We start from the raw sequence: 57,671 nt of genomic DNA on the forward strand, positions 1-57,671 counted from the left end.
CGTGGTTGAAATAAATCTTTGTCGTCCATATTGCCGTCATTTGCAAAACCGTATCTATCAACAAAGTTTTGGTTATAACGTGGTTTGTCATCACTGGTATACATGTCATAACGGAAACCAACCATTAACGTCATGTCTACATCAGCAAAAGTATATTCATCTTGCGCATAAATAGTATGTTGCTGGAATGAAAATTCTTGGCTGGCATCAGATGGAACGTTTGTTCCAGCAGAGTTATTATAATAAACTCGACTTGCCATCCCTGCTTCATAATCATCAATCGAATCAAAACGGAATTCACCTTGAGTATGCTGCATAAACAAGTTAAAAGCCGTTACTTCTTCGTATTCATAACCGAATGTGATCGTATGTTCGTCTAGGTAATAATCCCCTGAAAATCTGAGGCTTACCGTTTCAGTGTTCATTTCATTTGATTGGCGAGAATCATCAGGACCTAAGAAAACTGTTGTACCACCATGACGAATTTGTACTTCACCGAAGCCACTTGCTGCATCTAATGAGTTTTGACGATTATCTAATTCAACTTTACCTATTCTAAGTTCAGTTGAAAAATCATCTGTCCAATCTGAATACAAAGAACCGACAAGTGAATTTAACTCAGCACCACGTTCATAAAAATGGCTATCTAATGTTAATGCCCAGTCATCTGATTGGTCTAGATCAAAACCATCATTGTAGTTATAAATCAAACTTGCACGATGAGAATCATTAATGTTCCAATCTACTTTTACTAACAGCTTTTCATCTTCAACCGGTAAACTTGCCGGTAAATCACCTGCATCGTAACCATAAACATCTGAAGTGATTTGTTTTATGCGATCAAGATCAGCTTGGCTTACGTTGTCGCCAAAAGGGTTATATTCAAAGATTTTTGCCCCTTCTAGTTTTTCATAAGACGCAAACATAAATAACTTATCTTCAAGAATTGGGAAACCAACACTTAAGCCATAACGTTTTTCGCTGAAATTACCGTTTTCAAATTTTTCACCTTCAATTGAATCGCCTTTCATCGAATCATTGGTGTAATCATAGAAAAAAGCACCGTGTACTTCATTACCACCTGATTTAGTCACTGCGTTAACATTACATGAAGTAAAACCACCATACTTAACATCAAAAGGTGCTAATTCAACCGCGACTTGTTCAATAGAATCATATGAAAAAGGAATACGAGTGGTTGGGTAACCATTTCGGTTTAAGCCAAAGCTATCATTCATTCTTACGCCATCAAGCGTTAAGCTGTTAAAACGAGGGTTACCGCCACCACATTGAATCGCATCACCTTGACTTTCATCAATGTAAATTCGAGGATCAACTCGAACAATATCTTTAATATCACGGTTAATGGCTGGCGCATTTTCTAGATCTTCTAAACCAAAATGGGCTGCAGGACCAGTTCCACCCGAATAACGGCTAATTGTACGCCCTGTTACTTCAATACGTTCAACTGTTTGCTTAGCATCTAAACTTACATTTACTGGGTATGTCTCACCTAGTGTAAGAAAAACATCATTTACTGTCTTATCATTGAACTTATCAGAATCAATAATAATTTTATAAGGACCGCCAACACGTAAACCTTTAGCCGTAAATAAACCTGATTCATTTACAGTAGCATTTTTAGTACTGCCTGATGGAACATGTACAATAGTTATAGCTGTACCTGCAGCAGGGTTACCTTGAGGACCAGAAATCTGGCCTTTTATTGCTGATGTTGTTGTATTAGCTAATGCGGAAGTTGATAAACCGAGTGCAAGTATCACTGCACCTGATATCAGAGAGAGGCGTTGGGTTTTCATCGTTTAAGTTCCCTTGGTGTATGTTTTATTTTTATAAGATGACTTTTCGTCAATTCAATATTAGTCAAAAATATATAAAATGCGTATATTTGCCTTTTATGTGTCTAAATTAGACCAGACATTTCTTACATTTTTATTACAATATTTCACCACAAACAAAAAAACAAGTTTTAATGATCTCGAGAATTACATGCGACCCCACAGAAAACTAAATAAAAACCACCAATAACAAGCACTTAATGCAAAACCAATGAAGAAGATTATTTGAACAATAATTTTAATTCTTCTTTGTATGGTATACGTAAATTTTTTTCATCCATAAAAACACCATTTGGTCAGGTTTTAACTAAAATCCATAAAATATCAATAAAAACGTTATTTATAGCAAGCCTCATTAAACCACCAGTTACTCAAGTAATAAAATTCATCTGTATAATAAAAGAGGAAAACTGTATATTTTGATAATTTAATATCTATTTATTCATAAAACAGTAATAAAAATACAATTAAACTAATTAATGAGATAATTTTACCGCTAAATTTGTTGGATATTTGTTTAATTATCACTCGAGATACTATACAGTTACGCTTAATTTCTTGACCAATTAAACAAGTAGAATAACTCCAGCAATGCAATGAATTACTTATTTGGTAGATAACTAGATCTAGAAGATAGATAACTAAATCTAGAAGATAAATAAAAGATATTAACTAGTGACTGTTAAATTTAATTGGCTTAACCGTTGTATTTTAGAATAGTAAGACGGTTTGATTAAGTTTAGAATTAATCATTTTACTTAATCACTTTAGGTGTATATTTAGGAGTTACCTTTATATAACACATTGAATTTTCAACTGTAGTGAAAAACAATACATTAAAAACTTAAATAATAAGATTAAAAATGACGGATAAAAAACAAGGTCAAATAAGAATAAAAAGCCAAGAAAAAATACTCCTTGCTGCACAAGATGAATTTATTTCCAATGGTTATAAAGGGGCAACAGTTCAATCCATTGCAGACCTTGCTGGCTTACCAAAGGCGAATGTTCTTTATTACTTTAAAAATAAAGAAAACATCTATCATGCTGTTTTAGAAAGAACCTTAGACATGTGGGACCAAGGTATTGGCGATATCGTTTATGAAGATGGCCCAAAAGTAGCCATTGAAAAGTTTGTCTCAGCAAAAGTTAAAATGTCTTTTCATCACCCGAAAGCATCAAAAATTTACGCGATGGAAATTATTCAAGGCGCTCAGCATTTGAAAGAATTTGCTCGAACATATTTAAGAAAATGGGTGCGAGATAAATCGAAAATATTTCAACGATGGATTGATGAAGGAAGAATGATCAATATCGAACCTATCAATCTAATTTTTTTAATTTGGTCATCTACTCAGCATTATGCTGATTTTGAAACCCAAATATTAACCATCATGAATCGTGCTGATTATGAAGAAGATGATGTTGAACAAGTCACAGATTTTCTGACTCAATTTATTCTTCGTGGCTTAGAGATACAATAAATGAAAAATTTTTCAATCTTACTTTCCTTGTTATGTTTAACAGGATTTTCTATGAATACGTTAGCAGAAAGCAAAAAAACGCTGAGTCCTATCAGGGTGGCAACCTTTAATGTCAGCATGGAAGCACTAAACTATGTAAAGAGATTTAAAGGTCAATCGGTAAAAGTCGTTGGCAATGAGCTCAATAAAGCCCTTAAATCAAACCACCAACAAATAAAAAACATCGCAGAAATTATTCAACGAATCAATCCTGATATTATTTTGCTGAATGAATTCGACTATTCACCTGATGGGGAAGAAATTCAACTTTTTATCAATCAATATTTGAATATTTCTCAACAAGGACAAGAAAAAATCCATTTTCCTTATTATTATCAATCAAGTGTTAATACTGGCGTCAAGACTCCTTTTGATTTAAATGGCGATGATAAAATAGAGCAACCGGCAGACACTTATGGTTTTGGTCATTTCCCAGGTCATTTTGGCATGGTGTTACTCTCTAAATACCCGATTGATGAAGGAAAAATACGAAGTTTTCAAACCTTCAAATGGAAAGATATGCCTAATGCATTACAACCTATGGATCCGCAAACAGGCAAGGCTTGGTATAGTGATGAAGCTTGGCAAGGCTTTCGTTTATCGTCTAAATCACATTGGGATGTACCTGTTATTATTGATGGCAAACAAATTCATCTGTTAGCCAGCCACCCTACACCACCAGTTTTTGATGGACCAGAAGATAGAAATGGTAAACGTAATCATGACGAAATTCGCTTCTGGCATGATTATATCTCTGATAAAGATAATAGTTATATTTATGATGATAAAGGCCAACATGGTGGTTTAGCAGCACATAGTCCGTTTATTATTCTAGGTGATTTGAACGCTTCAGCTACGGAAGGTGACGCAATAAATGCCAGTATCTCTGCATTATTAAATCATCCGAATGTTCACGATGCTTTACCGGCGAGTCAAGGCGCTAAAATGCATAGTTCAGACAATCCCCTCGCGAAAAACCATACCGCCTACTGGCGAATGAGAGCTGATTATGTATTACCCTCTAAAACAGGGTTTACTCTTCTTGATTCTGGTGTGTTCTGGCCAGAGAAAAATACACCTGAATACCGATTAATTAAAAATAGACAAGCCTCATCAGACCATAGATTAGTTTGGTTAGACCTTGAGATCACAGATTAAAAATTTATAGCGGAATTATTCATGAAAAAACTATTACCTACACTGTTAATTACTGCATTTGCAAGTGCTTGTAACGCGAATGCGCCTCTGAATGAATCAGAAATTAAGAGCAATAAGCCACCGATCAACAATGTCATAATGGTGATTGCAGATGGTATGGGGCCAGCATATATTACCGCTTATCGTAATTTTGCCGATGATCCAACAACTGAAGTTATAGAACGCACTGTTTTTGATAAATATTACATTGGAACTTCAAGTACTTACCCAGCAAAAGTTTCAGGTTATATTACCGATTCAGCTGCGGCGGCAACCGCTTTAGCTACGGGGGTTAAAACTTATAATGACGCAATAAGCGTTGATGTGAATAAACAACCATTAAAAACGGTACTAGAAAGAGCAAAAGAACTTGGCAAAAAAACTGGTGTTGTTGTCACGTCTCAAATTAACCATGCTACCCCCGCGGCATATTTAACCCATAATGAATTACGTGGAAATTATAATGACATTGCTGATAGCTATGTAGATAACGGTTATAAAGCTGATGTATATCTTGGTGGCGGCTGGCGATATTTTGTCCGTCAAGATCGCAATTTAGTGAATGAATTTAAAGCTGCAGGATTTCAATATATAGATAACTATCAAGGCTTAGAAACACTCTCTTCAGATAAACCGGTATTGGGTTTATTTGGAAAAACAGGATTGCCTTGGGCATTGGATGATAAAAATCCACATCGCCTTAAAACGATGACAATGTCTGCAATCAAGCAATTAGAAAGTTATCAACCAGAAAACAAGCAAGGTTTCTTTATGTTAATTGAAGCGAGCCAAGTGGATTGGGCAGGACACGCCAATGATATCGCCGCGGCAATGTATGAAATGGATGATCTGGCCAAAACATTCGAGTTTCTAGAACAATATGTTAAAGATCACCCTGACACGCTAGTAATTTTAACTGCAGATCATAGTACTGGCGGACTTAGCATTGGTAGAAAAACAGCGAAATCGAATCCAAATATAAGAAGCGGTTATTTATGGCAGCCAGAAATATTACGTACCATGACTTTATCGCCAGAAGCATTTGCTAAACAATTTGAAAAAAGCGATTTATCTATTCATGAAATGAGTGAGTTATTAAATTTTTCAGTAACTCAGCAAGAATTTGAACAACTACAATCCAGCAAAGCTAACGCTGCGGCTACCGTTGAAACTTTTCATAAAACTCCAAAAGAAAGCCGTAAAAGAAAATATCCACCAACCGTTTACAGACTAATAGCTGCAACACTTAAAAATATAATTGATGTAAGAACCAATACTGGTTGGGGCGGAATAAGCTCATCGTCAACTCATACCGGTGTAGATGTTCCTGTATATGTCATTGGTAGTGAAAAACAACGTTTTTCAGGGGCCATCGATAACACAGATATTGCGAAAGGTATTTTTTCGATACTTGAAGAAAAATAATCAAGCTTCGGTATAAGATCCCAACATCGATAAAAAAAGGTTAAACATGATGTTTAACCTTTTTTTATAGCAAGAATTGTCAGGTATTATTTTTCAAATTTTATTACTATGACAACATCTTCTTCAGAATTAATAACCACATGGCCAATTACCAACAACGCTTTGCATTAGTGCTCGAATATATAGATAAAAACCTTGAGGATCAGATCAATATCGATCAGTTAAGTAAAATGGCTTGCTTTTCACACTTTCATTTTCATCGTCAATTTAGTGCCTACATCGGCCAACCCGTTCATCAATTTATTCAGCAATCTCGACTCAACAAAGCAGCTTTTCAATTGGTTTATCGACAACAACTGACGGTAGGTGAAATCGCCGAAAAAGCCGCCTTTTCAAATAGCGAATCATTTTCTCGCGCCTTTAAACAGATGTTTAATCAAACGCCAAGTCAATATAGAAAAAAACCTGCATTGCAACCTTGGTTGGAAAATGACCACGGTAATTTACTTAACACGCTCCAAAACAAAAAAGCTCAACAACGAAAAGCGAGAGAAAATATGTATAATCATGCAACTAGCACACGTAACGACAACTCAATTTCAATCGTAAACTTTCCCCACACGACACTTGCCGTTTATTCACATGTTGGCTCTCCAAGTAAGATTATGGCGAGCGTACAACACTTTATTGCTTGGCGAAAAGCATATCACACGCCACCAAGTCATTCTAAAACCTATAATCTAGTTTATAATGATCCTAGCCACACGCTTGATGATGACTTTCGTTTTGATATTTGTGCGCAAACAGAAAAACCAATTGATAAAAATGAATATGGTGTTTTTAATTTAACTATCCCAGCTGGAAGGTGTGCTAAATATCGCCATATCGGATCCGATCGATTTTTAGCAAAGAGTTTTGATTTATTATATGGTCAATGGTTGCCTCAAAGTGGTGAGCATCTTAGAGATTTTCCCTGTATTTTAGAACGTGTAAAAATGTTTCCTGATGTCGCAGAATCGGAAACAATTATTGATATCTATTTACCGCTTTTATAAAGCCATTGTCATCTCAGCCCTTTAGAACTGAAATATTCTAAGCAATAACAGTACAACTGATATGAAACTAAGTTATGAAATATGTTAATAAAATAGCAATAAATTATAGTTAGAATTAAGCAAGCCTCTATAGATAGGTCTATAATAACAAAAGTTGTAGTTGTTATTGCAAGGAAGCAATGTATGAAGTCCTTACCTCTTTCTGTCGTCGAAACTTGGCTTTTTTTAGCTCAAACTCAAGATAACCAATTAGCACAAGCTAAATTCCGCGCTTACCAACAAATAAGAAAACAATTTGGCTCTATGGAATTAGCCCGGTTATATATCGAGCAACAAAAAGATCAACAAATAGAAGTCGTCGTCATTTAATATTTAGCTTATTGAAAACATAAAAAAACTCAACTCATAATGTGTAAACAATATTGAGTTGAGTTTTTCATAAGTACATTAATAATTTACAGCGTCGTTTCAAATAACTTAAAAATGCGACGGTATTCATCTAACCAAGAGCTAGGCTGTACAAAACCATGTGGCTCTACTGGGTAAATAGCCGTTTCAAAATTTTGTTTTTCAAGCTCAATTAAACGTTGAACTAAACGAACGGTATCCTGAAAAAATACATTGTCGTCAACCATAGGCGCATTGATTAATAATGGTTTTTCAAGTCCTTGAGCAAAATAAATAGGCGAGCTTCGTTCATAAGCTATCGCATCATCTTTCGGGGTATTTAATATATTCGAGGTATAACCATGATTATAATAAGCCCAATCTGAGACTAAACGAATAGCAGCACCGGCTTCAAATAAATCAGGCTCTTTAAACATTGACATTAACGTTAAAAAACCACCGTAAGAACCACCATAAGTCCCTATTCTTCTTCGATCAACATTAGCATTATCAATTAACCATTCAACGCCATCACGCATATCTTCTACTTCAGGTTTTCCCATATGGCGATATATAGCGGTGCGCCAATCACGTCCATAACCTTTAGAGGCACGGTAATCCATATCAATGACTACGTAACCTTTTTGTACTAACAAACTATGAAACATAAATTCACGGAAATAACCAGACCAGCCTAAATGTGAGTTTTGTAAATAACCAGCGCCATGGATAAACATAACCGCTTTATTTTTAGTTTGGTTTTGGTCATAGCCTTTCGGTAAATAAACACGTGAATATACAGGATCATCTTGATAAGAAGATGGTATTGCCACAACTGTGGGTGCAACCCAAGGCAAGCTTAAGAATTTTTCAGAAACGGTATGAGTAATGCGTTTTGCTTTGACTTGCTTGTCAATATTTTTAACATAAAGCTCAGGAGGCATAGTTACCGTTGAATGATTAATCAGTAATTTGCTTTCATCTGGGCTTAATGCGTAATCATTCATTCCACCTAAATCTGTTAAGGCAGTCATGTTTCCCGTATCTATCGCTAATTGATAAATTTCATAAATTCCAGGGTGTTTTTTGTTTGCCTTAAAGATAAAGCGCTTATTATCTTTGGTTAACGTAACATTACTTACTTCAAAGGCGCCAGAAGTTAATTTTTTAGGCTGCCCTTTTAATGATTTGGTATAAAGATGAGAATAACCAGACTCTTCTGATAAATAATAAAGGCTATTATTTATCCAACCAAATTCATTAAAAGCATAATTCACCCATGCATCATCATGTAATCGGTGTTGAGATACTAACTTGTTTTCTAATAAATTAACGGAAGCTAACCATCTGTCTTTGTTATCCCATGCTTCTAATAACAAGGCAACTTGCTTGCCATCCTTATGCCATTGAATAGCATTATTGGTTCTCATCACATGAATATTGCGCGGGGTGTTTTCGCTCTGATAAGTTTTGCCTACTTGGGCATGATTTTCAGTTTTAACATTGGCTAATACATCTTCATCAAAGCCAGGTAAACTTTGGTAACTTAACGGAAATTTCTGTCCTGATTTCAAATCGAGTAAAAACAATGTTTGGCTATATTGACGATTATCAGCAACTCTGTGACGTACTTTTTCTGGCTTAACATGCCCATCTTCAGCAATATAATTTGGCATAATATCACTAGCAGCACGACTTGATTTACTTTTCGCTATTGCCACCACCATTTTATCGCCACTTGGCGACAAACTCGCATGAACAACCCTGTTCCCTTCACCAAAGTAAAACTCACTTTTGGTGATAGTGTTATTTTCTGCTTTAAGCTTTTCGCTTTGTGCATTTTTTAATTGTTTATTGTGTTGAGTAAGCGCAATGTATTTCAATAATTTACTTTGCTCTTTCGCGATATAAGAAGTTTCTTTTTCACCCGTATCTGGTGCTTTTTTCATGATCAAACTAGCTAATTCAATAATTTTACTTGTGTTTACATCATGCTCAAAAAATTTATCACCAACCCGATAAGCCACATTGCCATTGCTCAAAAACATCGCCGAACGTTCTATCGCTGAGGTATAGGTAAGTTGTTGAACGAATTGATTAGCTAATTGTTTAAGAAAGACATTACCTTGGTAAACATAAACTTCATGTGTCCTTGCTCGGTTTAACTGTGCATTACGATCAGCATTGATATGCATATTTGACAGTTTAACTTTCTTACCATTACCTTCTGTTTGTAACGTTTTTTTCACCAGATCTCTGAGCGGATTACCTAATTGCTTTTGTTGATATAAAATGGTTTGACTGTCATCTCCCCAATACATACCTTCTGGAGATCGCCCCATCCAATCAGGATCTGCCATAATTTGTTCCAGAGTAATGGCATCATTACTTCTCAATTGAGAAACGGTTTGAGACTTAACAACATTCGCGACAGGTGATTTTGGCTCTTTTTCATGAAAGACAGCGCTCACAGCTTGTGTAACTGTGGTTTTACTTGCCGTACTGACAGATTCAGTTTGATTATCAAGGACGGCTTCCGCGGTTTGTTCACCTGTTGTAGTAGTGACACACCCCAACAAAGATAAGCTGATTGCAGCAGAGAGTATTTTTATTTTCATCATAATTATAAAACTTCATTTCATTAAAAAGCGATAAGAATAGTCAGTTAAACCTTAGTGACTTATTAGCCTACTTAGCTAAAACAGACTTTTCCTGTGTGAAAAAACATGATTAAAACCAGCCTATATTTTATTGCGTTATAAATGCAAGCTTTTGCGATTAAATCACAAATTTATCGGTTTATTCGCTTAATTTGATTTTTTAAAAACAGATGAGTGAAATCAGAAATTAGAGGACAATTCTCAAAGAATCCTCCTTTACTACTTATCCTTGTTCAAATTTAGATGATCTATAACCATTACAATAACTGTATGTTATAATGCCCTACGCTTTAATTTTCGAGATTTACACGTTTGATTGCTTCAACCCAAATGCCTGCCCAAGATTTATTTTCATACCCCAAATATTGGGCTGAATGCTATGGCACTGCTCCATTTTTACCTATGTCACGTAAGGAAATGGATGAATTAGGCTGGGACAGCTGCGATATCATTTTAGTGACTGGGGATGCTTACGTAGATCACCCAAGTTTTGGTATGGCAATAATTGGACGAATGCTTGAATCTCAAGGATTCAGAGTCGGCATTATCGCACAACCAGATTGGCATTCAAAAGATGCCTTTATGAAATTAGGCAAACCCAATTTATTTTTTGGCGTGACTGCCGGTAACATGGATTCAATGATCAATCGATATACGGCCGAACGAAGAATTCGACACGATGATGCATACACACCAAACGATGAAGGGGGAAAACGCCCAGATCGTGCAGTGACCGTATATACTCAGCGCTGTAAAGAAGCTTTCAAAGGCGTACCTGTCATCATTGGCGGCATTGAAGCAAGTTTACGACGAATTGCCCATTACGATTATTGGTCAGATAAAGTTAGACGTTCCGTGTTATTCGACTCGAAAGCCGATTTATTAGTGTATGGTAATGCCGAACGCCCACTGGTTGAGATTGCCCATAGAATAGCCACAGGTGAAGATGTAAAAGCCATTACTGATGTGAGAGGCAGTGCGTTTTTAGCCAGCCAAGTATTGCCAGGCTGGCACGGCATAGATTCTCGAAATGTAGATAAACCTGGAAAAATTGACCCTATTCATAGCCCGTATCAAGAAATCGATAACGCTAGTTGTAGTGAACAAAAAGCATCATCAGAGAATGAATCGTTAAACACAGATATAACTCAACAGGCACAACCTGTTCAAATAATTGATTTTAAAGCTAAATCACTGCAAAACAAATCATGGAATGACAAAAAGAAACCTTGGTTAAATACCTATATAAATTTGCCAACTTTTGAACAAGTCAAAGACAATAAGATTTTATACGCACACGCTTCTCGAATTTTTCATCAAGAAGTAAACCCTACTTCTGCCAAACCACTAGTACAAAAGCATGGCGATAGAATTATTTGGTTAAATCCACCAGCAACCCCGTTAACTGAAGCAGAAATGGATGGCGTTTTTGGCTTGTCATATCAACGAGTACCTCATCCGAGTTACGGTACCGCTAAAATACCTGCCTATGAAATGATAAAAACTTCCATAAATATTATGCGTGGCTGTTTTGGTGGTTGTACGTTCTGTTCAATAACAGAGCATGAAGGCCGGATTATTCAAAGTCGCAGTGAAGACTCAATCATCAATGAAATTGAAGATATTAAACAAAAAGTTCCGGGATTTACCGGGGTTATCTCTGATCTTGGTGGCCCTACGGCAAACATGTATCAACTGCGTTGTAAAAGTGAAAAAGCCGAAGCCACTTGTAGAAAGCCATCATGTGTTTGGCCAACGATATGTGGACATTTAGATACAGATCACACACCAACCATTAATTTGTATCGCAGAGCAAGAAAAGTTAAAGGGATAAAAAAAGTTTTGATTGCTTCTGGAGTCCGTTACGATTTAGCAATACAAGATCCTGAATATGTTAAAGAATTAGCAACTCATCATGTGGGTGGTTATTTAAAAATAGCCCCTGAGCATACCGAAGAAGGTCCGCTTAATAAAATGATGAAGCCTGGTATGGGCAGCTATGATAAATTTAAAGAAATGTTTGATCATTACTCTAAAGCAGCGGGTAAAAAGCAATATTTAATTCCGTATTTTATCTCTGCTCATCCGGGCACAACAGATATGGATATGGTTAATCTAGCGTTATGGTTAAAAGAAAATGATTTTAAGCTAGATCAAGTACAAAATTTTTATCCGTCGCCATTAGCAAATGCCACGACCCTTTATCACACTGAAATTGATTCATTAAGAAGAGTTAAAAAAGACAGCGAATCAGTGCCTATTCCCAAGGGTACTATACAAAGACGCTTACATAAGGCTATTTTACGTTACCACGACCCTGCTAATTGGGCATTAATTCGAGCAGCTTTAACTAAAATGGGTCTAGCGAGAAAACTTATCGGTTCTAAACCTGGTTGCTTAGTCCCACACGAAACACGTGGTGAAAAAGAGCAACTACATTATAAGAAAAATGGCAAAGGTAAAAACAATGCTTCAGGTTTGAAAACATCCCCAGGGCAAAAGAAAAACTCAACACATAAATATGGCAAGCCAGCAAATAGAGGTAAGCAAGGATTAACACGTTTTAGCGAAAATCAATTTGATGATAGAAAACCTAAAAAGAATCGTTCAAAAAAATAACTACACCTGCTGGTGAACGTTATTAAGGTGTTCAATCACTAAAAAAGGATACCCTTAGGTATCCTTTTTGCTTTTAAATCAACGTATGTTTAATTGAATAATACTTATAAATTATAACCTGACTCGTCATGCTCATTTAAATCTAAACCTGTGGTTTCTTGCTCTTCAGATACCCTTAGGCCATTAGTCATTAATGCCACTAATTTAAATAATAAATAAGACACTATCGCGGTATAAACAATTGTTGAAAGAATTCCTATCATTTGTACGGTAACTTGCTCAGCCATTGTAGAAATTCCCTCGGCAAAGCCATAGCCACTGAAAGCTCCTAACTCTGCTGAAGAAAAAATTCCGGCCAGTAACGTCCCTAAAATCCCACCAACACCATGAACAGGAAAAACATCGAGAGAGTCATCGATTTTTAGTTTTTGTTTAATATAAACCGTGGCATAAAAACACACTAAACCAGCTAATAAGCCAATGATTAGCGCTCCACCAGGTCCAACAAATCCAGAAGCAGGGGTTATCGTACCTAAACCGGCAACCATACCAGTAACAGCACCTAACACACTGGCTTTACCAAACTTTTTCCATTCAATAGCGGCCCAAGTTAACGCCCCCATAGACGCTGAAATATGGGTAACAAGCATCGCCATAGAAGCATCGCCTGATGCTGCTAATGCACTACCGCCATTAAACCCAAACCAACCGACCCATAATAGTCCTGCACCAGTTACTGTCATCGTTAAGTTATGTGGCATCATTGGCGTTTTAGGAAAACCCAATCTAGGGCCTAAAACAACCGCAGCAACAAGCGCAGCCACACCTGCGGTAATATGAACAACCGTTCCTCCGGCAAAATCATATAGTCCCATTTGAGCTAACCAACCACCGCCCCATACCCAATGAGTAATAGGCGCGTAAACAACCAGTAACCATAATGCAGAGAAAAGTAAAACGGCTGAAAATTTCATTCGTTCTGCAAATGCACCAATAATTAACGCAGGGGTGATCACCGCAAATGTCATCTGAAATAACATAAACAAACTTTCAGGAATATCACCACTTAAAGTGTTTTTATCAATACCTATCATCAACACTTTACTAAAATCGCCAATCCAAGCATTGCCTTCACCAAACGCTAAACTATAACCAACAACTAACCATAAAACGGATGAAATACTCGCAATGGCAAAACATTGCATTAAAATAGATAAGATATTTTTACGGCGTACTAAACCGCCATAAAATAAAGCTAGCCCGGGTAATGTCATCAATAACACTAGTGCGGTCGACGTTAATATCCAGGCGGTGTTTGCGCCATTTAAACTATTCTCAGTTGCTGAACTTGAAAAAGACAACAGTGAAAATAATGACAATAAAATAAATTTGATCATAAAGTTTTCCAGTTATATTTTGTTATTTTTGGCAATTAAAGTGCTTCTTCATCCATTTCACCGGTACGTATTCGAACGGCTTGTTCAAGGTTGGTAACAAATACTTTGCCGTCACCAATTTTACCTGTTCGAGCAGATGCAACGATGGTTTCAATCGTACGTTCAACAAGATCGTCTCGAATGCTAATTTCAATTTTAACTTTCGGAAGAAAATCAATGCTATATTCTGCCCCACGGTACAGCTCTGTATGACCTTTTTGACGTCCGAAGCCTTTTACTTCAGAAATAGTCATGCCATCAATACCAATTTCACTTAAAGCTTCTCTTACATCATCCAATTTAAAAGGTTTGATTATGCTAGTTATTAATTTCATTTGTTCACCTTTAGTGCGCACTAACTTATTGAGATTTAATTTTCACGACAACATGCACAATTTAAGCCCATTTTTTTAAAAGTTAAATTTCAATAACTTAGCCAAAAACAGAGCCAAAACAACACATTTTATCGCACCACATTTGTGCACCAATAAACAGTAACTCTCTTTCTTGGTGCGAAATTGAATAAGAACGCTCAATTATGGTGATATTTAAGTTGTGCCTTATAATTTAAAATTGTTGCTCGCTTAATGACTTCATCATCGGCTCTCTGTATAATCGCGCGCATTAACTCTTCAGGTATATCATTAGGTAAATTTTTCATGTTAAGTGCAAATAACATTACTCAGCAATTCGGTGCGAAACCTTTATTTGAAAACATCTCTCAAAAATTTGGTGGGGGTAATCGCTACGGTTTAATCGGTGCAAATGGTTGTGGTAAATCAACTTTCATGAAAATTCTTGGCAACGATCTAGAGCAAACAAGCGGCAATGTCAGTTTAGATCCTAACGAACGTATCGGTAAATTGCGCCAAGATCAATTCGGTTTTGAAGAATACACGGTTGTTGATACCGTGATTATGGGGCATAGCGAACTTTGGGCGGTAAAAGAAGAGCGAGATCGTATATATGCTTTACCGGAAATGAGTGAAGAAGATGGGATGCGCGCTGGAGATCTTGAATCTGAATATGCTGAAATGGACGGCTATAGCGCTGAAAGTCGCGCCGGTGAACTATTAATGGGCGTTGGCATTCCTGTAGAGCAACATTTTGGCTTAATGAGTGAAGTTGCCCCTGGTTGGAAGTTACGTGTTCTTCTTGCACAGGCACTCTTTTCTGATCCTGATATATTATTATTAGATGAACCAACCAACAACTTAGATATTCACACAATACAATGGCTTGAAGAAACACTCAATGAACGTGATTCAACCATGATAATTATTTCGCACGATCGTCACTTTTTAAATAGTGTTTGTACTCATATGGCTGATTTAGACTATGGTGAACTTCGTGTCTTCCCCGGCAATTATGATGAATATATGCTAGCGGCAACACAAGCGCGCGCACAATTATTAGCCGATAATGCCAAGAAAAAAGCTCAAATTGGTGAATTGCAAGCCTTTGTAGCACGCTTCTCAGCAAATGCTTCTAAAGCGAAGCAAGCAACTTCTCGCGCGAAGCAAATTGATAAAATTCAATTAGCGGAAGTCAAAGCATCAAGTCGAGTAAATCCGTTTATTCGTTTTGAACAAGAGAAAAAACTCTTTCGCAACGCCTTAGTTATCGAGCAAATGAGTAAAACATTTAACCCTGGAAGCGACGAAGAAAATCATGTTTTAAAAAACCTTGATTTAATGATTGAAGTGGGCGAACGAGTAGCAGTAATTGGTGAAAATGGTATAGGTAAAACCACCTTTTTACGTACTTTAATGAACGAAGTAGATTACCAACCAACATCGGGACAATTTACTTGGTCTGAAAATGTAAATATTGGTTATTACGCGCAAGATCATGCTCATGAATTTGAAAATGACATGACTTTATTTGAATGGATGAGTCAGTGGCGTCAACCAACTGATGACGAACAAGCGGTGCGTGGTTATCTAGGGCGTTTATTATTTTCAGCTGACGACATTAAAAAGTCAGTTAAAGTATTGTCAGGTGGTGAACAAGGTCGAATGCTCTTTGGTAAGATCATGATGCAACGTCCTAATATTTTGATTATGGATGAACCAACTAACCACATGGACATGGAATCGATTGAATCATTAAACATGGCAATGGAAAAATTTGAAGGAACAATTATTTTTGTCAGCCATGACCGAGAGTTTGTATCGAGTATTGCAACTCGAGTCATTGAGTTAAAAAACGACGGTTACGAAGATTTTGCCGGGACTTATGATGAGTACTTAGCTAGTCAAGAATAACGAATAAATTAACGAATAAGCATACAACTACCTTGTATGCTTTTTTCTATAATGAGATAAGGATCACTTTTGCTTAGTTATCGTCATGCCTTTCATGCAGGAAATTTTGCCGACGTTTTAAAACACTCTGTCTTGACTTTAGTTCTTGAGTATATGACAAGAAAGGAGAAAGGCTTTTATTACATTGATAGCCATTCTGGTGCGGGTATGTATTCGTTAGCCGATGAATATGCACAAAAAACCGGAGAATACAAAAACGGAATTGCAAAACTCATTAATCAATCCGATGTACCAGAAGTACTCAGTGATTATATCAATATGATAAAGTCTTTTAATACAGAAACCGAGTTAGATTATTATCCCGGCTCTCCTGCAATTGCAAAATACTTTGATCGCCGCCAAGACAGTGCACATTTATTTGAACTACACCCTACTGATATTCAATTATTATCTGAATTTTGCCAACGTTGGCATAAATCACATGTAAATCAATCTGATGGTTATCAAGGTGTGTTAGGTTTACTACCACCACCAAGTAGACGTGGCGTGGTATTAATTGATCCTCCGTATGAGTTAAAAGAGGATTATGTCAAAGCAGTAAAAACCATTATCAATGCCTACAAAAAATTTGCCACTGGTACATATATTTTGTGGTATCCCGTTGTAAAACGAGAGTTAATTGTGAAAATGCAAAAACAATTTCATCAAAGTACAGTAAAAAATGTTTTACAAGTTGAATACTGCCAATATAAAGATACCGATGAATATGGCATGACTGGTACCGGATTATTTATCGTTAATCCTCCTTGGCAATTAAATAATCAATTAGCTGAGATTTTACCCTTTATCCAAGAAAAATTAGGGAATACAGAAAGTCATTTCGAATTAGAACAACTCATTGAAGAATAAAGTTAATCATACGTTATTAGCACCCATTAAAAAGCTCAAATACTTTGATATTTGAGCTTTTTAATCTGATTAATAATAAAGCGTTTTAAATTTAAGGAATAACGATAACGTTAACCGGTTTGTTGGGAATTAAAGAAATCTAACGCATTTTCTTGGCTTTTTTCAATAACAGTGACAGCGACTTCCATCCCGTCTACTGTCCATTTGTCATTAAGATCATTATATAGCACTCTGGCTATTAACGTTTTCAATGAATCATCGCTATAACTCACGATCATATTACAAATATGATTGTGAACTTGTTGATAATCTGGAATTGCCACATGTACAGGTTCGATTTTTTTACCTGTTAATGTTCTTTTTTGATACCAATCTTTAGGTATTATTTTAAACTCCCTAGCCATATAAAATCCTTTTTAAACGGTAATACAAACTCCACTATAATTAATCATAGCTGATATTTAAACTTTTACCTTATAATTTAACATAAAATAAAATCTTAAAAATCAATGGCTAGATAATATTTTCTTATATCGATCAGGGTTATTAAACTCATCAATAATCGACATGATTTCAATGACGTCATGCTTTTTAGCAAACTGAGGTGAAAAAGCGATAAAAGAAGGCTCTTCTAATGAAGAAATTGACATAACACTAATGTTATCTTCAATGCCCATCTCTTTGATAGAGGAATACGCGGCAAAACCATCAGTAACAACTAAATCAACACGATCGAGCAAAAGCATGTTAAATGCATCTTCTAAGCGACTAACTTCTGCAATGGTAAATAACCCCTCCTTTTTTGCTTTTTCAAATTCCTCACCTAATAAAACCGATCTAACTTTAGCCACCGATTTTTTTGATGTCATTGTGTCGAAGCTGTCAAACTCAAAGTTATTGTCAACTTTTTTAATTAGCACTGAGCCATAAAAGTTAACAAATTGCTGTGGAGGAAAAACTAAAGATTGTGCGCGCTCGTTTGTATAAAGGGTTGGCATAATGGCGTCAGCATGACCATTTTTCACCTCTAACATTGCTCGCCCCCACGGCATTACAGTGACATTAAATTTTAACGACGAATATTCACTCACTTTGTTTAATGTATCAATGAGTAAGCCTACCGCAACCTTATCTGCATTATAGACAAGCGGTTTTAACTCAGGCGCGACCACATTAATGACCAACTCATTTAAAGTTGTTTCATTCGTATTAATGTCAGCGGTTTGAGAGGAAACTTTCGTACATACTATTAGCAATGCTATAACAAAAGTTCGAGTTATTAAGACCATATTATTCGACTTCAGGGGTATTATTAGCGTCTATTTCACTAGCAGGTTTAGCTTTTTTCTTTTTCATCACGGGCATATTGCCAACATCCTGTGCAAAAAACGTTTTTTTCTGAGTTTTATTTACTTTCGTTTGTTTACTCTTCAAGGCGATTGGTTTTTTCTGGCTATTCTCTGTTTTTTTCGTTTTCTGTTTTTTAGGTTTTATCCCTTTAAATTTAGCTTTTAAACCTTCAACAGAATCGAAGGTAAAATTTTGCTGTAAAAACATCTCTATATTTTTAAAACTTAACCAATCTTTTGGTCCAACAAACGAGATAGACTCTCCTTTATTACCTGCTCTTCCTGTTCGACCAATACGATGAACAAACTCTTCGGTATGTTTAGGTAAATCAAAATTAATAACATGTGAAACATTCACTAAATCTAAACCGCGTGATGCTAAGTCAGTAGTAATTAATATTTTTTGTTGGCCTTTGGCAAAACCATCCATAATTTGATTACGCTGGCTTTGGTTCAAATCACCACTTAAGGCAACAGTACTTAATCCTTGTGATGAAAGTTTTCCAGATAATCGTTCAGTATCAGCCCGTGTTGCCGTGAAAATAATCAATTGTTGATATTTTTCTGAAGATAAAAAGTGCTCAAGTAGCAATTCTTTATGATCAAGATTATCGGCAAAATAGAAACGTTTACTGATATCTTTATGTTCAGTATGCGCCGCACCAATTGCAATGCGTTTCGGTTTCGTTAATAACTCCAATGCGAAATCATTAATTTGACCATGATCTAACGTTGCTGAAAACATCAACGTCTGACGTTTACGGTGATCTGCTGCTTTATTAATTAATTTAAGTTCTTTCGAAAAGCCTAAATCGAGCATACGATCGGCTTCGTCCAAAATCAGTAATTCTAAACCATTTAAATAAAAGTGCCCTTTTGATAAATGATCGGCAAGACGTCCTGGGGTTGCAACTAAAAAGTGCGGGTCTTTTTCTAAGGTTTTCACTTGGTCATTAAAATTTTCGCCACCTAATATTAAGACCGCTTTAAATTGAGTACCCGCTGTGAATAAGCGTAACTGAGTAAATACTTGTTTGGCTAACTCCCTGGTTGGCGTAAGAATAACAACACGTGGATCTCTTTTACTCAACGCACGATTTTTCATTAAACGCTGTAAAGCTGGCAAAATAAACGCGAGGGTTTTACCCGAACCAGTTTTAGACGATGCGATAAGATCTTGGCCGGTCATAGCTACTGGTATTGCTTGTTGTTGAATATCTGTTGGCTCGTTAAAACCTAAGTGTTCGATAGTCGACATCAAACGTTTATCTAATCCAAAATCGCTAAATGACAAAGCGTACTCCTACCTTTTAAATATAAATTTTTAAATCCTCCCTATTATAACCTGTAACAAATTGCCTGTAACGAATAACTTATACTGAGGCACAAAATACAGGTATAAAAAAAGCCGCAAAAGCGGCTTTAATCATTTACAGTATCGCTTATAGGTTATCAGCGTTATCTGTTAAGTAAGATGCAACACCTTCAGGAGAAGCTGTCATACCTTTATCACCTTTGTTCCAACCAGCCGGACAAACTTCACCGTGCTCTTGGTGGAATTGTAGCGCGTCAACCATACGGATCATTTCATCAACGTTACGTCCTAGTGGTAAATCGTTCACGACTTGATGACGAACATTACCTTCTTCATCAATTAAGAATGAACCACGGAAGGCAACGCCTGCTTCTGGATGCTCAACATCATACGCTTGACAGATAGCATGTTTAGTATCTGCTACTAATGTATATTGTACTGGGCCGATACCACCTTCGTTTACTGGTGTGTTTCTCCATGCATTATGTGAAAATTGAGAATCAATAGAAACACCAATAACTTCAACACCACGGCTTTTGAATTCTTCAAAACGGTGATCAAATGCTAATAATTCTGAAGGACAAACAAATGTAAAATCTAACGGGTAGAAAAACACTACTGCTTTTTTCCCTTTAATTGCTTCAGATAAAGTAAAGCTATCTACGATTTCACCGCTACCTAGCACAGCTGCTGCTGTAAAGTCCGGAGCTGGACGACCAACTAATACACTCATTTTTTTCTCCATGATTTGTCTATAAAATTAATTAAACGTTTACGTCACAAGTAAGTATTGAGACATAAACGTTTTTTTCAATGCTTTTTAAAAATAAAAATACTTATTCTGAAACTTGTTTCGCTGCCGCTTCTTTAATAAGCGTTTGTAATTCACCTTGCTGATACATTTCCATAATAATATCGCAACCACCTACTAACTCACCATCAACCCATAATTGCGGAAAAGTAGGCCAATCGGCATATTTTGGTAATTCACTACGAATATCTGGATTTTGTAAAATATCAACAAACGCAAATTTTTCACCGCAAGCCATTAAAGCTTGTGATGCTTGTGATGAAAAGCCACAACTTGGCAATTTAGGTGAGCCTTTCATATAAAGTAAAATATTGTTTTCTGCGATTTGCTCTTTAATTCGTTCAATAGTGTCCATATCAACCTTCGATTTCTAGTGTAATACTTATTGCATTAAATAATGGTGGCGATACCTTCGTTATTCAACCCAATAAATACTAATAATTAAAATGTTCTAAGTTAAAACTATTTACCTTGATAAATACGCTGGCAAAACCAATTTATTTGGGTAAAATATGCATAGTTTTTAATACCTGAGTATTTTACTCGGTTTTTACCAAAAGCAAACAACTTCTTTATTTTTGGGTAAAATAAATCTTTCTAATTAATTCCTGGAGAATATAATGGCTATCGAATTACCAGCGTTACCTTATGCACAAGATGCATTAGCACCACACATTTCAGCAGAAACATTAGAGTACCACTACGGCAAGCACCACAATACTTATGTAGTTAAACTTAACGGTTTAATCGAAGGTACTGAATTTGAAGGAAAATCTTTAGAAGATATCGTTAAAACATCTTCAGCTGGTATTTTTAACAATGCCGCTCAAATTTGGAATCATACGTTTTACTGGAACAGCTTAAGCCCTAATGGTGGTGGTGAGCCTACGGGTGCCTTAGCTGATGCAATTAACGCAAGCTTTGGCTCTTTCGATGAATTTAAAGCTAAATTCACTGACAGTGCTATCAATAACTTTGGTTCAAGCTGGACTTGGTTAGTAAAAAATGCTGACGGTAGCTTAGCAATTGTCAACACTTCAAACGCTGCTACACCGTTAACAGATGAAGGCGTTACACCAATTATCACTGTAGATTTATGGGAACATGCTTATTACATTGATTACCGTAATTTACGCCCTAGCTATATGAATGCTTTCTGGGCATTAGCTAACTGGGATTTTGCTTCAGCAAACTTTGCATAAGCTCACGTAAAAATCATCGTATTAAAACCAGAGTCCATCTCTGGTTTTTTTATCACCGTAATTGGATATATTCCCTCCTATTGATGACTTTACTTTCCGTAAATGATCTAAGTGGTTTTACCCGTATTTAATTAAACTCAGTTACAAATATTTTCGTAGTTTCCTCACACCTTCAAAAAATAAAGACTAAACTTGTAAATAGTTTAGGTAAATTGTCGGTCTTTATATTTAGTAAAGCTGAGCGGGAAAATACTCGTTAGTTGTATTTACTCTCTTTCTGTCATTAGCTCAGCTTTGATATGTTTATCAATTTTGGGGGCAGTTATGAGTATTTTTAAACACTATCAATCTCGTTATGATGAATCAAAAGAAGAAACTTGTTCCGTACAAGACTTTCTAACACTTTGCCAGAAAGATAAATCTGCCTATGCCAGTGCCGCCGAACGCTTGTTAAATGCTATCGGCGAACCTGAAATGATAGATACTTCATCAGAGCCACGTCTAAGTAGAATTTTTTCCAATAGAGTTATTGCTCGTTACCCCGCCTTTAAAGAGTTTTATGGGATGGAAGATGCCATAGAACAAATTGTTTCTTATCTAACTCATGCTTCACAAGGTTTAGAAGAGCAAAAACAAATTCTTTATTTACTAGGCCCCGTCGGTGGCGGGAAATCTTCACTCGCGGAAAAATTAAAAGCTTTAATGCAACAAGAGCCAATATACGTACTTAGTGCGAACGGTGAAAGAAGCCCTGTAAATGACCACCCTTTCTGCTTATTTGATAAACACTCAGATGGCAAAATTTTAATGGATGAATACAACATACCAGAGCGTTATTTAAATACGATAATGTCACCTTGGGTTGCTAAACGATTACATGAATTTCAAGGGGATATTAGTCAATTTGAAGTCGTTAAAATTTACCCTTCAATTCTTGATCAAATTGCCATCGCTAAAACTGAACCCGGTGATGACAATAATCAAGATATTTCAGCGCTGGTAGGTAAAGTAGATATTCGACAACTCGAACATTACGCACAAAATGATCCTGACGCTTACAGCTACTCTGGAGCCTTATGTAGAGCAAACCAAGGATTGATGGAGTTTGTTGAAATGTTTAAAGCTCCAATTAAAGTATTGCACCCGTTATTAACCGCGACACAAGAAGGAAATTACAACCCAACAGAAGGTTTATCGGCACTACCATTTGACGGCATTTTACTCGCACATTCAAATGAATCAGAATGGCAAACTTTTAGAAATAATAAAAATAATGAAGCATTTTTAGACCGCGTATATATCGTTAAAGTGCCGTATTGCATGCGCGTTTCTGAAGAAGTGAAAATCTATCAAAAACTGCTAAAAAACAGTGAGCTTTCTCAAGCACAATGTGCCCCAGATACCTTAGAAACTTTGGCACAATTTTCAGTATTATCGCGATTAAAAGAACCAGAAAACTCTAGTATTTATTCTAAAATGCGTGTTTATGATGGTGAAAGCTTAAAAGATACCGATCCCAAAGCGAAATCTTATCAAGAATATACGGATTACGCAGGTGTCGACGAAGGCATGTCGGGCTTATCCACCCGCTTTGCATTTAAAATTTTATCCCGAGTGTTTAATTTTGACCACATGGAAGTTGCCGCTAACCCTGTTCATTTATTTTATGTGCTTGAACAGCAAATTGAGCGAGAACAATTACCTAAAGAAGTCTCTGATCGTTATTTAGAGTTTATTAAAGGCTATCTATCTCCTCAATATATTGATTTTATCGGGAAAGAAATTCAAACCGCATATCTTGAGTCTTATTCTGAATATGGGCAAAACATTTTTGATCGTTACGTAACTTATGCTGATTTTTGGATCCAAGATCAAGAATATAGAGATGCAGAAACAGGTCAGTTATTTGATCGAGAAGCATTAAATAACGAACTTGAAAAGATAGAAAAACCGGCTGGTATTAGTAACCCGAAAGACTTTAGAAACGAAATAGTCAATTTTGTCTTAAGGGCAAAAGCCAATAATAACGGAACTAACCCTGTGTGGACCAGTTATGAAAAATTACGCACAGTAATTGAGAAAAAAATGTTTTCTAATACCGAAGATTTATTGCCGGTTATTTCGTTCAACACTAAAACTTCCAACGATGATCAACAAAAACATGATGACTTTGTCGAACGTATGATGAGCAAAGGGTATACCAAAAAACAAGTACGTTTGTTATCTGAATGGTATTTACGCGTAAGAAAGTCTTCTTAAGGTAAACGCTAAACAGGCATTTATGAGGTAGCCATTATGGCAAATTTTATCGATAGAAGACTCAATAGTAAAAATAAAAGTACCGTTAACCGACAACGGTTTATCCGACGTTATAAATCACAAATTAAAAAATCTGTGGAACAAGCGGTTAATAAACGGGGAGTCACGGATATTGATAGCGGTGAAAGCATCACCATTACTAAAAAGGATCTCAGTGAACCTACCTTTCATCAAGGGCAAGGAGGTATAAAAGACAGAGTACATCCAGGCAACGATCAATATAATACTGGCGATCAAATTCAGCGGCCACCTCAACAGTCAGGACAAGGAGCGGGTCAAGGTGAAGCTAGTAATTCTGGTGAAGGTGAAGATGATTTCGTCTTTTCAATTTCAAAAGATGAATATCTGAATATACTCTTTGAAGACTTAGCACTGCCAAACCTTGAACAAAACCAACTTGATAAGTTAGTCGACTATAAAACGGTTCGTTCTGGTTATTGTGCAGAAGGTGTACCATCCAATATCGATATAGTGAAATCATTACAAGGCTCTATTGCAAGACGAGTCGCGATGACATCGTCAAAACGAAAATCCTTGAAAACAATGGAAGAATCATTATTAGCTTTACAACAAGATAAGCACGAGCACGTGAAAGAAATTGCCGAGTTAACCATTGAAATTAACAAGCTCAAAGAGAAAATTGCCAAGGTTCCTTTTATTGACACCTTTGATTTACGGTTTAGGAATTATGCCAAAGTTGCTGTACCAACTTCTAAAGCGGTAATGTTCTGTTTAATGGATGTTTCAGGTTCAATGGATCAAGCAACGAAAGATATCGCGAAAAGGTTTTATGTATTGCTTTATTTATTTTTAACGCGCACTTATCAAACCATAGAAGTGGTTTATATTCGTCACCACACCCAAGCGAAAGAAGTTGATGAACAAGAATTTTTTTATTCTCAAGAAACTGGCGGCACTATTGCTTCTAGTGCCCTGGAATTGATGATTGACATCATCAATAAAAGGTTTAATCCCAAAGAATGGAATATTTATGGCGCCCAAGCATCTGATGGTGATAATTGGGCGGATGACTCGCCTCATTGTCGTCAATTAATGAGTAACGAAATTCTACCTCTATCTCGTTACTTTGCTTATATCGAAATTACTCAACGCACCCATCAAACCTTATGGCAACAATATTTAACAGTGCAAGAACAATATAACCATTTTGCGATGCAACACATTAAAACCGTTGAAGATATTTACCCTGTCTTTAGAGAGTTATTTAAGAAAAGTAGTCCGCAAGTAGCATAAATATTTATATGCATAGGTAATGGAGTGTAATTATGGCAACTAAAAAAATGTTATCTGATGGACCTGATTGGACTTTTGAATTACTACAACAATATCAAGATGAAATTGCCCGAATTGCAGAAAGCTTTCGTTTAGATACGTATGCTAATCAAATCGAAGTGATAACCGCAGAACAAATGATGGATGCTTACGCAAGTGTTGGCATGCCTATTGGTTACAATCATTGGACCTTTGGTAAAAAATTTATTCAAACAGAGCAAACCTATAAACGAGGTCAAATGGGACTGGCCTATGAAATAGTGATTAATTCTGATCCTTGTATTTCATATTTAATGGAAGAAAATTCAATTACTATGCAAGCACTTGTTATGGCTCATGCATGTTATGGCCATAACTCGTTCTTTAAAGGTAATTATTTATTTAAATCGTGGACCGATGCGAGTTCTATCATTGATTATTTGGTTTTTGCTAAAAATTATATTGCTGAATGCGAACATAAACATGGTATTGATGAAGTTGAATCTTGTTTAGATGCTTGCCATGCGTTAATGAATCACGGTGTTGATCGGTATAAACGTCCACAAAAAATTTCGTTAGAACAAGAGCTTAAACGACAAAAATCACGAGAAGAATATTTACAATCTCAAGTTAACACTTTATGGCGTACGATTCCGGAAAATGCTGATAAAACGACAAATAAAACGATTAACTTCCCAAGTGAGCCGCAAGAAAACTTACTATACTTCATCGAAAAAAACGCGCCTTTATTAAAGCCTTGGCAACGGGAAGTGGTTCGTATTGTTCGTAAAGTTTCACAATACTTTTACCCACAAAAACAAACGCAAGTAATGAATGAAGGTTGGGCCTGTTTCTGGCACTACACTATTTTAAACACACTATATGAAGAAGGTAAGGTCAGTGAAAAATTCATGTTAGAGTTTTTACATAACCATACCAACGTAGTCGCGCAGCCTGACTATAACAGTCCTTATTATTCAGGAATAAATCCTTACGCCTTGGGCTTTAATATGTTTATGGATATTAAACGAATTTGCCAAGAGCCCACAGAAGAAGATAAACAGTGGTTTCCTGAAATTGCCGGAAGTAATTGGTTAGATACTTTACATTTCGCCATGGAAAACTTCAAAGATGAAAGTTTTATAAGTCAATTTTTATCACCAAAACTAATGCGTGATTTTAAATTATTTCATATACATGACGATGAGAAAGAAAACTTTATCGAAGTTGCGGCAATACACAACGAGCAAGGCTATAAAAAAATCAGAGCGGCATTATCTGAACAATACAACTTAAGTAACATTGAAACCAATATTCAAATCACCAAAGCGAACATCACCGGAGATCGCTCTCTGACTTTAAAATATACCCCTCATCAGCAGGTACCATTAGCCAACTCAAAAGATGAAGTGTTAAAGCATTTATATTATCTATGGCAGTTTGAGGTAAAATTAATTCAAGAAAACCAGCAAGGTGAAGAAGAAGTAATAGCGCAATGTCCGCCAAAAGATAAATCTCATTAATTAAATGAGTTTTATTTCAATCAGTTTTTTTATTTTTTGAGCGGTTTAAAGTGAGAAGTTAACAAACATGAAAGTTTACTCACTTTTACTCACATCCCCTTCCCCAAAGTTAACCGTTAAACGTTTAAGATTTACCCTAATTAACAGTTAGTTAACCTAAGGTTAAAAGAATATAAATAAAGAAGGATTAATTAGTCTTTATTTTAATTATTTCTCTGTATATATAAGAAAATAAACTATCATATAAGAGTATTAAAAAAATACTGTTAAATTATAGGACTAAACATGACTAAAATAATTTTACTCGCTAGTGTATTAGCAACAAGCTTATTAATATCAGCCCCAGCAAAAGCAGATTTATCATTGCGTGTCTGTGAATATGTGCAAGCTAATGATAAAAACCGCTTACGCTCATTTTTAAAAGCAAATAAATTAAAAATAAGAAAGATCTATAAAGGCTTATTATGTAATGGTAATACTTTATTAGCATTTGCCGCAAAATCACAAGCTTTAGAAGTAGGTGAATTTATGATTGGTAAATTACCAGCCAAAGTTGTTGCTGCTGAAATCCCTGAAATTTCAAAATATTCAGCACATTTAGCTGAAGAAGCAAAAGATAGATAAAGTTAATTTTATTTATTTCTATCAAATCACCATGAAAAACTAAGAAAAATGTGCATATTAGCAGCGTTTTGTTGAGAGTTTAGCCAAACAATCAAAAAGTCTTCTTTTTTTATTAAAAAACGGTTGACGAAGCCGAAACAGATTTGCATAATACGCGCCACTTGCTGAGAGGCAGGTTGGAAAGGCTACATAGCTCAGCTGGTTAGAGCACATCACTCATAATGATGGGGTCCCAGGTTCAAATCCCGGTGTAGCCACCATTAACTCTTAGTGATAGAAATAATGCGGGGTTGGCGGAATTGGTAGACGCGCTGGATTTAGGTTCCAGTATCGCAAGATGTGAGAGTTCAAGTCTCTCACCCCGTACCATTTCAAATAACACATTTCTTCTCGAAACTGTGTTAGAAAGTAAGTTACATTGCAGGGGTATAGCCAAGCGGTAAGGCAGCGGGTTTTGATCCCGTCATTCAGAGGTTCAAATCCTCTTACCCCTGCCACTTTCTTTTTATTCTCAAGTAAAATCCGAAAGTTAATATTGTAACGACAACGAGTTTTCTGCAGGGGTATAGCCAAGCGGTAAGGCAGCGGGTTTTGATCCCGTCATTCAGAGGTTCAAATCCTCTTACCCCTGCCACTTTCTTTGTTTTTCTATTTTCTATTTTCTATTTTCTATTTTCTATTTTCTATTTTCTATTTTCTAATTAATTTTAACTCAGACATTTAAATACCACAGGCATATTCCAACGCTTTATTTTTAAGCTTTGGAAACTTGTTGGTCATAAATAATCCAGTATTGCGAAACAGCTTGATTAGACCTGAAGGATGGCTAAAGCCAGTATAAAGCATATCCATTGCGGTCATCATTAATAAATTATCTCGTCTTCTCGCCTTTTCATATCCTGCTAGTACTTCAACATCATGCCAGCATTTTCCCTCACCGATTGCTTTAGCAACGACTTCTTGTAACGCTTTGACATCTTTAAAACCTAGATTTACTCCCTGTCCTGCTAATGGGTTTATGGTATGAGCAGCATCGCCCAACAAAACAACACGATTTTTTTGGTACTGATTAGCATGCCTGCGAGTTAAAGGAAAACTCGCTTTATCAATAACTTTAATGTTGCCAAGTTTTGCCGGAAAGGCTTCGAGAATAGCCGCTTGTAGTTGTGGATTTGATAAGTTTGATAATCGCGAAATTTCTTCTTTAGCATGGTACCAAACAAGTGAAGCATGGTTTCCAGGCATAGGTAACATAGCCACAGGGCCCGTTTCACGGAAATGTTGCCAGGTGATATCTTGCTGACTTAACTCAGTTTCAACATTAATTAGCATTGCCGCTTGCTGATAATCCCAACCAGTTGTACCAATATTGGCGAGTTGCCTGACTTGAGAGTGTGCGCCATCAGCAGCAATCAGTAATTTGGTTTCAATCGTTTTATTTGATAATTGAACACTGACCTGTTTATCGTTTTGTTCAAATGAAATAAGCGATTCAGGACAGAACAAGTCGATATTTTCATGATGTTGTATTTGTTGCCATAAAGACAATTGAATTAAACGATTTTCAACGATATGACCAAGATGTTGTTCATTAATTTCTGAAGCAGAAAACTCTGTATACGCAGATTCTTGCTCCCATACACTTAACCGCCGATATGGGCATGCTCGCCATTGTTTAATTTGCGGCCATGCATTAAGTTGCTCTAATAAAAATTGAGATGATAACGACAGTGCAGAAACACGAAGATCAAAGGGTTGATTCTGGATAAATGATTTCGGTGCCGACTTTTCAATGACCGCAATTTTCAACCCCAACTGAGCCAATGATAAAGCACTTGCTGCGCCTACCATGCCACCGCCAACAACAACACAATCAAATTTATCCATGAACCAACATTCTACTATTGTTTTTCCACTATTCTAACTAACCAAAGTCACGAATTCGATAACTATCTCTTTATTACTCACGAATTATCGTGAGCATAGGAAAGTACTGTTTTATTTATCGTAGGTGCAAGCGTCTTGATTGTCTCGATAATTTTAAAATTCGCTGTTGATAAATTAAATACAAAAACCGCCATCAAGGATCAACAACTGTAATTTTATTTTTGCCAATTTTCATCCGTTATAACTAGCCTCGGCATTCAAGAAAGAGTAAAATACGCCCCCTAAAATTCTCTAGCAAAAACTAGAACCAATTTCATGAACACAATAGGCATAAATAAATGAGTAAAAAGTTATACATAAAAACCTGGGGTTGCCAAATGAACGAGTACGACTCGCAAAAGATGGCCGAATTATTAGACTCCACACATGGCTATGAATTAGCAGAAGAAGCTGAAGATGCTGATGTGATTTTATTAAATACCTGTTCGATTCGTGAAAAAGCACAAGAAAAAGTTTTTCATCAACTAGGTCGTTGGAAAAATTTAAAAGTAAACAAACCTGAATTGCTTATTGGTGTTGGTGGGTGTGTTGCCTCACAAGAAGGTGATGCTATTCGTCAACGTGCCCCATTTGTTGATATGGTATTTGGTCCACAAACGTTGCACCGTTTACCTGAAATGATCCAACAAGTCACGGGTGATCATAACCCTGTGGTAGATGTTAGCTTTCCAGAAATTGAAAAATTTGACCGTTTACCAGAGCCTAAAGCAGAAGGCGCTACAGCGTTTGTTTCCATTATGGAAGGTTGTAGTAAATATTGTACTTTCTGTGTCGTGCCTTATACCCGCGGTGAAGAAGTCAGTCGTCCATTAGATGACGTGCTTTATGAAATAGCACAATTAGCCGAACAAGGCGTACGAGAAGTTAATTTACTTGGCCAAAACGTTAATGCCTACCGTGGTGATTCTCACGACGGTACGGTATGTCGTTTTTCCGAACTCATTCGTTTAATAGCCACCATAGATGGTATTGATCGCATCCGTTACACAACCTCGCACCCAGTAGAATTTACGGATGACATCATCGAAGTTTATAAAGATGTTCCTGAGTTAGTCAGCCATCTACATTTACCGGTGCAAAGTGGTTCTGATCGAATTCTTACCCAAATGAAACGTGGTCATACTGCATTAGAATATAAATCACAAATCAGAAAGCTTAAAAAAGCACGCCCTGATATTTGTATGTCTTCTGACTTTATCGTGGGCTTTCCTGGCGAAACCGATGCTGATTTTGAAGCAACCATGGACTTAATTAAATCGGTTGATTTTGATTTAAGTTTTAGTTTTATTTATAGTGCGCGCCCAGGAACGCCGGCTGCCGATATGGTTGACGATATTAGTGATGAAACGAAAAAACAACGTTTGCAAATATTACAAGATCGTATCACCTCACAAGCACTGCGTATTGCACGTCAAATGCTTAATACCGAACAACGTATTTTAGTTGAAGGCCCTTCTAAGAAAAACCCGATGGAATTACGTGGCCGCACTGAAAACAATCGTATCGTCAACTTTGTTGCGCCACATAGCGTAATCGGTGGTTTTGTTGATGTGAAAATCACAGATGTTTATGCAAATTCATTACGCGGTGAATTGGTTCGTCAAGAAAGTGAAATGGGATTACGAATTGCGCATTCACCTGCTGATATATTATCAAACAGTCATCATAACGCTAAACCAGCTAATGTAGATGAGTTAGGTGTCGGCACATTCACCCCTTAATCTTGCGAATATTTGCCGCTCGTTAAAACACCTTGATTAATTAGCGGCTTATTTATTAATTAAAATGGACAACAAGCTTTTGAGTAAAGACAAACAAAGTATTTTAACATTAGAGCCTATCGACAATACAAGACAAGCTAATTTGTGTGGCCCTATGGACGATAATTTAAAAACGATCGAACGTCGTTTAGGGGTTGAAATAAGTTATCGCACTAATCACTTTAAAATCATTGGTGCGCCGGCTCAAATTAAAGCGGTTGCGAAAATATTAAAAGATTTATACTTAGAAACTGAAACCGTCAAAGGGGAAAGTAAAACAATCACGGATGAAATGGTGCATCTTGCGATTATCGATGCCAATGTCCTCGAGCAAGCACCTAGCAAAGTCGATGCAGACTTTAATAAAATGGTGACCATCAAAACTAAGCGTGGCGTTATTAAGCCTCGCAACGAAAACCAATCAGCTTATGTGCAAAATGTTTTAGTTAATGATATTAGTTTTGGTATCGGTGTAGCTGGCACCGGTAAAACATACTTAGCCGTTGCTTGTGCTGTTGAAGCGCTGGAAAGACAAGAAGTTAGACGTATTCTATTAACTCGCCCTGCGGTAGAAGCCGGTGAAAAATTAGGTTTTCTGCCTGGTGATTTAACCCAAAAAATTGACCCTTATCTGCGCCCACTCTACGATGCATTATTCGAAATGCTTGGTTTTGAAAAGGTCGAAAAGTTAATCGAACGTAATGTCATTGAAATTGCACCGTTGGCATATATGCGTGGTCGTACATTAAATGATGCCTTTATTATTCTTGATGAAAGCCAAAATACCACAGTAGAACAAATGAAAATGTTTCTAACGCGAATTGGCTTTAACTCTCGGGCGGTAATAACGGGCGATATTACACAAGTTGATTTACCAAGGGGTCAACGTTCAGGCTTACGTCATGCTATTGAAGTTTTAGAAGATATCCCAGGTGTTAGTTTTAACTTTTTCCAATCAAAAGATGTCGTTAGGCATCCTGTTGTCGCTCATATTGTTGAAGCGTATGACGCATATGACCAGAAAATGAATCGAATTAAAGCTGAGAAGAAAAAACAAGATCAGCTAGCCAAGCAGCAAGTCATTGAAGCCAATCAAGAAGCAGGCAAATAATTGTGTCTATAGATTTAGATCTACAAATTGCTTGTAATGCTGTAAATTTACCAAGTCATCAAGATATACAGTTATGGGTAAACACGGCGTTATCACCTTATAATAAAGCCTTTGAATTAACGGTGCGTATTGTTGAGGTTGAAGAAAGCCAATCGTTAAATTTGCAATATCGTCAAAAAGATAAACCAACTAACGTACTCTCTTTTCCGTTCGAGGTACCAGAAGGTATTGAATTAGCCCTATTAGGTGATTTAGTTATTTGTGCCCAAGTCGTTCAACAAGAAGCTGAGCAACAAAATAAAGCATTAATGCATCATTGGGCGCATATGGTTATTCATGGTTGCTTGCATTTACTAGGTTATGACCATATAGATGATAATGAGGCTAAAGAAATGGAAGCACTTGAAATAAAATTACTTTCAGCATTAAATATTAATGATCCGTATCAATTAATCTAACGCTATTTTCTATTTTGACAATAACTACTTGAAATATACTTTAATTGATTACAAACTAAACAACTCACTAATAATAGGAATAATATAAGCTCTATGAGCGACGATAACCCACACTCTAGTAACGGTTCTTCAAATAAAACTTTTTTTAATAAAATATTACAAGCTTTTACCGGAGAGCCGAAAAACAAAGATGAACTTTTCGATGTGCTAAACGATGCAGAAGATCGCGAACTCATCAAACCAGAAACTAAACTGATGATCGAAGGGGTATTAGAAGTTTCTGATATGCGTGTAAGAGATATCATGATCCCTCGCTCTCAAATGGTCACACTGGACATCAATATTCCACTTAAAGATGCAATTCCACTTATCGTCGAATCAGGCCACTCGCGTTTTCCAGTAGTAAACGAAGATATCGACCATATTGAGGGAATTTTATTAGCAAAAGATTTACTCGCCTATGCCTTTAATGAAGAAGAGCAACCTTGTACCTTTAATGAAGTGATCCGTCCTGCGATCATAGTACCTGAAAGTAAAAAAGTTGAACCTTTGCTAAAAGAGTTTCGCTCACAACGTTACCATATGGCTATTGTCGTTGATGAATATGGCGGAGTATCAGGCGTTGTTACCATTGAAGATATTTTAGAATTAATAGTGGGTGAAATTGAAGATGAAACTGATGATGAAATTATTGAGGATATCAAACACTTAGCTAGTAATGTCTATCAAGTACAAGCACTAACTGAAATTGATGATTTTAACGAATATTTTAATTGTGAATTTGACGAAAACGGTGCTGATACCATAGGTGGAATAGTCCTTCATCAATTTGGCCATATGCCTAAAAAGTCTGAATCATTAAATCTTAATGATTTTGAATTTAAAGTCACTTCAGCTGATAACCGACGTATTCAAGTCTTACAAGTCACTATCCCAAAAGATCATCAAGTCAATGGCAAAACGATTGATTAACTTACTATGATCCAGCGTTAGCATGTTCAAATCTTTTCTGCCCAAATGTAAGCGTAATATTAGCGATAAAACCTTATGGTTAAGTTTTATCGCTGGTCTTAACTTAGTATTTTCTTATGCACCATTCTCATTTTGGTGGATAAGCTTTATCAGTTTAACGTTATGGTTTGTACATTTAGAAAAACTCTGTCAAAAAAAACAAGTTAACACCACTCGATTACTCACAAAACATAGCTTTATTTTTGGCTTTGGTTGGTTTGCAAGTGGCATAAGCTGGGTCCATGTTTCTATTGCTGAATTTGGCGGTATGCCATTATTCGCTTCTTTATTTTTGATGTTGCTATTGTGTTTATATTTAGCTTTATTCCCAACCCTGGCAGGTTATTTAACCGCTAAAATAGCAAAAACGCAGCAAGCTTGCAGCAAATTAAACCTTTGGTTGTTGCCAAGTATTTGGTTATTAACAGAATATTTGCGTGGTGTTGTACTAACAGGTTTTCCATGGTTATCATTAGGTTATGGTCAAATCAGTGGGCCATTAGCCCCTTTAGCACCGATAATTGGCGAATTAGGCATTACTTTTTGCCTGCTAATATTTTGTGTCGCGCTTAGCAAGTTAATATTGAAATCACACACTAAACAAGCCGGCATTGCTTTACTTTCAATTTTCATTATCACGCTATTTTCACATCAGCAAACTTGGGTTTCACCAACGGGAAAAACCATAAAAACGGCCTTAATTCAGGGGAATATTGAACAATCAATTAAGTGGCAGCCAGAGCAACAATGGCCGACTATGTTAAAATATTTAGATTTAACACGTTTAAATTATGATGCCCAGTTAATTATTTGGCCGGAATCAGCAATACCGGCGATTGAAACTATGAGTACCACACAAGAATTTCTTGATATGGCCAACCAATCTGCTGCTTTAAATAATGCCACCATAATCACGGGTATTTTAAATTATAACTTTGAAACCAAAGAGTATTTTAATAGTTTAATTGTTTTAGGAAAAAAACATCACGCGGATATAAATGGCGATTATTATTATGGAAACAATAACCGTTATGATAAAAACCATTTATTACCTATTGGCGAATTTGTGCCATTTGGTGATTTGCTTAGGCCCATAGCCCCCCTATTCAATTTACCACAATCGTCTTTTAGCCGAGGCAGTTATGTGCAAGACAATTTACAGGCAAATGATTTAAATATATTACCGTTAATTTGTTTTGAAATAGCATTTCCCGAACAACTTGCCGCTAACTTTTATAATGACAGCGATATACTGTTAACCGTTAGTAATGATGCCTGGTTTGGTAACTCGCATGGACCACACCAACATATGGAAATTGCTCGTATGCGGGCGTTAGAATTTGGCCGACCTTTATTGCGTTCTACGAATACGGGGGTTACTGCAGTAACTGATCATTTAGGTGTTATCACCAAACAAATACCGCAATTTGAACAAGCGGTATTAACAACAGAAATTCAATTAGTTTCAGGACAAACCCCATACAGCCAATATGGTCGATACCCTATTTGGTTCATTGGTTTTTTGCTGATATTCATTAACATAGTTCACAACAAAGTACAAAATAGAACATCACTTAACACATTGTAAAACATAGTGTTATTACGATTTCCCGTTACCTCTCCTGATATTATTTCCTCAAATTGTTAAATAATTTAAACCTTTTTCCCTGCTAACACGACTTACTTATCAAACAACCATTATTTCAATGGTTATGTCTTATTCGGGGGAATTGACATGCAAATCAAAGATACCAGTGATCAGGATGTCCAGATCACAGTACAAAAATCAAAACCTAAATTTTGGCTAACTTTAATTACTTCATTTACCATCCTCGTCCTGATTATCTGGCAAGTGGCTCCTGCCGCAAGTCGATGGAGCCAAGCCAGTGAATCTATTTCAATCGATCGCGTGAGATTATCCACTATCACACGAGGTGATTTCATCAGAGATATTTCAGTATTAGGCCGAGTTGTTGCAGCAGTTAGTCCAACCGTTTATAGCCCCGCAGACGGCACAGTAACACTCTTAATTGAAGCGGGTCATGAGGTAAAAGAAGGCCAAGCATTAGCTACCCTAGATAGCCCTGAATTAACCAGCCGACTTTTTCAACAACAAGCCACGCTTGAAGGACTTGAGTCAAGTTATGAACGTCAACAAATACAATCAAAAAAACAACGTTTACAAGATCAGAAAGCGGTTGATCTAGCCAATGTCAGATTAATTTCCGCCAATCGTGAAAAGCGTCGCGCTGATCAAGGATATGAAAAAAATGCCATCAGTCAGATAGATTTTGAAAAAGCACAAGACGAGTTAGAAAATGCTAAATTACAACACCGCCATGCTGAGCAAGACGCAGCATTGAATATTGAAAGCTTAGACTTTGACAGCAAATCGTTGTCGCTCGACATTCGTCGTCAAAAATTACTCGTAAAAGAATTAAAACGCCAAGTTGATGCACTGACCATTCGTTCTCCTGTTAATGGCATCGTGGGGAATTTAAACGCCGATAACAAAACATTTTTAAGTAAAAACCAATCAATTTTAACGGTAGTAGATTTAAGTAATTTAGAAGTAGAAATTGAAATACCAGAAAGTTATGCCGATGACTTAGCCATTGGTATGGACGTAGCTGTACAATTTGAACAACGCCAGTTCAGTGCTCGTCTAGTAACAATTTCCCCCGAAATACTGAATAATCAGGTTACTGGGCGAGTACGCTTCTCTGGTGAAACACCCGCAAAACTTCGTCAAAACCAACGGTTAAATACGCAAATCATCCTTGAACAAAAAAGTAATGTCTTACAAGTGCAACGAGGACAATTTCTCGAAAGCTCAGGTGGCAGATTCGCTTATCTTGTTAATGATGGCTTAGCACGAAAAACCCCTATCACACTGGGTGCGAGAAGTTTAAGTCATGTCGAAGTATTAAGTGGCTTAAGCGAAGGACAGCAAATCATTATTTCAGGCACAGATATGTTTAATTCAGCAGAACAAGTGTTATTGAATAACTAATAAATCAACCATTATAACGAATAATAAATCCACGCGATTCAAGGAACAAACTATGTTAGTCATGAAAAATATCAATAAAATATTTCAAACAGCCGACATTCAAACACATGCACTAAGAGATTTTAATTTAACCGTCAATGAAGGGGATTTTATCAGTGTTACTGGACCTTCAGGCTCAGGTAAAACAACGTTCTTAAATATTGCCGGCTTATTAGAAACGTTCACCGATGGTGAATTTACCTTAGACGGAAAAGACGTTGGTAGCCTAAATGATAACGGCCGTTCAAAAATGAGAAACGAGAAAATAGGCTTTGTTTTTCAGAGTTTTAATTTAATACCTGATTTAAACCTTTTTGACAATGTTGATGTTCCTCTGCGTTATAGAGGCTTTAATGCCAAAGAAAGAAAAGCACGTATCGAAGCAAATTTAGCGCGTGTTGGTCTTTCTTCAAGAATGAAACATTTGCCAAGCCAACTCTCTGGAGGACAGCAGCAACGTGTTGCTATTGCACGAGCACTTGCTACTGATCCTCGTTTTTTACTTGCTGATGAGCCGACAGGAAATTTAGATTCTGAAATGGCGCAAGGCGTAATGAGTTTACTCGAAGAAATCAATAAACAAGGCACAACCATTATTATGGTAACCCACGACGCTGAACTTGCTCAACGAGCTTCAAGAACAATTCAAGTGAAAGATGGCCGAGTGAGCGAGTTAGAAATTATTGATAATCAAGCAATTGCTTAATCGATGACTCATTAATTAAGGAGTGGAAATGTTTAACTATTATATAAAAATTGCATGGATCAGTATCTTGCGTCATTGGGGATTAAGCTTACTGATGATTTGCGCAATAGGCTTAGGAATTGGTGCAACTATGACCACCATCACCGTTAATTACCTAATGTCTGCCAACCCAATTCCTCATAAAAGTGAACAACTTTATTATGTACAATTAGACAGTTGGGACGCAAACGACCCGTTTGATGAAGGTCAAAATCCGCCGGATCAAATGACCTATACCGACTCAACAAATTTAATGAAAGCAAAAAAAGCGTTTCGTCAAAATGTTCAAGCGCAAGCTTATGCCGTAATTGAACCCTCTGATCCTGACATTTTGCCGTTAATTGTTGATGGCCGAGCAAATTCCGCTGATTTTTTCGCCATGTTTGATGTACCGTTTCTTTACGGCAATGCATGGTCAGCAAGCGCTGATGAAAATAAAGAACAAGTCGTAGTATTAAATAAAGCCACCAACGATAAACTTTTTGGTGGTGAAAACTCCGTCGGTAAATCGATAAAGATCGACGGAAATATGTTTAGCATTGTTGGGGTGATTGATCATTGGCAACCCAAACCGCGTTTTTATGATATTACCACAGGTGCATTTAACGAATCTGAGGATATCTTTGTCCCATTTAGTTTAATCGCCGAAGAAAAAATTGGTCGCTCAGGCAATACCAATTGCTGGAAGCCCTCTGGTGATGGTTTTCAAGCATTTTTAAATTCAGAATGTATTTGGACTCAATTTTGGGTTGAATTAAGATCACCGCAAGAAAAACAAGACTACATGACTTTTTTAAATGCCTATGTTGAAGAACAAAAACAATATGGTCGTTTTGAACGTCCACTTGATAACCGTTTAAACACAGTCACGCAATGGTTAGAAGTGCAAGAAGTCGTCGCTGATGATGCAAAAATGATGTTAGCAATGGCACTGATGTTTTTAATTGTGTGTTTATTAAATACCGTTGGTTTACTGCTCGCGAAATTTTTAGGCAAAGCCCCAGAAATTGGACTAAGACAAGCACTAGGCGCTAGTAAGTCAACCTTGTTTTATCAATATATGATTGAATCAGCTTGTATAGGGTTAGCCGGAGGTTTATTAGGCTTATTTCTCGCCTACCTAGGCTTACAAGGCATAGAAACGCTATACGGTGAATATATGCAAGGCTTAGCAACGTTAGATCTCAACATGATGATTTTAGCCGTGACCTTATCGTTACTTGCAACGTTAATTGCAGGAATATATCCCACATGGCGAGCTTGTAAAGTGCAACCTGCTCACCAATTAAAATGTCAATAATGCGAGGAATGTCAAAATGTTAGAAACAGGTTTAATATTTCGCGCATTAATGCGTAACAAAATAGGGGCATTACTTATTGCCCTGCAAATTGCGTTAACGTTGGCGATTATGGTTAATGCAATCTTTATGATCCAAGATCGAAATCAGCAAATGTCTCGGGCAAGTGGCCTTGATGAAGCGAATACATTTTATTTAACCAATACCGTATTTGGTGAAAATTATAATAAGCAAGTCAATCTACAAACTGATTTACATGCTATTCGTAACACGCCAGGTATTGTTGATGCCATTCAAATTAATGCGATTCCGCTAAGTGGAGGTGGCTGGTCAATGTCATTGCAACATGAACCAGGTGACGATAAAGACACAATTGGAAGTGCTTTATATATGGTGGATGAACACGCCATTAATACGTTAGGGGTTGAATTAATTGCGGGCCAAAACTTTACTAGCCAAGACATCCAATGGCGAGAAAGTGGCTCAACAAAATGGCCTCCTAAAACGATTATTACTAAAGCCTTTGCCGAGCAACTCTACCCGGGTAACTGGCAGTCAGCTGTTGGTAAAACTTTCTATATTTCACAAACACAACCTATGCAAATAATTGGCATAATGAAAGCGTTACAAGCGCCTTGGAATGGTTGGAGTGGTGTTGAGCGAAGTATGTTAGTGCCCTTTCATATGGACGCAAAAAACAGTCGTTACTTTATAAGAACACAACCAGGTCGGCGTGATGAAATGATGCCTATCATCGAAAAGCTTTTAGCAGAAAGTAATAAAGAGCGCATTATACGCAGAGTGAGTACCATTGAAGAAACAAGGCAAAGAAGTTATCAACGCCATAATGCGACGAATAAAATATTAATGACGGTTATTATCACATTAACTTTAATTACCGGTTTTGGCATAGTCGGATTAGCTATTTTTAGCATTAATAGACGGACCAAACAAATTGGTACAAGACGAGCACTTGGTGCGACGCAATGGCAGATCATGCGGTACTTTATGGTAGAAAACTTATTAATTTCTTCCGTTGGTGTTGTGATCGGTTCAATTGGTGCAATCACATTAAATTATTGGTTAGTAAAAACCTTTAGCTTATCGCCGATCAGTTTCGAACTCGTATTATTTGGCGTGATCGCATTATTTATAGTAGGTCAATTAGCGGTGTTATACCCAGCCAGACGCGCTGCGATGATCCCTCCGGCGACAGCGACAAGAACGATTTAAACATAAAGATCACTTAAAACGGAAAAAATAAAGGCGTTATTATTAAATAATAACGCCTTTTTGTGATTAAATAATCAAAGTTCTAACAAGTTTAACCCAAGTAATCTTGTAAAAAACTTTAGCATTTTATTGTTCATGCTATGATTAAGACACATAATAAAAACAAAGCTTAAGCCAATGAAATACTCTCATAAATTCCTTACAACACTTATTCTTACTCTTAGCTCTGCCTCACTATTTGCACAAACTACCTTAATTAAAAATGTCCAAGGTTACACATTAAATGGAGAAACATTACAAGCGTTTTCAGCCATTACCTTTACCGAGGATAAAATCGATCAGCTTTTTACTAAGCAAGACAAAATTGACAGTCAACCAGATTGGCACATTATCGATGGAAATGGCGCAACTATGCTGCCTGGATTAATTGACGCTCACGGTCATGTCTTAAATTATGGCCAAAGCTTGATGACGGCAGATCTTGTCGGAACCCGCTCAGAGCAGGCAGCGGTTCAGCGAACGTTGAAATATGCTCACGAAAATCCGACGCTAACTTGGATAACAGGACGAGGCTGGAACCAAGTACAATGGGATGTTAAAACATTTCCAACGAAAGAGACGTTAGATGTTGTATTTCCTGATAAACCGGTATGGTTACGACGAGTAGATGGTCATGCAGGTTGGGCAAACAGTAAGGCAATGGCCTTAGCCGGCATTACTCAGCAATCAATATCTCCCGAAGGTGGCAGCATCATCAGAGATAATAATGGTCAGCCAACGGGTGTATTTATTGATAATGCGATGGCGTTAATAGAAAAAAATATTGCCCCGTTGACAATTACACAACAAAAAAACATTTTGTTAAAAGCGATGCATTCATTGGCAAGCTTAGGCCTCACCAGTGTCCATGATGCTGGTATTGATAGCGAAACGCTTACCGCTTTTCAGCAGCTTAGCGCTGAAGGGAAAATGCCTATTCGTATTAACGCTATGCTGTATTTACCGACTAACCAATGGCAACAAACCTTAGACAAAGGAACGTTTCATTCAGCAGATCACATGCTTAATTTTAATAGTGTTAAAATTCAAGCTGATGGTGCTTTAGGAAGTCGCGGCGCGGCCATGATAGAAGATTATTCGGATCACGCGGGACATAAAGGGCTACTACTGCATGATAATCAGTCGTTAAGCCATTATATCAATAGTGCGATGCAAGCTGGTTTTCAAGTAAACACCCATGCTATTGGTGATAATGCTAACAAAATAGTTCTCGACCTTTATCAAACAGCAATCAAAAAAAATAACAGTAAAGTGTTACGTCATCGTGTTGAGCATGCACAAATACTGCGCTTAATAGATATTCCGCGTTTTCATGATTTGGGTATCATCGCTTCAATGCAAGCAACGCATGCCACCAGTGATAAAAACATGGCGGTTGATCGGATTGGAGAAGATCGTATTTTAGGCGCTTACGCTTGGCGTAAACTGTTAAATGCCAAAACCGTTATTGCTGCCGGCTCAGATTTTCCTGTTGAATCTGCTAATCCATTTTTTGGTCTACACGCTTCGGTAACCCGACAAGACAAGCAGAATTTACCGAAAAATGGCTGGTACCCTGAAGAAAAAATGACTCGCGTTGAAGCTTTAAAAACGTTTACGATTGATGCTGCATTTGCCGGTCATCAAGAAAAAATCATTGGTAGTTTAGCTCCAGGTAAAAAAGCAGACTTTATTTTATTAACCGATAACTACTTTACCAGCGATGAATCAAAGCTTTGGCAAAACCAAGTATTATCAACTTGGGTAAACGGCATACAGGTTTATAAAAAATAAATGAAAAAGGATGATATTTTCCTATCATCCTTTTATTTTTATACTGCAAGTAAAACAGTAAAGAATTACATCTAAAACAGCTTGTTACGATTGATATAACCAAGTCAAAAAACGCTTTGACTCACCAATATTATTAAACGTAAATAATTTAGATCCAATTTTATCTGTAACAACCACATTTCGTTTATTTACCGAAATAGATTGTAATGGCGAAGTGATTGAATACACTTCTTTATTATATGTATATGACATAATAAAACTCTATAAAATGCGCATAAGCGCGTAAAATCAAAAGTTATATTATTGGTTTGCAAAACTTTGAGCTTTAGAGCACAAATTAACTACACAGAGACCTTGTCTCAATTCGTTGACAATAATTAAACTTGCTTTAGGGGAAACTTCGATGTTTAAATTTTTCATGAACCACGTTGCTGTTCTAGGTACTTGCATGTGTTTATCGTCATACGATAAATTATTCAAGTAACAAATATCAGAAACCGTTTAGCTGGCTTTTGGCCAGCATTGATTTGGCATTTCTACAGTGTTTCTACTTGATTTGCGTTAAGTAACTGCACGTAACAAGTATTCACTTGTAACAAAACCAAAAACATTGTGAAAAATTAAACTCGAAAGTTCGATTCACCCTTGTGATTGCTAACTGTGAAAGGGAAAGACAAAACACAATTCACCAGATAATTGTTTATTAGGTGAAAAGTTAGATAAACGAGAGGAGATTAAATAACAGCGAGATAGTATAGAGAATAATTACATAAGTAAATACTTTATTATAAATAATCAGTATTTAATCTTTAATTCCACTATTTTTTCACAGTAACTTTCATTACTCTGAGCTAATAATTTTAATCATAGAGCGCAGCTGTTCGGTTTAATATAAAACAGGCACAGAAGGAAATAGAATGAAATATGTTCGTTTAGGCAGTAGTTCGTTAGAAGTATCACGAATTTGTTTAGGGAGTATGACATGGGGCTTACAAAACAATCAACAAGACGCTAATGAGCAACTTGATTACGCGCAAACTCAAGGAATTAATTTTCTTGATACCGCAGAGTTGTATGCTGTACCTCCTTCGGAAGATACCTATGGTAAAACCGAAACCATCATTGGCAATTGGCTAAAAGCTAACCCATCTCGTCGTAAAGAAATCGTCCTTGCCTCAAAAATTGCAGGGCCAGGCTTATCTTATATTCGCGACAATAGTGAAATTAACAGTAAAACGATTGTCGAAGCCGTTGAAGCCTCCCTTAAACGCCTGCAAACTGATTATATTGATTTATATCAATTACATTGGCCAAATTATACTTCACCTCATTTCGGTAAACATTGGCCTAACAATGTTCATTACACGAGTTTTAATGCTGAACAACAAACCGAAAAAATGCTCGATATTTTACAAGGATTGTCGCATTGCATGGCCGCAGGAAAAATTCGTCACTGTGGATTATCAAATGATACACCTTGGGGAATAAACCAGTATTTACGTTTAAGTGAGCAACACAATTTGCCGCGTATGGTTTCCATTCAAAATGAATTTAGCTTATTACACACCAAAGATTGGCCATATCTCATTGAAAACTGTGTACATGAAGACATTGCTTATTTACCTTGGTCACCATTAGCAACTGGCTTACTTACTGGAAAATACCTTAACGGCAACATTCCCAAAGGCAGTCGTTGGACCTTTATGCAACGCAATGGTCTCTTTAGAGATACGCCTAATACACATAAAGCCGTACAAGCATTTGTTGATTTGGCTAAACAACATAACTTAACGCCGGCTTCATTAGCATTAGGATGGGTGGATCAAGTGAATGGCGTAACATCTACCATAATTGGAGCGACAAGTATGAAACAATTAAAAGAGAATATTCATGCATTTAAAGCTCCTTTATCCGAAGAAATCATTAAAGATATTGGAGAAATTTTACAACAGCACCCTTCACCTTTTTAAGAAAGGTAAATCTAGTTTTTTAATATAACGAGTCCTTACTGTGCAAAATCGGTTAAGGGCTTTTTTATCAATGCATTTTAACGAATGAAAAGTTACATCAATTGTTACTAATTTTGTCACAGCCCCGTTCTTAATTGATTCGACATGAAAAGCTTTGTAACCTAGTATGGTAATCACTATAAATCATTAATTTTTATTATGAACTACAAAATCAGCTTATTGCTTTTCACTTTTTCTCTCATTACATCTCCCGTTTTAATGGCTTTTCAACATAATGGTGAAACACTCCCTCCACCAAGAAAATTAACAGAAGAACAAGCAAAAGTTGCGGCAGATAATTACCAAAAATACTGCGCTTTGTGTCATGGTGAAGATAGACAAGGACATGTGAATGATCATGCCCCTTCTTTACGCAGTAAGAGTTTAATGGAGTCTGGCGTTGCCCATCAAATTTTAAGACCTATGTCTTACGGGAGAAATGGTACTGCCATGGGTGGCTACCTTGATGAAGTAGGCGGACCTATGACATTAGCAGAAACTTGGGATTTAACCTATTGGTTGTTTGAACAAGCAGGAGTCGAACGTCTAAAGTTTTCAACCAACCCCGTGACTGGCGATATCAAAAAAGGTGAAAAAGCTTACCTTGAAAACTGTACAACATGCCACGGTGTTAATGGTGAAGGAGTTACCGCGCCAGCGTTAGGTAATCAATCAGCATTAGCCCACAATACTGATGAATTTATTCGTCATGCTATTCGTAACGGTCGCCAAGGCACGCCAATGCCGGCTTTTAAAGATAAATTACCTGCCGAAGACATTGATAACATCACTGCATTTTTACGCAGTAAAGCACTTGGTTGGAAAGATGAAAAACCGATATTAAAAGCCTTACCTAAACCAGAAGAATACGTATTCAATCCTGAAGGTGATGATCCAAACTTTGATTTAACAGAAGATAACTACGTTTCATCTGAAGAGTTATTTGCAGCCTTAGAAGCGAAGAACAGAATGGTCTTAATTGATACACGCGTAACCTCTGTTTGGCAAAATGCCCATATTGAAGGCTCAATCCCCTTCCCTTATTACGCAGACACGGATATCATCAAAACCGTTGCTGGCATACCAAAAGACGTGCAAATAGTCGCTTATTGTTCTTGTCCGCGAGCAGCAGCCGACTACACCATCAAAAAATTAGAAAATTTAGGCTACACCCGTACCGCCGTATTATATGAAGGCATTTTTGGCTGGATGAATCAAGGTTATCCAGTGATGCGTGGTGATATAAAAGACGTACAAGATTAGCATGGCGAAAACGTAATGTAGCAGTAATAAGAGAATGATTACCGCTTTTACTGAATAAACTGCTATCATGCTGCCGGATTAAAAGTGGTTTATTTACCCGTTGCTATTAATTGAGTAAAACTTGTATGTTTGTCGGAAATAATAATCAAATCATCACGCCGTGTATTGGTCAATGTCACTTAGACGCATCAAATGTTTGTAATGGTTGCTATCGAACGTCGTCAGAAATTACTTCATGGATAGATAAGTCAGATGATGAAAAAATTGCCATTGTGATCCGCTGTAAAAAACATATTGAAGCTAAGCAAAATACAAGTTACTAACAGCAAACCATGACATAAAAACCACTGACTTTCGACGCCCTGACTCAATGTGATCCTGAGGGTTAGCTTAAAATCCTTAAATATCAGGTAAAAATTCTTTTCGCCCAACGCGCCAAACCTACAGTAACACTACCGAAATGATCACCAATCACCAATGGAATACCAGGCATTTGCGCTGTTAAGTAATCATTTAACACCGGTGATTTTGCCGTGCCGCCAGTGACAAAAATAACATCTGGTTGGCAACCGGCTTGTTTTACCGCACTGTCCATCATTTGGCTAATTTGCCTAAGTTGACTGTTGCTTGCCTCAAGCATTAACCCTCGCGAAACTTCAACACTTAATTGATGATCAATTTCATCTAACGCTATGTTTGCTTCATGTGCCTCTGTTAAAGCTATTTTTGCTTGCTCTGCACCATTCACTAAACAATAACTCAACTTTTGATCATGTACTTTTAATAATCGTTCAAATATATCGGGCTCTGCAGCATCGCGTTTTAATTGCTCTAAAAAACGACGGTTTGCTTGACTATAAAACTCGGTTTGTAGATTGACATTATTAATAGCCACCGCTTGATTGTAACTATTCACCGGCATAGGTTTCCCCGTTTTTAAGTAACTATTCATACCAAGGCTAGGCATGATCCCTTTTAACGCTAATTGAATGTCAAAATCATTCCCGCCAATGCGTACACCACTATGTGATAATAAATGTGCGCTTCTATCGGTACTTTCTCGAAACTCAGGTCCCATTAATAACATTGAGCAATCGGTTGTCCCACCACCAATATCTACAACTAATACTTTCGTTTCTTGGCTAAGTGAGGCTTCATATTCAAAACCTGCGGCGACAGGTTCAAACTGAAATTCAACGTCTTTAAAACCGATTTGCTTTGCTGCATTGGTTAACACGTTAATGGCTTGCCGATTACTTTCTTCACCTTTTAGCCCTTGGAAATTAATCGGTCTGCCGATCACAGCTTTCGTGATGTCTTTTTGTAAGGCCTGTTCAGCATGTGTTTTAATGTTCATCATCATGGCGGCAACAATATCTTCAAATAAGTGAATTTGTGCTTCAACTAAACCACTTGCCCCTAAAAATGACTTAGGCGATTTGATGTAATAGCCTTCTTCTGGGTCATTTAGGTAATTATCGAGTGCCGTTTGCCCAAAAGACAGTTCAGGTGAAATACCATCAAGTTTAAGCTCTCGAATAATGTTTTGACTACGTTGTAAAGATAATCCCCTTCTCGCTTTGAAATCAGCTTGTGCACTTTCTGGTAAACGTTGATAGAGCCAATGACTAATAATGTCGCGACTTGGTGAATATAAAGTAGAAGGAGTAAAGCGGCCATGGTCACCTAGTGATAAAATTGTTGGCTGATCATTATTCATAACACCTACAGCACAATTTGACGTACCATAATCAAAACCTATCATGACTTTTATCCCACCACTACTCAATAAAAAGGCTGCGTAGAATACTGGGGAATAAAGATAAGTACAAGCCAACCTCCCATATTTTACCGCCTTGTTGTGTTAAACGAGCAGAAATTTAAGCTTTGCAAGCGAGCTAAATTCACCTGTTTTTTATGGTATAGTGATACAAATAATGAATTGGGTAGAGTCATTGAAAGCCTGTAATCAATGTGGAAAATGTTGTATCAAATATGGTGATGGCGGCATAGAAGCAACCGTTGAAGAAATTGATATGTGGGCAATATTTCGACCAAATATATATCAATATGTCCGAGAATATAAACTTTGGTTCGATCCTGACACTCAACAACAATTAAGCCAATGCCCGTTTTTAGAAAAACTTCCCAATCAAAAAGCTAATGAGCCAGTAAAATATAGTTGTGGGATTTATGAAGATCGCCCAGAAGATTGTCGCTTATATCCCAGCAGTATTAATGAAATGATCCGTGATGAGTGTGAAATGATTGAAACTGTTGATTTAACACACCCTAAACAAGCGCAAGTAGCATTTGAAAAACTAATCGACCATTAATGTATTATCCCGCTTTAGTATTGGTCGGTCATTGAATATAGACTATTAGCGCTCTGTCTGGTCACGTTTAACCAGACACTGTTAAGTGACACTTTCAGTTATAAATAAATCCAACTTAATAAAAATGACAGCGTAACCCACATTAATAAAATGAGTGGGACACCAACCCGAATAAAATCAGAAAACTGATAACCACCAGCATTCATCACTAAGATATTAGTTTTATAAGCCATTGGCGTAGCGTAACTTAAATTTGCGCCAAATAGTACGGCTAAAATAAACGGCTCTACCGGCAAGCCTAATTGAGTAGCAACTGAAATAGCAATAGGGGTACCAATAACCGCCGCAGCATTATTTGAGACAACATTGGTTAATACCGCTAGCATTAACATTAATGCCGACAAAACCCCCGCCGGCGGCAAATCGTACGCCAAGGCGACAAACATTTGCGCAATATAATCGGCACCACCGGTTTGCATCATTGCTGAACCCAAAGCTAAAGAAGCAACAACAATTAAGACCACTTGGCTACTGAGCGCCACCGACAAATCTCGCCAGTCAAGACATTTAGTGATTAATAAAAATAATGTCCCGCACATTGCACTGATGGCAATAGGTAATAAGCCAAAAGCAGCAACCGCAATAACAAAAAATAACACCGCTAATGCCAACGGGGCTTTTTGTGAATAAGGCAACTCAGCTGCGCCATCAATAATTAAAAAGCCTTGATTTTCTTTTAATTCATCAATTTGTTCAGATTCACCCTGCACTAATAACACATCGCCCGTTTGAATCGGTACATGTCCAATACTTCTTCGCCCTATTTCCATGGCATTGCCACCTCGATGCAAAGCAATAACCGATATGCCATAACGTTTGGCAAACTGAACTTCTTTTAAGGTTCGCCCGACTAAACCTGACTGTTGTACGACAACGATTTCGGCCAAAGTTTGTTTTTCTGCATTCAAAGGATGATTTTCATCTACTTTATGACTACCAGAAAAAAGCGTGGTATGGGTTGCCGATTCGAATTCTTTTAATTGATCCGGATAATCTTTAACTAGTAAACGATCGCCTACTTTTAACTTAGTATCCGGAAAAGGTACAATATTTTGATATTCAGGGCTCCGCTGAACCGCTTGAATATTCATTTGTCCGTCGGTCATTTTTAAAACTTCTGCTACGGTAGTTCCATTAGCGATGCTTTCTTCATTGATATTTAAATAAGCGCTAAAAATACGTGGTGAGGTATCTGGTAATGACGGCGTACGTTTTGGCAATAACTTAGGCGCTATCAACCATAAATAAGCAATAGCAATGCTCGCAGCAATTAACGCAGGAGTAGCGAAGGCAAACATACTGATACGAGGCAACCCCATATCACTGGCCACACTAACCACTAATAAATTGGTAGAAGTACCAATTGTGGTTGTCATGCCACCGACGAGTGTTGCTAAGCCCATTGGTAACAACATTCCCGAAGTATCGGTTCGAGTTCTTAAAGCTACATTCGTAAGTATCGGTAAAAACAAAACCACTATTGGAGTGTTATTAACGAAAGCACTTAAAAAGCCGGCAACAATTAAGGTGATCAGTAATGATAATCCTGGGCTTATTTTCCATAATTTAGCTAAATAACGTCCGACAGGGACTAAAGCCCCTGTTCTCACTAACGCATGACCAATAATCATTAAACCACAAACCGTGATCAAGGCTTCGTGACCAAAACCAAAAAATAAAGATGAGGCTTCTAAATGAGTTCCGTTAATTTCGAAAGGAAAAATAGTAAACAATAAACATAAGATGACCAAAACGGCCAAAGACGAAGTTTCAAGTGGAATATCATCGCGACGGAAAAAATATAAAGCTACAACGGTAACTAACAACATTGCTAAAGCATGATTATTCGGTATATCAGGTATATTCACTATTTTTCAACTTACGCCAGTATCACGAATATAATTCGCTAAATTATCAATAACGTTAGCATTACCTTATTTAAAAAGCGATGCTGTTGCAAAAAAAGAATCCATGCTAAAAGAGTAAAGTTAAAACAAGCGCTTAAATTTTACATAAAAATAATAGTCATTAGCCTTGTTTATAAATGGCTATCATTAAATCTTCAATTTATTTAATTCAATTGAAATATGCGAAACTTGCGGTAAAATTTCTTTAACAATGGCTTTATATTCGGCTATTTTTAGCGGTTTATTTGATGATAAGGATAACATAGCTGATTGGTGAGAACTGGCTATCTTCCAGACATGAATATCATGTATAACAGTATTTTTCTCATTCATAGCTATAGAAACTTTCTCTAAGGTTGAAGTTTCTACAGACTTATCTAAAAGTATCGCGCTTGATTCTTTTATTAAACCAAAAGACCAGTGAAATATAACCATCGCCCCAACGATTCCCATTAATGGGTCTATCCACACTATTCCAATATATTTACCGATTAATAGCGCGACAATAGCAAGAACAGAAGTCAATGTGTCGGCTAAGACGTGGAGATAAGCGGCTTTCATGTTTTGATCATGGTGATGGTGTGAATGATCATGATGGTGATGGTGATCTTTTAAAATCAAAGCTGACACTAAATTAACCAAAAGACCAATGAACGCCACGATAATTGCTTCACTAAACTGAATATTCTGTGGTTCAACAAGTCGCTGAATTGATTCAATGATCATCATAAGTGCAACTATGCCTAACGCAACAGCACTCGCGAATCCCCCAAGATAATTCACTTTTCCTGTGCCAAAACTAAATGACTTATTGTTCATATGCTTCTTGGCATAATGATAGGCAAATAATGTGATCAGAAATGCGGCTGAATGAGTCCCCATATGCCAACCATCGGCAAGTAATGCCATAGAGCCTGACCACGTGCCAGCAGCAATTTCAAGGGTCATTATCAGTGTAGTTAACCAAAATACAATTTTTACTTTATGTGTGTTTTTGGCGTTATCTACACCAAAATCATGAGAATGTTGCCATTGTATTGTTGAATCACTCACTTTATTTCCTTAACTATTGAAACATGAATATTGAAGATGACTTAAGCTTAATAACATACCCCCGCTGAGTATATTTAAAAAGTAAAAAATTACATATTTCATACACATAAAGATCAAAAGAAACTCATAAATCGAGTCAGGTGGGTAAAAGATCAATTGATTTCATGACAAAACACCTTAATAATCATTCGAATAGTATGGCGGTATTACAACAAATAATGGCTTTAAAAGGCGCTGTAAACGGATTAATGAAAAAGTTGTTGGAAGCTCATTTGTGTGAGCATTTAGGCTCTAAAAATTTAACAGCCAAAAGACGTAAAGAAGAAGTCGAACAAGTCATTATACTGCTTAAAAGTTACTTAAAATAATGAGAGATAAGTACCTTAAAAAACACGGCAAATATACGCACAAGGGTGTTGTAAATCGCTTGCCTAGTGTTTAAAAATATGAATAGTTAACGGCACTTAAAACCTTAACAAATATATTACTGACGATTCTTAGGTTTAAAATTTAAGATGGAAACAGGTACTGTTTTTTTCACGGGAAATTCGTCAAAAGCTTTACGTGAAATAATACGACCCAATCGGCTTTCAATAGCACATAACTCACGAAAGTTATCCTTAGAGACCAAAGAAATAGCTTCACCGCTTTCACCTGCCCGTCCCGTTCTGCCTATGCGATGAATATAATCTTCAACTTTTGCTGGTAAATCATAATTTATTACCCGTGCTAAATCGCCTATATCAATACCTCGTGCGGCGATCCCCGTCGACACTAAAAAGTCAATTTTACCGGATTTAAAATCATTTAAAATACGCTCTCTTATTTCTTGCGTACGACCACTGTGAATACATTGTGCTTTAATACCGCGTTTTTCTAATTGGCTTACCAGTTTTGCAGCCCCATGTTTTGTTTCAATAAAAATTAGCGCTTGTTGCCAATTGAATTTCTGAATCAAAAAACTGAGTAATGCTGATTTATTGCTTTTATCTGTCGTTACTAACCATTGATCAATTTTCGGCTGAGAAGCACTGTCTAAAGCAATAGAAATTTCACGTGCTTGCTGGTCAATGGCGCGCTTTGCCAATGCACGAACATCTTCAGACATCGTTGCTGAAAACAGTAAATTTTGTCGAGAACTTGGTAAACGTTCTATAATTTTATTAATGTCATCAATAAACCCCATATCCAACATTCTGTCGGCTTCGTCTAATACTAACACCTCTAATTCGTCAAAATGTAAAAGCCGTTGATGAGCTAAATCTAAAAGTCTACCCGGAGTAGCAACGAGAATATCTACGCCCCAAATTAAGCGTTGCTTCTGTGGCTCAATATCTGTTCCTCCGTAAACTGCCAAAGAACTAACTTCTAGGTACTTAGTATATTGGGCAATACTCGCTTCAACTTGTATGGCCAATTCACGGGTGGGTGTAAGGACAAGTGCGCGAATACGTTTACCACGCAAGGTTTTATCATGATTAAATTTTTCAAGCAAAGGAAGTACAAAACTAGCGGTTTTACCTGTACCTGTTTGTGCTGCAGCAATTAAATCTTTTCCAGATAAAACAACTGGGATTGCTTGTTGTTGAATCGGTGTGGGCTTGGTATATCCTAATTCAGCAACGGTTTTTAATAATGCGTCAGATAACCCCAGTGTTGAAAACGGCATAGTGTTATCCATGAAACTTAATTTGTAGCCCTTTTAAAAAGGTCGATAACACCTCATCAGAGCACATCTTGTAATGTTTATGATTGACGTTTCTAAAGAAAGCACTTAATTCATATTTACCTAAGGTTAAACCAGCTAAAGACAAAATTTCAATCACCTCATCAGCTTTTAATGCTAAAGCGATTTTTACCTTGTTAAAAATAATATTATTGGTTAACTCATTTTGTGGAGCCGGCTGTGGGCCATCTTTCGCGCCACGTTTGTCAATAATTAAACCATTTAAAAACCGGGCAAAATCTATGTCTGAAATTTCTCGATAATCAGCATGATCTTTTTCTTGATAAAAATGGGCTAATTGCTCTGTAGTTACATGACTTTGACCAAGCAAAAATATCGAGATAATTTGTTGGTCAGTTAAGGAAAATATTTTACTGATTCGACGAAGAAGATCATTGTTTATCATAAGTTACTCTTTAAATTTTTAATGATTGTTAGGCAACATGTTGCGCTTGCACTTGACTGTCTAGGTATTCGTCTAACGTACCTTGAAAATTAACAACTTGCTTATCTTTAATATCAATGATTCTAGTTGCTAAACTTGAAACAAATTTTCGGTCATGGCTGACAAAAATTAACGTACCTTCAAAATCTTTTAAGGCATTATTTAACGCGTCAATGGCTTCAATATCCATATGGTTAGTCGGCTCATCCATGATCAATACATTTACATCGGCCATCATTAACATACCAAATAACAGGCGATTTTTTTCACCTCCTGAACAATTACGTGCCTTTTTATTAGCATCATCATCGGTAAACAGCATTCGGCCTAACATGCCACGAACACTTAAATCATTATGACAAGGTCTACGCCATTGAGACATCCACTCCATCAAGGTTAAATCGTTATCAAAAAAAGCACTACTGTCTTGAGGACAATAACCCACTGAGGCATTTTCAGACCATTTAATAACACCTTCGTTTTGTGTTAACTCGCTTACTAAACAACGCAAAAACGTGGTTTTTCCTACGCCATTTTCACCAATAATAGCTAACTTAGCACCCGCTTCTAATAATAAGTCACCCTTGCTAAAAAGCGCTTCTCCATCAAACCCATGACCCAAGTTTTCTAATTCTAATGCCTGACGATGCATTTTTTTACCCGGAGCAAATGCAATTTTAGGAGTAATTCGACTTGATGACTTCACTTCGTCTAACTTAATTTTATCCATTTTTTTAGCACGAGAACTTGCTTGTTTCGCTTTAGAAGCGTTTGCTCCGAAACGATTGACAAAGTCTTGTAATTCGGCAATTTCAGCTTCTTTTTTCTCATTACCTGATAACAATTGCTCTCTTAATAAGGAAGATTGCGCTAGATAAAATTCATAGTTTCCAGGGTAAATTCGTAACTCACCGTAGTCTATATCAGCCATATGAGTACAGACGGCATTTAAAAAGTGCCTATCATGCGAAATGATGATCATCGTGCATTTACGCTTATTTAATTCTGCTTCTAACCAGCTGATAGTATGAATATCTAAGTTGTTGGTTGGCTCATCGAGTAATAAAATATCAGGGTTTGCAAATAACGCTTGCGCCAGAAGTACACGCAACTTCCAACCTGGGGCAACTTGCTGCATAGAGCCATAATGAAATGACTCTTCAATACCGGCATCAAGTAATATTTCACCGGCACGACTTTCAGCTGTGTAACCATCCATTTCAGCAAATTCACTTTCTAATTCGCCAGCACGCATGCCATCTGCTTCAGACATTTCAGTTTGCGCATAAATCGCATCTCGTTCTTGCTTAACCTTCCATAAAGCCATATCGCCCATGATTACCGTATCGATAACAGAAAATTCTTCAAAAGCAAATTGATCTTGTCCTAAGGTACTGACTTTGTTACCTGTACTAACTGAAACATTACCTGAGCTTGGTACTAAATCACCACTGAGTATTTTCATAAAGGTTGATTTGCCACAACCATTAGCGCCTATTAAACCGTAGCGATTACCATTACCGAATTTAGCGGAAATATTTTCAAACAAAGGCTCAGCGCCAAACTGCATTGTAATGTTAGAGGTAGAGATCAAAAGTGCGTTCCTGAATTGAATATTGGCTTGGCTAATGACACTTTTAAAAATGGTGTATTAGCAGTAAAGGTAAAACGTCGTATCAATAAAATACCGGTAAACGTTAACAGATATCAGCATTTAGCTACGCTTTTAATTACCGGTATTTTTGAAGTCGCGCATTATACAGGAATAAAACGCCAAGCTATAGTCTATATTGGCTTTTTATGTATAAATTTTCACCACAAGAAAAGCTTTCAATTTCGAGATTCAACTGATTGACAAAATAGAGGGCTTAATAACAGATTGCATCGACCGACTTAAAAGGGAGACACTTTCCAGCACCACAATAAAAATGTAATTTAATTACAAAACTTGTTTATGTAATCATAAAAATTAATAAAAACAAACCTTAAAACCAACTAAATATCAATAAAACCACACAAAAAATGTAATTTAAAAACACAAATGTAATTTAATTACAAAAAATCCTTTACAAGTAAAATTAAATTAGTATAATTACTCTATCTTAAGTGATTGGCACTTAAGCCAATTAATTATCTACGTGATTTAGAGGTTTATATGAAAAATTTATTAGCTGTTTTATCGTTAGTTTTATTCACTTCATCTGCAAGTGCTTCAAGTTCAAATGTGAAATTCGTTTCATTAGACAACACAGCAGAAAGTAAAATCTGTGTTTTAGCTGCAACAAATGGTTATAGAGCAGCGATTAAGCAAGCAGAAAAAATGAATAATGTTCATGCTTATAACATCACATGTAACGGTCAAAACATTCGTGATTTTTCTAACTCATTTAAAGCACAACCGGTAAAAGCTATCGAAAAATCAGTTTTTATTAAACCTGCCAATAACTCGATTGAGTCTATGATTTGTGCTCAAGCAGTTAAAAATGGTCTAGACTCTGTTGTTGGTAAAACAAAATATGATGTTAATGAAATGGTTTGTAACGGTTTACGTATCAGTCAATTCGTTAAGCGTTATAGCAACTCTTAATTGAGAAAGTTTTAGTTTTTTTGTAACTCCCCTTACAAAGACTTTTTAGCCACGTACATCACGTGGCTTTTTTATTTAAAAATCCACGCTAAGTTCAGAAATTAATAAGTAACAATCCACTTTAGGTACCCAAAGACGTTTCAAATTTATTTGACTCTATATTTAGAATTTCATGGCAAAGCTGTGATTCATATAAAATAAATAATATACTGTTTAATAAAGCTTGCATAAGGAATCAAATCATTAGATTTGAATAATATGCGCATTATGAATGAAGTTATAGACACAATATCTAAAGGTAATGTATACGTTATGAAACATTCGTTGTTTTCTGATGTGATACGAATAGGATGTACGCCACAATCGCCGGAAGAATATGCCAAGACTTTGTCAAAAACGACGCCTGGTGAATATAAAGTAGTCTTTCAACTTTATTGTGAAAATCCCTGCCAAATAAAAAAGCAAGTGAGAGAATATTTACGTGCCAAAAAATATGTCAATGAATTTTATCAAGTGCCTCCTGAAAAAGCAGAAAAGCTACTAAAAGCAGAAACATTAAAAATCCCCATTCTTCATAAATAAGGGTTGGTAGTTCTCTATTTATTGATCCGTTATCATAGTTGATAAAAGTTGAGTGGCGCCTTCAGCGGTTAAACCATTAACAACACCTTGTTGATTTTCCAAAGATTGATTTTGACTGACTTTCCATTTTCCAACCATATCATTTATTTCAACCTCAATGCCTACAATGCCTGATAACATTTTCTCAATATAGTGGCTTGGCGCATCACTTACCGACCAAGGTTTAGGTTGATGCACTTCATGTAGGTTTGTTAGATGATTAACAATGGCTAATTTAGTTTCATTCTCATGTCTAAATTTAAGAGTCCCTTTGACATGCACTGCAATATAATTCCACGTAGGAACCGCTCGGCCATGCTCTTGCTTAGAAGGATAATAATTAGGAGAGATATAACCATTAGGCCCATTAAAAACAACTAATACATCTTCACTCTCTTGCTTCATTTTCCAAAGTGAATTCGCTTTAGCAATATGCGCAAAAAGTACCTTTTTTCCCTCTTTTTTCTCTAGATAAAAAGGTAGGTGGTTAACTTCAATTCCTGAGTCTACTTTAGAGATTAAACTGGCAAAGGGAAATTGTCCGATCAGTTCGATTAAAGTAGCTTCATTAGACTCTTGAAAATGTTTCGGGATATACACTTATAACTTTTCCTATGTGAAGTTTTATAAGTTAAATTCATCCACAGATTTATCTAACTTCTGCGCTAAACTCGCGACTTCTTTACTGTGAGATAACGTAGAAAGAGATTTATCATTACTGTACTGACTTAATTGCACAACATCATTAATACTAAGGTTGATATCGCCACTTAAGGTATTTTGATGTTGAGCAGATTGTGCAATATCCAAACTCATAGAGTACATTTGTTCAATAGCTTGTGTAATTAAATTTAATGTTTCTAGTAATTTAGCCGTATGTTCTTGACAGTTTTCGGCTTCAGCTTTTCCTTCATTCACTTCTAATACCGCCCTTTGCGTTTTACTTTGTAAAGAGGTGATCATCAGGTTAATTTCAGCTGTCGACTCCTGAGTACGACTAGCGAGCATTCTCACTTCATCGGCCACGACAGCAAAGCCTCTGCCACTTTCACCCGCACGTGCCGCTTCAATTGCAGCATTGAGTGCGAGCAAATTAGTTTGATCGGCAATACTTTGTATGGTTTCTAAGATCCCACCAATGTTGGTAGACTCTTGCTGTAATTCATTGATTAGATTACTGGTTGTGTCTAAACCGTTAGATAAACCTGAAATTTGTTTATTGGTATTATTTGCTATCGCCTTTAAATCATCACTTTGATTAAGAGCAGCCGTCATCTGCTCTTCCGCAGACTTCGCTTGTTGTAACACATTATCGGCACTGACATTTAACTGTGTGGTGATATCGGTTACTTGTGCAACGGTATTTTGTTGTTGCTCAATAGAGCTAACAATTTCAGCAACTTCATTCGTCGATGAAATAGCCGCGTTACTGAGTAAATGACAATTACTACTAATTTCGCCCAC

The 57,671-nt window shown here is 36.7% G+C and carries 50 protein-coding genes and 4 tRNA genes (2 of these 54 cut by a window edge); 35 read left to right on the forward strand and 19 right to left on the reverse strand.

Annotated elements, in window-relative coordinates:
• A protein-coding gene (locus RM573_RS14510) for a TonB-dependent receptor (protein ID WP_311583618.1) crosses the window boundary here: on the reverse strand, positions 1–1,820 show its 5' portion. It extends 1,282 nt beyond the left edge of the window; only the first 1,820 of its 3,102 coding nucleotides appear in the window; the start codon lies at positions 1,818–1,820; the stop codon falls past the left edge of the window.
• Positions 1,821–2,722: 902 nt separating this feature from the next.
• Between RM573_RS14510 and RM573_RS14515 the strand changes: the two genes are divergently transcribed.
• From RM573_RS14515 to RM573_RS14535, 5 genes are all read left to right on the forward strand, one after another.
• A complete protein-coding gene (locus RM573_RS14515) occupies positions 2,723–3,343 on the forward strand; it encodes a TetR/AcrR family transcriptional regulator (RefSeq protein WP_311583621.1) in 621 nt (206 codons plus the stop codon).
• Positions 3,344–3,394: 51 nt separating this feature from the next.
• Positions 3,395–4,540: an endonuclease/exonuclease/phosphatase family protein gene (locus RM573_RS14520; RefSeq protein ID WP_311583624.1), complete on the forward strand. Its 1,146-nt coding sequence runs from the start codon at positions 3,395–3,397 to the stop codon at positions 4,538–4,540.
• Positions 4,541–4,561: 21 nt separating this feature from the next.
• A complete protein-coding gene (locus tag RM573_RS14525; RefSeq protein WP_311583627.1) occupies positions 4,562–6,004 on the forward strand; it encodes an alkaline phosphatase in 1,443 nt (480 codons plus the stop codon).
• Positions 6,005–6,144: 140 nt separating this feature from the next.
• On the forward strand, positions 6,145–7,059 hold the full coding sequence (locus RM573_RS14530; protein WP_311583631.1) for an AraC family transcriptional regulator: 915 nt from the start codon (positions 6,145–6,147) through the stop codon (positions 7,057–7,059).
• A gap of 183 nt (positions 7,060–7,242) precedes the next feature.
• The gene (locus tag RM573_RS14535) at positions 7,243–7,428 is read left to right on the forward strand and encodes a hypothetical protein (RefSeq protein WP_311583634.1); all 186 of its coding nucleotides are present in this window, start codon (positions 7,243–7,245) and stop codon (positions 7,426–7,428) included.
• Positions 7,429–7,514: 86 nt separating this feature from the next.
• Here the strand turns inward: RM573_RS14535 and RM573_RS14540 are convergent, their stop codons facing one another.
• Complete coding sequence (locus RM573_RS14540) at positions 7,515–10,064, reverse strand: S9 family peptidase (RefSeq protein WP_432280245.1); 2,550 nt, start codon at positions 10,062–10,064, stop codon at positions 7,515–7,517.
• 372 nt (positions 10,065–10,436) lie between these two features.
• Between RM573_RS14540 and RM573_RS14545 the strand changes: the two genes are divergently transcribed.
• A complete protein-coding gene (locus RM573_RS14545) occupies positions 10,437–12,725 on the forward strand; it encodes a YgiQ family radical SAM protein (RefSeq protein ID WP_311583845.1) in 2,289 nt (762 codons plus the stop codon).
• Positions 12,726–12,829: 104 nt separating this feature from the next.
• Here RM573_RS14545 and RM573_RS14550 read toward each other — a convergent pair whose 3' ends face one another.
• A complete protein-coding gene (locus RM573_RS14550; RefSeq protein ID WP_311583640.1) occupies positions 12,830–14,122 on the reverse strand; it encodes an ammonium transporter in 1,293 nt (430 codons plus the stop codon).
• Positions 14,123–14,157: 35 nt separating this feature from the next.
• On the reverse strand, positions 14,158–14,496 hold the full coding sequence (gene glnK / locus RM573_RS14555; RefSeq protein ID WP_311583642.1) for a P-II family nitrogen regulator: 339 nt from the start codon (positions 14,494–14,496) through the stop codon (positions 14,158–14,160).
• 324 nt (positions 14,497–14,820) lie between these two features.
• On the opposite strand from glnK, the gene RM573_RS14560 reads away from it, so the two are divergent.
• Positions 14,821–16,428, forward strand: coding sequence for an ABC-F family ATPase (locus RM573_RS14560; protein ID WP_311583645.1), 1,608 nt, complete (start codon positions 14,821–14,823; stop codon positions 16,426–16,428).
• A 69-nt stretch (positions 16,429–16,497) separates the two neighbouring features.
• Entirely contained in the window at positions 16,498–17,337 is an 840-nt protein-coding gene (locus tag RM573_RS14565) for a 23S rRNA (adenine(2030)-N(6))-methyltransferase RlmJ (RefSeq protein ID WP_311583648.1), read from the forward strand.
• A 110-nt stretch (positions 17,338–17,447) separates the two neighbouring features.
• Here the strand turns inward: RM573_RS14565 and RM573_RS14570 are convergent, their stop codons facing one another.
• From RM573_RS14570 to RM573_RS14590, 5 genes are all read right to left on the reverse strand, one after another.
• Positions 17,448–17,741 (reverse strand): hypothetical protein, encoded by a 294-nt coding sequence (locus RM573_RS14570; protein ID WP_311583651.1) that lies wholly within the window; start codon positions 17,739–17,741, stop codon positions 17,448–17,450.
• A gap of 102 nt (positions 17,742–17,843) precedes the next feature.
• Complete coding sequence (locus tag RM573_RS14575) at positions 17,844–18,593, reverse strand: substrate-binding periplasmic protein (RefSeq protein WP_311583655.1); 750 nt, start codon at positions 18,591–18,593, stop codon at positions 17,844–17,846.
• A gap of 34 nt (positions 18,594–18,627) precedes the next feature.
• Positions 18,628–19,980: a DEAD/DEAH box helicase gene (locus RM573_RS14580; protein ID WP_311583659.1), complete on the reverse strand. Its 1,353-nt coding sequence runs from the start codon at positions 19,978–19,980 to the stop codon at positions 18,628–18,630.
• Positions 19,981–20,128: 148 nt separating this feature from the next.
• Positions 20,129–20,734: a peroxiredoxin gene (locus RM573_RS14585; RefSeq protein ID WP_311583664.1), complete on the reverse strand. Its 606-nt coding sequence runs from the start codon at positions 20,732–20,734 to the stop codon at positions 20,129–20,131.
• A gap of 103 nt (positions 20,735–20,837) precedes the next feature.
• Entirely contained in the window at positions 20,838–21,167 is a 330-nt protein-coding gene (locus tag RM573_RS14590; protein ID WP_311583667.1) for a Grx4 family monothiol glutaredoxin, read from the reverse strand.
• A gap of 265 nt (positions 21,168–21,432) precedes the next feature.
• Between RM573_RS14590 and sodB the strand changes: the two genes are divergently transcribed.
• From sodB to RM573_RS14635, 9 genes are all read left to right on the forward strand, one after another.
• Positions 21,433–22,014 carry a superoxide dismutase [Fe] gene (sodB, locus tag RM573_RS14595; protein ID WP_311583671.1) on the forward strand — a complete coding sequence of 194 codons (582 nt, stop codon included), beginning with the start codon at positions 21,433–21,435 and terminating at the stop codon, positions 22,012–22,014.
• A 324-nt stretch (positions 22,015–22,338) separates the two neighbouring features.
• Positions 22,339–24,273, forward strand: a complete 1,935-nt coding sequence (locus RM573_RS14600) for a PrkA family serine protein kinase (protein ID WP_311583674.1) — start codon at positions 22,339–22,341, stop codon at positions 24,271–24,273.
• A gap of 36 nt (positions 24,274–24,309) precedes the next feature.
• On the forward strand, positions 24,310–25,587 hold the full coding sequence (locus tag RM573_RS14605; protein WP_311583679.1) for a YeaH/YhbH family protein: 1,278 nt from the start codon (positions 24,310–24,312) through the stop codon (positions 25,585–25,587).
• Positions 25,588–25,619: 32 nt separating this feature from the next.
• Positions 25,620–27,128 (forward strand): SpoVR family protein, encoded by a 1,509-nt coding sequence (locus RM573_RS14610; RefSeq protein WP_311583682.1) that lies wholly within the window; start codon positions 25,620–25,622, stop codon positions 27,126–27,128.
• Positions 27,129–27,413: 285 nt separating this feature from the next.
• Complete coding sequence (locus tag RM573_RS14615; RefSeq protein ID WP_311583686.1) at positions 27,414–27,752, forward strand: DUF3718 domain-containing protein; 339 nt, start codon at positions 27,414–27,416, stop codon at positions 27,750–27,752.
• Positions 27,753–27,935: 183 nt separating this feature from the next.
• Positions 27,936–28,012 (forward strand) — tRNA-Met (locus tag RM573_RS14620).
• 24 nt (positions 28,013–28,036) lie between these two features.
• Positions 28,037–28,121: transfer RNA gene (locus tag RM573_RS14625), tRNA-Leu, on the forward strand.
• 53 nt (positions 28,122–28,174) lie between these two features.
• Positions 28,175–28,249, forward strand: a tRNA-Gln gene (locus tag RM573_RS14630).
• 62 nt (positions 28,250–28,311) lie between these two features.
• A tRNA-Gln gene (locus RM573_RS14635) sits at positions 28,312–28,386 on the forward strand.
• Positions 28,387–28,472: 86 nt separating this feature from the next.
• Here the strand turns inward: RM573_RS14635 and RM573_RS14640 are convergent.
• Positions 28,473–29,639 carry an FAD-dependent oxidoreductase gene (locus tag RM573_RS14640; protein ID WP_311583689.1) on the reverse strand — a complete coding sequence of 389 codons (1,167 nt, stop codon included), beginning with the start codon at positions 29,637–29,639 and terminating at the stop codon, positions 28,473–28,475.
• Positions 29,640–29,977: 338 nt separating this feature from the next.
• Between RM573_RS14640 and miaB the strand changes: the two genes are divergently transcribed.
• From miaB to RM573_RS14690, 10 genes are all read left to right on the forward strand, one after another.
• A complete protein-coding gene (miaB, locus tag RM573_RS14645) occupies positions 29,978–31,420 on the forward strand; it encodes a tRNA (N6-isopentenyl adenosine(37)-C2)-methylthiotransferase MiaB (protein WP_311583692.1) in 1,443 nt (480 codons plus the stop codon).
• 79 nt (positions 31,421–31,499) lie between these two features.
• A complete protein-coding gene (locus RM573_RS14650) occupies positions 31,500–32,570 on the forward strand; it encodes a PhoH family protein (protein WP_311583847.1) in 1,071 nt (356 codons plus the stop codon).
• A gap of 2 nt (positions 32,571–32,572) precedes the next feature.
• Positions 32,573–33,028 carry an rRNA maturation RNase YbeY gene (ybeY, locus tag RM573_RS14655; RefSeq protein WP_311583696.1) on the forward strand — a complete coding sequence of 152 codons (456 nt, stop codon included), beginning with the start codon at positions 32,573–32,575 and terminating at the stop codon, positions 33,026–33,028.
• Positions 33,029–33,121: 93 nt separating this feature from the next.
• On the forward strand, positions 33,122–34,000 hold the full coding sequence (locus RM573_RS14660) for a CorC family transporter (RefSeq protein ID WP_311583699.1): 879 nt from the start codon (positions 33,122–33,124) through the stop codon (positions 33,998–34,000).
• 22 nt (positions 34,001–34,022) lie between these two features.
• Positions 34,023–35,627, forward strand: a complete 1,605-nt coding sequence (lnt, locus tag RM573_RS14665) for an apolipoprotein N-acyltransferase (protein WP_311583702.1) — start codon at positions 34,023–34,025, stop codon at positions 35,625–35,627.
• Positions 35,628–35,774: 147 nt separating this feature from the next.
• Complete coding sequence (locus tag RM573_RS14670; protein WP_311583705.1) at positions 35,775–37,052, forward strand: efflux RND transporter periplasmic adaptor subunit; 1,278 nt, start codon at positions 35,775–35,777, stop codon at positions 37,050–37,052.
• Between the two features lie 52 nt (positions 37,053–37,104).
• Positions 37,105–37,797 carry an ABC transporter ATP-binding protein gene (locus tag RM573_RS14675; RefSeq protein WP_311583708.1) on the forward strand — a complete coding sequence of 231 codons (693 nt, stop codon included), beginning with the start codon at positions 37,105–37,107 and terminating at the stop codon, positions 37,795–37,797.
• A gap of 28 nt (positions 37,798–37,825) precedes the next feature.
• A complete protein-coding gene (locus tag RM573_RS14680) occupies positions 37,826–39,136 on the forward strand; it encodes an ABC transporter permease (RefSeq protein WP_311583712.1) in 1,311 nt (436 codons plus the stop codon).
• A gap of 16 nt (positions 39,137–39,152) precedes the next feature.
• Positions 39,153–40,367, forward strand: coding sequence for an ABC transporter permease (locus RM573_RS14685; RefSeq protein ID WP_311583715.1), 1,215 nt, complete (start codon positions 39,153–39,155; stop codon positions 40,365–40,367).
• Between the two features lie 177 nt (positions 40,368–40,544).
• Complete coding sequence (locus tag RM573_RS14690) at positions 40,545–42,200, forward strand: amidohydrolase (RefSeq protein ID WP_311583718.1); 1,656 nt, start codon at positions 40,545–40,547, stop codon at positions 42,198–42,200.
• Positions 42,201–42,284: 84 nt separating this feature from the next.
• On the opposite strand, the gene RM573_RS14695 is transcribed toward RM573_RS14690, so the two are convergent.
• The gene (locus RM573_RS14695) at positions 42,285–42,452 is read right to left on the reverse strand and encodes a hypothetical protein (protein ID WP_311583721.1); all 168 of its coding nucleotides are present in this window, start codon (positions 42,450–42,452) and stop codon (positions 42,285–42,287) included.
• 665 nt (positions 42,453–43,117) lie between these two features.
• On the opposite strand from RM573_RS14695, the gene RM573_RS14700 reads away from it, so the two are divergent.
• The 3 genes from RM573_RS14700 to RM573_RS14710 all read left to right on the forward strand — a co-directional run bounded on the left by RM573_RS14700 (position 43,118) and on the right by RM573_RS14710 (position 45,795).
• Positions 43,118–44,170, forward strand: coding sequence for an aldo/keto reductase (locus RM573_RS14700; RefSeq protein WP_311583724.1), 1,053 nt, complete (start codon positions 43,118–43,120; stop codon positions 44,168–44,170).
• 198 nt (positions 44,171–44,368) lie between these two features.
• Positions 44,369–45,472, forward strand: coding sequence for a c-type cytochrome (locus RM573_RS14705; RefSeq protein ID WP_311583726.1), 1,104 nt, complete (start codon positions 44,369–44,371; stop codon positions 45,470–45,472).
• Positions 45,473–45,597: 125 nt separating this feature from the next.
• A complete protein-coding gene (locus RM573_RS14710; RefSeq protein WP_311583728.1) occupies positions 45,598–45,795 on the forward strand; it encodes a DUF1289 domain-containing protein in 198 nt (65 codons plus the stop codon).
• 83 nt (positions 45,796–45,878) lie between these two features.
• Here RM573_RS14710 and yegD read toward each other — a convergent pair whose 3' ends face one another.
• Positions 45,879–47,237 (reverse strand): molecular chaperone, encoded by a 1,359-nt coding sequence (yegD, locus tag RM573_RS14715; protein WP_311583730.1) that lies wholly within the window; start codon positions 47,235–47,237, stop codon positions 45,879–45,881.
• Positions 47,238–47,427: 190 nt separating this feature from the next.
• On the opposite strand from yegD, the gene RM573_RS14720 reads away from it, so the two are divergent.
• Positions 47,428–47,808 (forward strand): YkgJ family cysteine cluster protein, encoded by a 381-nt coding sequence (locus tag RM573_RS14720; protein WP_311583849.1) that lies wholly within the window; start codon positions 47,428–47,430, stop codon positions 47,806–47,808.
• A 98-nt stretch (positions 47,809–47,906) separates the two neighbouring features.
• Here RM573_RS14720 and RM573_RS14725 read toward each other — a convergent pair whose 3' ends face one another.
• Complete coding sequence (locus RM573_RS14725) at positions 47,907–49,736, reverse strand: SLC13 family permease (protein ID WP_311583732.1); 1,830 nt, start codon at positions 49,734–49,736, stop codon at positions 47,907–47,909.
• 186 nt (positions 49,737–49,922) lie between these two features.
• Positions 49,923–50,828, reverse strand: coding sequence for a CDF family Co(II)/Ni(II) efflux transporter DmeF (gene dmeF, locus RM573_RS14730; RefSeq protein WP_311583734.1), 906 nt, complete (start codon positions 50,826–50,828; stop codon positions 49,923–49,925).
• A 197-nt stretch (positions 50,829–51,025) separates the two neighbouring features.
• On the opposite strand from dmeF, the gene RM573_RS14735 reads away from it, so the two are divergent.
• Complete coding sequence (locus tag RM573_RS14735; RefSeq protein ID WP_311583735.1) at positions 51,026–51,196, forward strand: metal-sensing transcriptional repressor; 171 nt, start codon at positions 51,026–51,028, stop codon at positions 51,194–51,196.
• A gap of 116 nt (positions 51,197–51,312) precedes the next feature.
• Here the strand turns inward: RM573_RS14735 and RM573_RS14740 are convergent, their stop codons facing one another.
• The 3 genes from RM573_RS14740 to RM573_RS14750 are packed head-to-tail and all read right to left on the reverse strand — an operon-like array spanning position 51,313 to position 54,593.
• Complete coding sequence (locus RM573_RS14740; protein ID WP_311583737.1) at positions 51,313–52,497, reverse strand: DEAD/DEAH box helicase; 1,185 nt, start codon at positions 52,495–52,497, stop codon at positions 51,313–51,315.
• Between the two features lie 4 nt (positions 52,498–52,501).
• Positions 52,502–52,960: a YehS family protein gene (locus RM573_RS14745; RefSeq protein WP_311583739.1), complete on the reverse strand. Its 459-nt coding sequence runs from the start codon at positions 52,958–52,960 to the stop codon at positions 52,502–52,504.
• Positions 52,961–52,988: 28 nt separating this feature from the next.
• On the reverse strand, positions 52,989–54,593 hold the full coding sequence (locus RM573_RS14750; RefSeq protein WP_311583741.1) for an ABC-F family ATPase: 1,605 nt from the start codon (positions 54,591–54,593) through the stop codon (positions 52,989–52,991).
• A 15-nt stretch (positions 54,594–54,608) separates the two neighbouring features.
• Here RM573_RS14750 and RM573_RS14755 point away from each other — a divergent pair, with 15 nt between their 5' ends.
• The 3 genes from RM573_RS14755 to RM573_RS14765 all read left to right on the forward strand — a co-directional run bounded on the left by RM573_RS14755 (position 54,609) and on the right by RM573_RS14765 (position 56,168).
• Positions 54,609–54,854 carry a hypothetical protein gene (locus RM573_RS14755; RefSeq protein ID WP_311583743.1) on the forward strand — a complete coding sequence of 82 codons (246 nt, stop codon included), beginning with the start codon at positions 54,609–54,611 and terminating at the stop codon, positions 54,852–54,854.
• 300 nt (positions 54,855–55,154) lie between these two features.
• Positions 55,155–55,586: a hypothetical protein gene (locus RM573_RS14760; RefSeq protein WP_311583745.1), complete on the forward strand. Its 432-nt coding sequence runs from the start codon at positions 55,155–55,157 to the stop codon at positions 55,584–55,586.
• A gap of 312 nt (positions 55,587–55,898) precedes the next feature.
• On the forward strand, positions 55,899–56,168 hold the full coding sequence (locus RM573_RS14765) for a GIY-YIG nuclease family protein (protein ID WP_311583747.1): 270 nt from the start codon (positions 55,899–55,901) through the stop codon (positions 56,166–56,168).
• Positions 56,169–56,186: 18 nt separating this feature from the next.
• On the opposite strand, the gene RM573_RS14770 is transcribed toward RM573_RS14765, so the two are convergent.
• Positions 56,187–56,807, reverse strand: coding sequence for an FMN-binding negative transcriptional regulator (locus RM573_RS14770; RefSeq protein WP_311583749.1), 621 nt, complete (start codon positions 56,805–56,807; stop codon positions 56,187–56,189).
• Between the two features lie 24 nt (positions 56,808–56,831).
• A protein-coding gene (locus tag RM573_RS14775; protein WP_311583751.1) for a methyl-accepting chemotaxis protein crosses the window boundary here: on the reverse strand, positions 56,832–57,671 show its 3' portion. 1,182 nt of this gene lie beyond the right edge of the window; 840 of the gene's 2,022 nt are visible here — the last part of the coding sequence; its start codon lies beyond the right edge, outside the window; its stop codon occupies positions 56,832–56,834.

The sequence above is a fragment of the Thalassotalea castellviae genome (assembly GCF_031846185.1).
GTDB lineage: Bacteria > Pseudomonadota > Gammaproteobacteria > Enterobacterales > Alteromonadaceae > Thalassotalea_H > Thalassotalea_H castellviae.

Bases quoted from the DNA above. Each gene is read 5' to 3' on its own strand.
- yegD (WP_311583730.1), bottom strand. From the start codon at position 47,237: ATGATAGGTTTTGATTATGGTACGTCAAATTGTGCTGTAGGTGTTATG.
- RM573_RS14590 (WP_311583667.1), bottom strand. From the start codon at position 21,167: ATGGACACTATTGAACGAATTAAAGAGCAAATCGCAGAAAACAATATT.
- RM573_RS14610 (WP_311583682.1), top strand. From the start codon at position 25,620: ATGGCAACTAAAAAAATGTTATCTGATGGACCTGATTGGACTTTTGAA.
- RM573_RS14585 (WP_311583664.1), bottom strand. From the start codon at position 20,734: ATGAGTGTATTAGTTGGTCGTCCAGCTCCGGACTTTACAGCAGCAGCT.
- RM573_RS14735 (WP_311583735.1), top strand. From the start codon at position 51,026: ATGGCGGTATTACAACAAATAATGGCTTTAAAAGGCGCTGTAAACGGA.
- RM573_RS14605 (WP_311583679.1), top strand. From the start codon at position 24,310: ATGGCAAATTTTATCGATAGAAGACTCAATAGTAAAAATAAAAGTACC.
- RM573_RS14600 (WP_311583674.1), top strand. From the start codon at position 22,339: ATGAGTATTTTTAAACACTATCAATCTCGTTATGATGAATCAAAAGAA.
- glnK (WP_311583642.1), bottom strand. From the start codon at position 14,496: ATGAAATTAATAACTAGCATAATCAAACCTTTTAAATTGGATGATGTA.
- RM573_RS14675 (WP_311583708.1), top strand. From the start codon at position 37,105: ATGTTAGTCATGAAAAATATCAATAAAATATTTCAAACAGCCGACATT.
- RM573_RS14705 (WP_311583726.1), top strand. From the start codon at position 44,369: ATGAACTACAAAATCAGCTTATTGCTTTTCACTTTTTCTCTCATTACA.
- RM573_RS14520 (WP_311583624.1), top strand. From the start codon at position 3,395: ATGAATACGTTAGCAGAAAGCAAAAAAACGCTGAGTCCTATCAGGGTG.
- RM573_RS14700 (WP_311583724.1), top strand. From the start codon at position 43,118: ATGAAATATGTTCGTTTAGGCAGTAGTTCGTTAGAAGTATCACGAATT.
- RM573_RS14695 (WP_311583721.1), bottom strand. From the start codon at position 42,452: ATGTCATATACATATAATAAAGAAGTGTATTCAATCACTTCGCCATTA.
- RM573_RS14550 (WP_311583640.1), bottom strand. From the start codon at position 14,122: ATGATCAAATTTATTTTATTGTCATTATTTTCACTGTTGTCTTTTTCA.
- RM573_RS14680 (WP_311583712.1), top strand. From the start codon at position 37,826: ATGTTTAACTATTATATAAAAATTGCATGGATCAGTATCTTGCGTCAT.
- RM573_RS14560 (WP_311583645.1), top strand. From the start codon at position 14,821: ATGTTAAGTGCAAATAACATTACTCAGCAATTCGGTGCGAAACCTTTA.
- RM573_RS14615 (WP_311583686.1), top strand. From the start codon at position 27,414: ATGACTAAAATAATTTTACTCGCTAGTGTATTAGCAACAAGCTTATTA.
- RM573_RS14545 (WP_311583845.1), top strand. From the start codon at position 10,437: ATGCCTGCCCAAGATTTATTTTCATACCCCAAATATTGGGCTGAATGC.
- RM573_RS14745 (WP_311583739.1), bottom strand. From the start codon at position 52,960: ATGATAAACAATGATCTTCTTCGTCGAATCAGTAAAATATTTTCCTTA.
- RM573_RS14740 (WP_311583737.1), bottom strand. From the start codon at position 52,497: ATGCCGTTTTCAACACTGGGGTTATCTGACGCATTATTAAAAACCGTT.
- lnt (WP_311583702.1), top strand. From the start codon at position 34,023: ATGTTCAAATCTTTTCTGCCCAAATGTAAGCGTAATATTAGCGATAAA.
- RM573_RS14540 (WP_432280245.1), bottom strand. From the start codon at position 10,064: ATGAAAATAAAAATACTCTCTGCTGCAATCAGCTTATCTTTGTTGGGG.
- RM573_RS14670 (WP_311583705.1), top strand. From the start codon at position 35,775: ATGCAAATCAAAGATACCAGTGATCAGGATGTCCAGATCACAGTACAA.
- RM573_RS14660 (WP_311583699.1), top strand. From the start codon at position 33,122: ATGAGCGACGATAACCCACACTCTAGTAACGGTTCTTCAAATAAAACT.
- RM573_RS14760 (WP_311583745.1), top strand. From the start codon at position 55,155: ATGAAAAATTTATTAGCTGTTTTATCGTTAGTTTTATTCACTTCATCT.
- RM573_RS14515 (WP_311583621.1), top strand. From the start codon at position 2,723: ATGACGGATAAAAAACAAGGTCAAATAAGAATAAAAAGCCAAGAAAAA.
- RM573_RS14530 (WP_311583631.1), top strand. From the start codon at position 6,145: ATGGCCAATTACCAACAACGCTTTGCATTAGTGCTCGAATATATAGAT.
- RM573_RS14535 (WP_311583634.1), top strand. From the start codon at position 7,243: ATGAAGTCCTTACCTCTTTCTGTCGTCGAAACTTGGCTTTTTTTAGCT.
- sodB (WP_311583671.1), top strand. From the start codon at position 21,433: ATGGCTATCGAATTACCAGCGTTACCTTATGCACAAGATGCATTAGCA.
- RM573_RS14685 (WP_311583715.1), top strand. From the start codon at position 39,153: ATGTTAGAAACAGGTTTAATATTTCGCGCATTAATGCGTAACAAAATA.
- RM573_RS14570 (WP_311583651.1), bottom strand. From the start codon at position 17,741: ATGGCTAGGGAGTTTAAAATAATACCTAAAGATTGGTATCAAAAAAGA.
- RM573_RS14525 (WP_311583627.1), top strand. From the start codon at position 4,562: ATGAAAAAACTATTACCTACACTGTTAATTACTGCATTTGCAAGTGCT.
- RM573_RS14765 (WP_311583747.1), top strand. From the start codon at position 55,899: ATGAAACATTCGTTGTTTTCTGATGTGATACGAATAGGATGTACGCCA.
- RM573_RS14690 (WP_311583718.1), top strand. From the start codon at position 40,545: ATGAAATACTCTCATAAATTCCTTACAACACTTATTCTTACTCTTAGC.
- RM573_RS14640 (WP_311583689.1), bottom strand. From the start codon at position 29,639: ATGGATAAATTTGATTGTGTTGTTGTTGGCGGTGGCATGGTAGGCGCA.
- miaB (WP_311583692.1), top strand. From the start codon at position 29,978: ATGAGTAAAAAGTTATACATAAAAACCTGGGGTTGCCAAATGAACGAG.
- RM573_RS14710 (WP_311583728.1), top strand. From the start codon at position 45,598: ATGTTTGTCGGAAATAATAATCAAATCATCACGCCGTGTATTGGTCAA.